The organism is Myxococcus sp. CA033, from assembly GCF_013336625.1.
GTDB lineage: Bacteria > Myxococcota > Myxococcia > Myxococcales > Myxococcaceae > Myxococcus > Myxococcus llanfairpwllgwyngyllgogerychwyrndrobwllllantysiliogogogochensis.
The window spans coordinates 56,139-113,809 of sequence record NZ_JABUMU010000008.1 but is presented as its reverse complement, the minus strand read 5'-3'; the positions used below and the strand labels follow the sequence as shown (position 1 = coordinate 113,809).

Sequence of the window (57,671 nt, the reverse complement as noted above, 5' to 3'; positions counted from 1 at the left end):
TCCATCAGCCGCTCCAGGCTCCACCCGGCCTCGATTCCCCGGCGCACCTGGTCCGTCCCGCACAGCAGGTCGAACGCCGGCACGTCCTCGACGAACTCGTACGCGTCCGCCCGCCAGTCGAACTTCCCCGGGCCAATGTCGTGCAGTGCCTGGAAGATGGCGACCCCGGTGCGCAGCGACTGGAAGGTCCGCCGGTCCGTGACGTGGATGAAGGCCCCGTTGCAGGACTCGCCCCGGTACTTGTCGAACGTCGGGGTGAAGCCCACGGCGCGGAAGGCCACGCCCGGAAGGTCCTCCTTCGCCAGCCGCGCCAGCAGCGCGTCCGTGTCCACCCAGGGCGCGCCGAACTGCTCGAAGGGGCGGCACGTCCCGCGCCCCTCGGACACGTTGGTCCCCTCCCCCAGGCACATGCCCGGATACACCAGCGCCGTGTCCGGCGTGGGCATGTTGGGCGACGGGGAGATGAACGGCAGGTTCGTGTCTGACCAGAAGTGCTCGCGGCGCCAGCCCTCGCAGGGCACCACCGTCAGCGCGCAACCGAAGCCCTCCTGCGCATTGAACAGCCGGGCCAGCTCCCCCGCCGTCATCCCGTGGCGGTTGGGCAGCGCGTACAGGCCCACGAAGGAACGAAACCCCTCCCCCACCAGGTTGCCTTCCATCGCCTGGCCATTGAGGGGATTGGGCCGGTCCAGCACATAGAAGGGCACACCCGCCTTCGCGGCCACCTTCATGGCCAGCGCCATGGTGTAGACGTAGGTGTAGTAGCGGCTGCCCACGTCCTGGATGTCGAAGATGAGCGCGTCCAGGCCCTTGAGCCACTCGACACGCGGGGACAGCGACTCGAACGTGGAGCCATAGAGGCTGTGGACGGGTACGCCGGTACGGCGGTCCTTCTCCTCGCCCACGGCCACCATGTACTGCGCCTCGCCGCGCACGCCGTGCTCCGGGCCGAACAGCGCGCCCAGCGTCACGCCCGGCGCCTGGGCCAGCAGGTCCGCCAGGTGGCGGAAGCGCGAGTCCACACTGGTGGGGTTGACGATGGCCCCCACGCGCTTGCCCTTCAGCGCGGAGAAGCCCTGCTCGACCCACACGTCCAGTCCCGTCTTCACCTTCGTCACGGCGCTTCCTTCCTCGCAACGGGCCTCGCGGGCCGGTCCTCAGTCCTTGAAGCTCTTGAGCGCGTTCTGCGCGGCCACCTTCGAGTCGCACTTCCCCACGCCAAGGAAGCCGCCCGAGCCGTCGTCCGGACCCCCATCCTCCGCCAGGTCCTCCAGTTCGCCCAGCGCGCTCTGCAGCTTGAGGGAGCGCACCGCGTCCGCCGCCGCCGCGCGAACGCTGCACATGGGATGCGACAGCATCTGGGTGACGCGTTTCTCGGCGTCGCCATTGCCGACCCTCACGGCGCGCGCGTAGTCGTCCAGCGAGCGTCGGGGGTTCTCCATCGCCTCGTCCAGTTGGCCCTGGAGGTAGAGGCGACGGCCCTGGTCCTTCTCCTCGCCGATGATCTTCCGCGCTTCCTTCGCCAACGCCTCACGCTCGCTCTTGGGCGCGCGCTCCACCTCGGAGATGGCCCGCGTCGCCGGGCTGCCGCTGAAGGCCACCACGCCCACCCCCAACACCACCGCCAGCGCTCCGGCGAACAGCAGCGCGCGACGGTGCGCGCCCAGCACCCGCAGCACCGCTCCCGCTCCGCCCGGAGGCATCCCGTCCCGCATCCGCGCGAAGAGCGACCTGCCGGCATGTGACGCCTGACGCCCCAGCACCACCGCGCCCGCCGCGGCCCGCTGTCCCAGCTCCGCCGCCCGCTGCCCCAGCAGCGCCACATCCACCGCGCCGCCCTCCAGCGACGACTCCGGCACACGCGACAGGCCCAGGTTTCCGTAGGGCGGCATCGACTCCGTGCCCGGCGCCTCGGCGATGGCGCCCGCGGAGGGCGCCTCTACGCGGTACGGCGCGCGCGGCACCTGGAAGACTCGAATCTTCCCAGGGATGCCCTTGAGCTCGAAGGCGCCCACCTCCCGCGAGGGAATCTCCGCCTTGTTCATTGCCAGGTAGACGGCCTCGGTGAAGTACACCTCGCCCGCCTCGGCCAGCCCCTCCACGCGCGCGGCGATGTTCACCGGCTCCCCGAAGACGTCGTTGCCGTCCAGCCGCACCTCGCCCACGTTGATGGCGAAGCGGACATGGAGCTGCTCCGACTCCGGCACCCCCCGGTTGTGGTGCCACAGCCGGTCTTGGATGGCGACTCCACTGAGCACCGCCTGGGTGGGTGACTCGAACGTCAGCAGGAGCGCATCACCGATGGACTTGATGATGCGGCCGTCAAACGCCTTGATGAGCGGCGACAGCAGGGCACCGTGGACCCGCAGCAGGCGCTGGTTCTGCTCCAGCGACTGCCGACTGGTCCGCTCGGTGAAGCCCTTGATGTCGGTGAAGACAATGGCGAGGTTGGCGGTCTTCAAAGCGCGCGCAGTCTATGCGCCACGATCCGGGGCGCAATCGCCGCGACGCACCGCGACGTCATTCGTCAGCGACGCGACGGCTTGAGCGCTCGCATCCGCTTCTTCTCTTGCGGCTCCATGGACTTGCGCACCTTCGCCGCGAGCTGGGGCCGCTCCGTCCGCTCGTAGAAGTCGGCCAGCTTGCGGAGCACCAGCGGGCTGTCCGGCTGGACGCTCCGCGCCGCCAGCAGCTCCGTCTCGGCATCCAGCAGCCGCTCCTGCTTCTCCAGCACGTCCGCCAATTGAAGGCGCACCTGCACCCACTCCGGCTTCGAACGGGCCAGGTAGCGGTAGTGGAGCTCCGCCTTGAGCAGGTCCCCCAGGGAGACCCACAGGCCCCCGAGCCGGAAGCGAGCCTCCTCGTACGACGCCCGGTGCTGCACGGCCGTCTCATAGGCCCGGGTGGCCTGGAGGGAGTTGCCCCGCTCCTCCCAGAGCAGCCCCCGCAGGTACCAACCCCGGGGGTTGGTGGGAGCGATGCGCGTGGCGACTTCCAGGTGGGCCTCGGCCTGCTCCAGCGAGCCGCCCACCTTCAGCAACAGTCGCGCGGCCTCCAGGCGGGGCAGCTCCCACTGGGGTTTGGAGAGGACCAGGGCCTCCACGGCCTGGAGTGCGCCGGTGTCATCCCCGCCCGACTCCAGCGCGAGCGCGTCCGTCAAGGACATGGGTGGGGAAGCCGGGGCCACGGGTCGGGACTGCGCCACCGTCAGGGTGGATGGCTCCGCGGCGTCAGAGGCGCCCGCCAGGCAAGCCACCAGGAAGACCCAGTGCATGCGCGGCAGATAGCAGAGCCGAGCGGGGCTCCTCAATAGATCCTCTTGACGGCCGGACGGCTGCGCATGAAACCCATGACCGTGCAGATATCCCAAAAGACGCTGGAAGACCTCGGATTCGCGGAAGTACTTCGCGCGCTGACGCAGCGGTGTCGGACGGAGCCAGGCAGGGAGCGAGTGCTCGCCCGGCCGTTCCTCGACTCGGCCGAGCAGGTCTCGGAGGCGCTGGCCCTGGTGGGCGAGGCGCGCTCCCTGTCCCGGGAACAGTTCTCCCTGCCGCTTGGCGGCGTGGTGGACCTGCGAATCCCCGTGGGCCATGCGGCCAAGGGCGGCATCCTGGAGCCCCGTCAGCTCATCGACTCGGCGCAGCTCCTGTTCGCCTTCGTCCGCACCCGTGAGGCGGTAGAAGAACGCAAGGAGCGGGTGCCCCGGCTGATGGAGCTGGCGCGCCGGCTGCCCATGCTGGAGTCACTGGCCCGGCGCATCGACCAGTGCTTCGAGCCGGACGGTGAGATTTCCGACCGAGCCAGCCCGGAGCTGCGCGAGGCCAGGGACAGGGCCCGGGGCCTCCACCGGCGCATCAAGACGCGGCTGGATGAGATGCTCCACGACGAGGGCTTCCTCTCCAAGCTGCGCGAGAACTACTACACCCTGCGCAACGGCCGGTACGTGGTGCCGGTGGTGTCGAACTACCGCTCGGAGGTGGACGGCATCGTCCACAACGCGAGCCAGACGGGCCAGACGCTCTTCATGGAGCCGCAGGCGATGGTGGGCCTGGGCAACGACCTGGCCATTGCCCAGTCGGTGGTGCTGGAAGAGGAGCGGCGGGTGCTCCAGGAGCTGAGCCAGCAGCTCGGCCGGGAGTCGGACCGCATCCTGGAAGGTCTGGACGCGGTCGCGGAGCTGGACGAGGCGGAGGCGGTGGCCATCCTCTCCGCGGACCTGGACGCGAGCACGCCGGAGTTCGTCGGAGTATCGGACCTCCAGTTGCAGTTGCTGCGCCATCCGCGCCTGGTGCTCAAGGGCACGGAGGTCATCGCCAACGACGTGACGCTCAATGGTGGCGCGAAGGCGCTCGTCGTGTCCGGCCCCAACGCGGGCGGCAAGACGGTGACGCTGACCGGCGTGGGGCTGTGCGCGCTGATGCTGCGCGCGGGCCTGCCCATTCCGGTGGCGGAAGGCTCGCGGATGCCCCTGTATCGCTCCGTGCACTCCACGGTGGGCGACTCACAGGACCTGACGCAGGGCCTGTCCACGTTCAGCGCGCACGTGGTGATGCTGCGCGACATCATCGCGGAGGCGGGCGAGGGCTCGCTGGTGATGATCGACGAAATCGCCGCGGATACGGACCCGCGCGAGGGCGCGGCCATCGCCATCGCGGTGCTCGAGGAGATGCTGGCCAAGGGCGCCGTGGCGCTCGTCACCACGCACCTGGAGGAGCTCAAGGCGCTGGCGCACATGGACCCGCGCTTCTTGAATGCACGGGTGGGTTTCGACTCGAAGCGGATGGCGCCAACGTATCGGCTCCAGATGGGCGCGGCGGGCCAGTCCTCCGCCATCGACATGGCGGTCCGGGTGGGCCTGCCCCAGCGGGTATGCGAGCGCGCGCGTTCTCTGACGCTGAACGCGGGCGGTCCCCTCTCCCAGGCACTGGCGGCGGCCGAGGACGAGCGGCGCAAGCTGTCCGAGGAGCTGGAGCGGGCGCGCGTCGCGGCGAAGGAAGCCGAGGCGCTGCGCACCGAGCTGGAGAAGCAGAAGCAGACCTTCGAGCGGGAGCGCCGCGCGAAGATGATGCAGTTCAACGAGGACGTGCACGCGGCCAGCGAGCACGCGGCCTCGGAAGTGCGAGAGCTGCTGGCGAAGCTGCGCTCCGAGCAGAACGAGAAGGCGCTGTCGGAAGCGCGGATGCAGCTCCAGCAGCGGGCGGAGGATGCCCAGAAGCGCGCCCTGGCGGCGAAGGCGGAGCTGTTCCAGGTGGAGGCTCCCGGGCCCGTGAACCTCAAGGTGGGCGCCTGGGTGCACCACTCGGGGTTGAGCCGGGATGTGGAGGTCCTGGAGCTGGCGGAAGGCCATGCGGTGGTGTCCGCGGGTGGGGCGATGAAGATGCGGGTGCCCACGTCGGAGCTGTCGGGCTCTCGCACGCGCAAGCCGCAGCAGGCGAAGTTCCCGGAGCGGCAGAAGCAGGAGGCCTCGCTGAAGCGGGCGGCCTCGGCGGCGGCGGCGCAGGTGGAGGCGACGAACTTCCGCTGCGACGTGCGCGGCATGCGCGCGGACGACGCGCTCGCGGAGGTGGAGTCCTTCCTGGACCGGGGCATGCGCAGCGGAGAGGAAGCCGCGCTCATCGTCCACGGCCACGGCACGGGGGCGCTGAAGCAGGCGCTGCGGGACTACCTGTCGAACTCGCCCTACATCCGGATGTACCGGCCGGGTGAGGCCCACGAGGGTGGTGACGGCGTCACCGTGGTGGCCCTGCGCGCTTGAGCGAAGGATTCAGGTCACCCGGAGGGCCCGGACGGACTGGGGAGACCCAGGCGCTCCGGGCCCTTCCCTTTTCCACCAAGGCACAGGTCGTCAGCCCCACCCCAGGCCGAGCGTCCCCGGCCCACTGCTTCGCACGGAGGGAGCCACATGCACTGGGTCGTCCAGAACAACCTGTTCAACGAGCGCGGCTTCCACGACCTGGTGCAGGCTCTGGAGCGCGGAGGCATTCCCCACACCCTGGTGAAGGTGATTCCCTTCGACGGGGGCGTGGAGCCCACCGTTGACGTGACGGGGCCCGTCGTCGTCATGGGCTCGCTCAGCCTGGCGCGCTACGCGAAGGCCCGGGGATGGTCGCCGGGCGCGTTCCTCAACGAGCGGTTCGACTTTCGCGTGTGGCGCGCGCACCTGGGCGAGCACCTGTTGAACGCCGACGCGCACGTGTGCCGATTCGGCGAGGTGCCCGTGCGGGCGAAGCCGTTCTTCATCCGACCGTGCCTGGACGACAAGTCGTTCTCCGGCATGGTGACCTCATGGGAGGACTTCGAGCACTGGCGCGAGAGCGCCCTGGCGGAGCCCGCGAACACCCAGGTCACCTCGGACACGTGGGTGGTCGTCAGCGCGCTCCGGCACATCCAGAGCGAGTACCGCATGGTCGTCGTGGACGGCCGCGTCGTCACGGGCACGCGCTACAAGCTGGGGGACCGGGTCTTCTCCTCGCCGGAAGTCGAGCCGGACGTATGGACCTTCGCTCAGCGCATGGCGGACCGTTGGGGACCGGACCGGGCCTATGCGCTGGACGTCTTCGTCCACGAGCAGAAGCCCTACGTCGGGGAGATCAACACCCTCAACTCGGCGGGCTTCTACGGGTACGACGTCGGGAAGATGGTGGCAGCACTCGAAGCGATGAGCTTCTGACCTGGCTCGCGGCCACATCGGCTCGCGAGCCAGGCGCCCGGCCCTGGCTCGCTAGCGATTGCGTCCCAGGTGCTCGTGGCTGGCAACCCACTCCTCCGAGCCCAGCGTGGACGACAGGGCACACGCGAGCGACAGCTCTCCCGCGAGGACGACTCCCGCGACAATCTCCGCCAGCCGGCGCACCTTGCCGCGTCCGTAGCAGTCCATCATCTCCAGGCACTCCCGCTGCGTCGGCAGGCCCGTGCCTCCACCGTGCGTGGCCAGCACGAGCGCGGGCAGGGTGATGGACGCATAGAGGTCCCCGTCCGAAGTCTCCTCCATGTACAGGCGTCCGGCGGCGGACTCCGCCAGGGCCCCCACGTCCTGGCCCGTCGCGATGAACACCGCCGCGAGTGCATTGGCGGACTGAGAGCCGTTGTTGTGTGAGCCCGCCAGATTCGCCCCTTCCGTGGTGATGCGCTGCACCTGCACCAACTGGCGCACGTGCGTGCGCATCCGTGACAGGAGCAACTCCTTGCCGATGACCGCCTCCGCCACCACGCGCTTGCCTCGGGTCCGCAGGATGTTGAGCTGGGACGACTTCTTGTCCGTGGAGATGTTGCCATCCAGGAAGCTGGCGCGGATGGCCGGATACTGCTCCCGAATCCACAGGAGCGCGGCGAACACGGCCTTGCCCACCATGTTCTGTCCCGCCGCATCTCCCGTCGTGAAGTTGAAGCGCAGGAAGACCATCCGGCTCACCTGATAGGCGTCGATGTCCTGGAGCTTCGCCACACGGCTCGTCGACTCCGCCTGCTCGGCGATGGCCGCCTGATTCGTCCTCACCCAGGTCGTGAATTCTCGCCCGGCCTTCGCGCTCTCGAAGACGAAGACCGGCGAGCGTTGCATGGCGTCGTCCAGCACCGTGCAGACAGCCCCTCCGGACTCGTTGAGGACCTTGATGCCGCGGTTGTAGCTCGCCACCATCGCCCCCTCTGTCGTGGCCAGGGGGATGAGGTACGCGCCATGCGCATTCTCCCCCAGGATGGTGAGGGGCCCGGCGATGCCCAGCGGAACCTGGGCCACACCCGTGAAGTGCTCGCACGAGTTCCTCGCATGGCCAGCGTCGAACGAGTGGCTCGCCACATGCTCCAGCCGAGCCCCCGTCCACGCCTCCGCGTAGTCCCGCCGGCAGCGGACGATGTCCTCCGTGTAGTCATCCCCCGGACTGCGCGGGATGCGACTGTCGGGCTCCGGGTGTCCCTCCTCGATGGCCTCCGTCACATGCAGACTCACGGGGCCGTGAAGTCCACACTCCAGCTCCACCTCCACCCGGTGCTCCCCCTCCCCGAGCGGCGGAATCTCGGCGCGCAGGCACAGCGTCCTGCGCTGATCGAAGGCCACCGGGCATTCCCGCGACAGCCGCTCGCCACGCCACACGGGGCCCTCGTCCGACATCAGCACGACCTGCTCGAGCGGAACTTCCTTCCCATCCACCCGAACCACGCCGAGCCCGATGAGCCGCAGGTCCGTCAGGTGATTGCGCAGCTCGAGTTCCACCGCGCCGCGCCGATTCCTCAAGCACCGCGTCGCTCCTGGTTCGCTCCCGATACCCCTCGTCGAACTCACCACATCGCTGGCCATGACGCCCCCCAGGCCAACCAAGGCACGCTTGTTTCAAATGTCGCGCGGAGCCGGCACGACACTGCCGACTTCCCGGCAAAGCATGTTCAACGAGGCGCCTCGCCATCCAACGTGTGACAGCACCTTGCCCCGCGAGGCAGACAGGACGGGCCCGCGGGACGAGGAACATTCAACCCCGCGGGCACCGCCCGAAGCCTCAGTGCAGCCCCGTCCGGCTGACGGAGGCCGACGAAATCTGGTCATTCCACGGCCCACCCGGCACCGCGTTGACCTCGCGAATACTCGAGGACGTGGTGAAACACCGGCCCGTCTGGTTCGGGTGCTCGCACAGCGTCGCCTGATAGGGCCCCAGCACGGTGACTGAGCTCAGCGAATCATCGAAGCCAACGTCCCCCAGGAAGCCGACGTTCGACGTCAGACGGACGACGTTGCCCTCCTGCTGGATGTGCTCGTGCAGATACACCCCGTCGTAGGCCGAATAGCCCTGGACCGCATATGTGTAGTCGCCCGACGAGGTCTTGTAGCCGCGCCCGAAATCCGAATACGCCCAGTTGCCGAGCCCTCCGGGAGCGCGCTTCACCACCACGGACCAGAGCTGGAAAGGGAAGCGCGCGCTCAGCCGCGAATGGAGCTGGGAGGACCTGTCTCCCGAGCCTCCAGACAGGCTCCCGAGCTGCCCGTTCACATAGCTGGCCAGATACCCCGGCCCCACCACGCTGGTCACCGTCCGCGTTGGAAAGGCGAGGTGCGTGAAGTCATCCATCGAATCGGATTGATAGAAGGCGCCCTCGTGGTGCATCCACGCCCCCCACTCCTTCTTGAGCGCCATCACATGCCAGTTGCGCCCGGGCGCCGCGTTCTGGAGGAACGCCTGCATCCCATACCAGCGAGCCTCCGCGTCGCCACCGAGCGTGTACGCCGTATTCCTGAAGATGGCGCTGAAGTCCGCCGGCAACCCGCTGGAGGAAGGCAACAGCCGGACGTTGAGGGCCAGGATGGCGTCAATCAATCCCGCCCCCGGAAAATCCATCATCATCATGCCCGCGCGCTGCGCCCACCCGCCCACCAGGTGGTCGATGGCGTAGTCATTCACGCCCCGGTAATTGATACCCAGGATGTTGATTCCTCCCGCCACATGTAAGGGATAAGCCATGGCGGAAGAACCACTCAGGAAGTTGATGAACAGGGTGGACGGTGAACCGCCCTGGGTCCTGTCAAGGTGCGCGCGGACCTTGTTCCATTTGTCGTCGATATCCGCGAGCTGGGACACCGTCCAGTCATCCTGGAGATTCACCGCGCCCCAGGGGATGCCGTAAGTCCCTCCGGCGAAATCGTCCACAATCACAATCTTCCCGCGAACCTCTCCCAGCGTGGGCACATGCGAGCCCCGCCAGAGGTAGGGGCTGTAGGCGGGCTGGTCGCGATACCACTCGAAGGTCTGCGCGAAACCGCGCGTATTGCTCTCCTCCGTGTGTTCCCGCTTCACGCGCATCACCACCGTCTCGGAGGGGTGCGCATTGAGGAACTGGATGGTCGTCTGGAGGACATCGTCGAAGTTGACGTGCAGGTAGACGACGCCGTGGTGGATGGTGAAACGGTCACCGATGTGCCGACAACGGATGTCCAGCGCGCGGATCCCCGCGTCGAGCTGCTGGCGCAATCCCAACGACTGGGTCTGTGTCAGATCTCCACCATAAGATTGATAGGCCATGGTGTCGTGAGTCCCAGGCATGGACAGGGCGCCCAGGCCCGTCGAGCTGGGGACCCAGCTCATCCACGCGGGGTGACTCGTCTCGATACCGCCGGAGTGGTTGTAGTACCGCCCCCTCGCGAGGGCTGGAGTCGTACCGACGATGAGCCCCAGAGCCAGCAGGAGCGCCAGGGGACGAAGCCCCGCGACAGGGAAAGACAGCGTGGACATGATTGTCTCTCGTTGACGTGTGAAGGGGTGGCGGCGACATACCCTTGCCCACGAATGGGCACACCTGAGCGGGCCTGCGTGTAAAACCACCCCGAAACAGGAAAAACCATCTTATATATCAAAATCACTTGAAACACGAATAAGCCACGTGCAATGAAAGAGCCCCTTCAACAGAAAGGTCGTGCTCTTGAGAGGCAATGTCTGGAGGACGTTCTGCGCGGCGTGGGTTGGCGCCGGTCTCATGGCTTGCGGTGCGGTGCAGCCAGAAGGAGAAGCACCCAACGGGGAGGCCAAGGACGCGGATGTCCAGGCCGCGTTGGCGCGACTGCCTGGAGCCGAGGTGGTCGGACAACAGGAAGGTGTTCCGTTCCTCATTCGCGGTGAGCTGGGTCGGCTGACCGGGGCTGGCGGAGTGTCCGCGCAGCGCGCTCGCTCCGACTCCGGCGAGGAGGCTCGCGAGGCCCTGGCGGAGATCGCCTCCGCCTTCCGCCTGCGCAACGACGACCTGGTGTTCCGCCGCGCCACGGTGGACGCGCAGGGCCGCAAGCACCTGCGCTTCCGGCAGCTCGAGCAGGGCCTGCCCGTGGTGGGCAGCGAGCTGGTCCTCCACGCGGACCCGGAGGGCCTCATCTACGCGGCCAACGGCTCGGCGCGCGGTGGCTCGGCGCCTTCCGCTCGGGCGACGGTGGCCTCGGAGGCCGCTCGCACGTCCGCGCTCGCCGGAACGTCCGTCGACGGCGCGAAGGCCGAGGGTGCTCCGACGCTGGTGTACCTGCGTCCCGAGGGCACCGAGGAGCTCCGGCTGGCGTGGCAGGTGCGCCTGGTAGGCACCCGCGACGGCTTCAAGGCCGATGACCTGGTCTATGTCGACGCGCAGCGCGGCGGCGTTGTGGCCACGCATCCGCAGATCCACGAGGCGCTCAACCGCCGGGTGCACAGCGCCAACAATGGCAGCACCACGCCGGGCACCCTCCGCCGCAGCGAGGGACAGGCGGCCACGGGCGATGCCCACGTGGACATGAACTACGACCAGCTCGGCGTCACGTACAACTGCTACCAGACGCTGTTCGGCCGCGACTCGTATGACAACGCGGGCGCCGCGCTCATCAGCACCGTCCACTACGGCAGCAACTACGTGAACGCGTACTGGGACGGCACCCAGATGGTGTACGGCGACGGCGACGGCGTGAACTCCATCGAGCTGGGCAAGGACCTGGACGTCACCGTCCACGAGCTGACCCACGCGGTGACGGACACCGAGTCGGACCTCATCTACTCGGGTGAGTCCGGCGGCCTCAACGAGTCCATGTCCGACATCTTCTCCGGCGTGTGCGAGAGCTGGACGCGCAGCTGGGCCACGGACGCGGACGTGTTCATGGTGGGCGAGGACATCTGGACCCCGGGCACCGCCAACGACGCCCTGCGCTACATGGACGACCCGGCCAAGGATGGCGACTCGCTGGACTTCTACGGCGACTACTCGTCCGGCGTGGACGTGCACTACAGCTCCGGCATCAGCAACCTCGTCTTCGCCCTGCTCTCCAAGGGTGGCACGCACCCGCGTGGCAAGACGACCAATACCGTCGCCGCGATTGGCCCGGAAGCGGCCGGCCGCATCTTCTACAAGGCCAACACGGACCTCTTCACCCCGAGCACCACGTTCGAGCAGGCCAAGGCGTACACCGTCCAGGCCGCGCAGGAGCTGGGCTACAACGCCGCGACCGTCCAGGCCGTGACGGATGCATGGGTGGCCGTCGGTGTGCCGCCTCCGCCCCCGGTGACGTCGCCGCTGAGCAACGGCGTGCCGGTGACGGGCCTGTCCGGCAGCTCCGGCAACAAGAAGTACTACACGCTGGAGGTCCCCGCGGGCCGCGCCTCGCTGGTCGTCACCACCAGCGGTGGCACGGGTGACGCGGACCTGTACGTGCGCTTCGGCGCCGCGCCGAACTCCGGCACCTACGACTGCCGCCCGTACACCAGCGGCAACGCGGAGACGTGCACCATCAACAACCCGCAGGCCGGCACCTGGTACGTCATGGTCAACGCCTTCTCGGCCTACTCCGGGCTGACGCTGACGGGCACGTATTCGGGCGATGGCGGACCCGGCACGCCCACCACGGAGACGGAGTCGGGCTCGGTGACGCGCAACACGAACGTGCGCTACGGCCCCTACACCGTGGTGCCGGGCACGACGTTCAGCGTGGTGATGACGGGCACGCGCAACCCCAACCTGTACGTCCGCTTCGGCTCGCAGCCCACCACCAGCGCCTATGACTGCCGCCCCAACCTGTCGGGGGCCGCCGAGACGTGCACGCTCACCGTGCCCGCCGGGCAGACAGCGGCCCACGTCATGGTGCGCGGCGCGAGCAACCAGGCGGCGACGTACAACCTGACCATCAACTACACGACGCCGTAGCACCGGCTTCGCGCGGCACCTCACGCGGCGGGCGGCTTCCCTCGGGAGGCCGCCCGTCGTGCGCTTTCCGCCCGCTCGAAGGCAGGCGGGAGAGCGAGCGCGGGGACCGCCGGGCGGTCACTTGTCACGAAGTCGCGCCCGTTCCCATCGTGACCGCATGCTCAAGCTCGACCACTTCGGATTCGTGACCAAGGACCTGGAGAAGTGCGTGCGCTTCTACGAGGCGTGCCTCGCTCCGCTGGGGCTCAAACGCATGGAACGCGGCGACGGCTTCGCGCTGTTCGGCACCGACCCGAAGTCCCCCTTCCTATGGGTGGGCACGCTTCGACCGGAGACCTGGACGGACCAGCACGGCCCGGGGCGCAGTCCCCTCCACATGGCGTTCTCCACCACGGACCGCGCGGAGGTGGACGCGTTCCATCAGCGCGGACTGGCCGCGGGCGGCCGGGACAATGGCGCGCCCGGTCCGCGCGTCGGCGCCTACAAGTACTACGCGGCCTTCCTGCTGGACCCGGACGGCAACAACATCGAGGCGTGCGTCCGGGAGATGTGACGCTCGTAGCTCAGGGCGCCTGTCCGGACAGCACCCGCTCCAGCGCCGCCGCCTGCTCGCGCTCGTCCGCGTTGGAGCTCAGGCCCGCGCGTTGGGCATGAAGCCTTGACCGGTCCGGCTCCGTCTTCGCCAGCGCCAGCGCCAGGTCCAGGTTCGCCCGGGGGTGGTCGGGGTGGGCCTCCAGCACCGGCCCCAGTACCTGCGCCGCGCGCGCGTCCTCCCCCTTCTCCAACAGCGCAATCGCCAGGTCACACGCCGGGCCCGGCTCCGATGGGGCCTTCGCGTGGACCAGCTCCAGCAACTCCACGGCCCTCGCGCGCTCCCCCGCCAGGTCCAGCGCCCGTGACAGCGCGTGCATCACCCCCGCGTCCCCCGGGGCCTCATGCAGCGCGGCCTCCAGCAGCCGCTTCGCCTCCTTCCCATCCCCCGCCTCCAGCCGCGCCAGTCCGTCGCGATACAGGTCCGTGCCCACAAGCTCTCCTTCTCACAATGCGGTGCGTTAATCCCATTCACGCAACTTCCACCCTACAGAGTGCGACAAACCAAGAGAAGCTTTCCCCCGGGTCCTCCATGCTCGTGCGCAATCCCCCCGTCTCCTCCCGCCGTCCGGTCTCCAACAGCGCTGAGTCGCCGACCGCCGAGCGCTCCAACACGGCGGTGCCGGTCCGGCCGAACACCCAGGACACCTTCGCCCGAGGCACGAACGCCACGGAGAAGACGGCCAAGGTGGGCGCGGCGCCCGCCGGGGACCACGGCAAGCTGATGAACGAGTACCTGACGGGTGCCCGCCCGCCCCCGGCCGACTTCGAGAAGGTGATGGGCTACAAGCCCTACGCCATCCAGACGAAGCACGGTCAGCGCATGCAGGACCCGCACGGCTCCGCGTCCGCGCCCGGCAAGATTGGCCCGGACAAGGAGTTCGACCCGGCCGCGAAGACGCACGACTACGGCTATGACCTGCTGCGCTACTACGACCGCAAGGGCACGCCCCTGGCCGATGGCGCGCGCAAGGCGGCCGACGCGCTCTTCCGCAAGGACCTGTTCAACTACGCCAATGACCAGAAGGGCTTCGGCGACAAGCTGAAGTACCGGACGTGGGCGCAGATCTACGCCACCGCGGTGGAGGTCAACTCCCGCGTGCAGGGCTACGGCCCTCCGTGAGCGTGGCCCCGGGGGCGCGGCTGCTTCGCGCCCCCTGGCCTCACTGCATTCCGTAGCGCCGCAGCTTGTCGTAGAGCGTGCGCAACCCGATGCCCAGCCGCTGCGCGGCGCGCTTCCGGTTGCCACCCTCGTCCGCGATGGCCTGTTCAATCGCCATCCGCTCCAACTCCTCCAGCGTCGTGTCCGGCAGGCGCACGCCCGCCGCGGGTGTGGCCGTGGGAGCCGGAGCACTGGTGGGGTCCAGCCACAGGTGGCTCGACTCCACCACCGCGCCGTCGGCGAGGATGGCCGCGCGCTCCAGGGCATTGCGCAGCTCGCGCACGTTGCCCGGCCAGGAGAAGGACTCCAGCCTCTCCGACGCCTCCGGGGACAGCTTCAACCCGGGCCGTCCCAGCTCCTCGCCAATGCGACGCAGCAACAGCTCCGCCAGTGGACGCAGGTCCTCGCGACGCTCGCGCAGCGACGGCATCCGGATGGGGAACACCGCCAGCCGGTGGTAGAGGTCCTCGCGGAACTCGCCGTGGGCCATCATCGTCTTGAGGTCGCGGTTGGTCGCCGCCACCCAGCGCACGTCCGCCTCCAGCGTCCGGGTCCCCCCCACTCGCTCGAAGCGCCGCTCCTGGAGCACGCGCAACAGCTTGGCCTGCAGCTCCGCCTTCAGCTCGCCCACTTCGTCCAGGAAGAACGTCCCGCCCTGGGCCAGCTCGATGCGGCCGCGCCGCTGCGCCACCGCGCCGGTGAAGGCGCCCTTCTCGTGGCCGAACAGCTCGCTCTCCAGCAGCGTCTCCGTGAGGGCCGCGCAGTTCACCGCGACGAAGGGCCCCTCCGAGCGCTCACTCCACTGGTGCAGCGCCCGCGCGGCGACCTCCTTGCCCGTGCCGCTCTCGCCCACGAGCAACACCGTGGCCTGCGTGGGTGACACCTTGCGCAGCGCCTCCACCACGGGCCCCATCGACGGCGCGCCCCAGCTCAGCACCACCTCGCTGGTGGACTGACGCGCCTCCGCCTTGAAGTTCAACAGCGCGCGGCGCTCCAGCGCCCGAGCCACCGTCAGTCGCAGCTCCGCCGGACTTCCCACCGGCTTGAGGAGGTACTCGAACGCGCCGGCCTTCATCGCCGACACGGCGCTCTCCACCGATCCCACCGCGGTGAGGATGATGACCTCCACGTCCGGCTGCTCCTCGCGCACCTTGCGCAGCAGCGTCAGCCCATCCATCCCCGGCATCCGCAGGTCGGTCACCAGCAAATCCACGCCCTGCTTCGCCAGGAGCCGCGCGGCCTCCTCACCATCCGCCGCCGTCGTCACCACGTGGCCTTCGACCTCGAGCGCCTCCGCGATGAACGAGCGCACGCCCTCCTCGTCATCCGCCACCAGGATGCGCGCCATGGCTCAGGTCCCCCTCGCCGGGACGATGAGCCGGAACTCCGCGCCACCTCCGGAATGGGTCTTCGCGCTCACCGAGCCCCCGTGCAGCTCCACGATGCGGCGGGTGATGGCCAGGCCCAGGCCCACGCCCCGCAGCCGCCCGGTGACGAAGGGCTCGAAGATGCGCTCCTCGTCTCCCTTCGGAATGCCCGGCCCGTAATCCCTCACGATGAACACGAGCGACTTGCCCTCCTGGGCCACGTCCACCTCCACGCGCTGCCCGGCCGGACTCACCTGCACCGCGTTGCGCAGCACGTTCTCCAGCGCCTGCTGGAAGCGCCCAGCGTCCAGCTCCCACTGCTCGCGGCTCGGCAGGTAGTGCGCCTGCACGCTGGACTCACCCGTGGCCTCCACCGCCGCGCGCAACACCTCGTTGGGGTCCGTCCCGGTGCGCCGCAGCTCTCCGCTGCGCACGAAGGACAGCAGGTCATTCATCAGCTGCTCCAACCGCACCGCCTCACCCACGATGCGGTCCGCCTTGGGGCGCAGCACCTCGTCCCGCTCCACGCGCTCCGCGAGCAACTGAGCGTGGCCCTTGAGCGAGGCCAGCGGGTTGCGCAGCTCGTGCGCCAGCACCGCCGACATGGTGCCCAGTGCCGCCAGCCGACGGCCTCGCTCCAGCTCCGCCGCCAGGGCCTCGCGCTGCGCCAGGGAGCGCGAGAAGGCGAAGGCCAGCCCCAGGATTCCCACGCACGACACCGCCGCGATGAACAGCAGCCGCTGCGCGCGATCCGTCAACTCCAGCGCGGTGACAGGCTCGAACTCGTAGCCGATGCGCAGGTTGCGGCGCGGCTCCTGGTGCGCCGGGTCCACCGTGGGTGCCCCCCCGCTCGTCGTGACCGGGGCCTCCGGCTTCGGCTTGCGCAGTCGATGGATGAAGCGTCCCCGGCCCGCCTCGATGCGCAGCAAGGGGCCATCCTGAATCTCTCCCAGCGAGCCCTCCCCCGACGACTCCAGCACCCGCCCGTCCTCGATGATGGCCACGTAGCGCAGACCACCCTCCTGGTTCGCCGCGAGGAAGGCATCGAGCGACTGCTGGCTCGGAGGACCCGAGCCCTCTCGGAAGGCCTCCAACCCGGAGTGCATCAGGACGTTGGCCATGCCTCGCACCACCAGCGAGGACGACTCCATCGCGGACCTGCGGATGAAGAGCACCGCGGACAGAAGCACGGCGCACATGAGCCCCGCCGCGACCCACGGCATCCACGGACCACGCGGCCTCCAACGGGACGCGCCGCTCATCGACGATGACCCCGCTCGGGGTGAATCCCACTCCATGAGATGCCTCCGCTCGCTGCGAACTCTGCATGCACGGTGCGGAATCCGCACTCCCTTCTCGCACGGCGTGACGCCACGCGGGCTCCCCATTGCCTGGTTGCTGTCGAGCCCATGCGGTTCTCCCGAGGGTTGGCGCGGCGCACAGGCCGCTGGAGCGCAGTCCGAGCAGGAGGCGACACGCGTCACACCCACCCGTCCCGGCCTCCTTGTGCAAGCACGAGGCCCACGTCTCGCCAGGGGCCCACGAAGCCTCGCCCCCACGCGGCCCTCACGCCGCGCGACATGACCGATGGAGGCCCTCGCGGACCGCATGCGGAATCCGCACTCGGACGGCGCTTCTCGCAGCGCTCGCGCGGGTTTCCCCTGAGGTTTCAATGTGTTGAAAACTGGCAAGGCGCATGCAGTCACCCTGCTTCGGAACCGCCGGACGCGCCAGAAGCGCACCGGCCTTCAACGGGACATGGCTGCGATGACGATGCTCAAGAGAGCGTGGTTCAAGAGACGGCCCCACCGGATGACGGCGCTGACGCTGGGCCTCCTCGGCCTGGTGGCGACGCCAGGATTGGGCGCGGCGCAGACGCCCACCCGGGCTCCCGGCACGGAGCAGAACGGCGCCGCCCAGACACAGAAGGCTCCGGCCGACGCGCCCACCCAGGAAACGACGAAGAAGGACGCAGCCGCGCCGGTTCAGGGAACTCCCCAGGCCCCAGACAGCGCGCCGGTCCAGAGCCTCACGGCCCAGGCAGAAGAGCCCCAGGGCGTGACTGTCACGCTCGAGGAGGCCATCGCGCGTGCTCTCAAGGCGAATCCGCAGGTGGTGCAGGCGGAGGGCACCGTCACCAACGCGGCGTCGGCGGAGCTCAGCGCGGTGGGCGCCTACCTCCCTTCCCTCTCGGCGAACGCGACGGGCTCGCTCTCCAGCAGTGATCGCATCGTGCCCGATACAGGCACCGTCGTCTCCGGTTCCAACGACACGTACAGCGCGGGCCTGTCCACGTCGTGGAACGTCTTCACCGGTGGCCAGCGCAGCGCCACGCGCAAGCAGACCCGCGCGCAGTCCGGTGCGGCCGGGGCACAGCTCACCGCGCAGCGCGCCAGCGCGGTGCTCGACGTGGAGCGCGCCTTCTACGAGGTGCTCCGGGCGACGGGCCTGGAAGAAGTGGCGCGCTCGCGCATCGAGCGGGCCAAGCAGAACGAAGACGCGGCGGAGCGGCGGCTGGCGGTGGGCTCGGCGACGCGCTCCGACCTGCTGCGGGCGCGGCTGGACCACACCACGGCCCTGGAGGCGCTGCGCACGGCGGAGACCCAGCGCACCTCGGCGGCCCTGTCGCTGGGACGCCTCATCGGCGCGGACGGTCCGGCGCAGGCCCAGGCCGACGGGAACCTGGGCCCCAAGCCGTTCACCCTCACCGAGGCCGCGCTCATCACGGAGCTGGAATCCAACGCCCCCGCGGTGCTCGCCGCGGCCTCCACGCTGCGCGCCTCCGAAGCGGGCGTGAGCGTGGCGAAGGCGACCTACCTGCCGTCCGTTCGCCTGTCCGCCGGCTACGACTGGTTCAACCAGGACGCGAGCTTCAACGGAGGCAAGACGAGCTGGTCGGTGCGCCTGGGCCTCTCCTACCCCATCTTCGACGGCTTCCTGCGCGAGGAGCGGGTGCAGCGCGCCAGGACGCAGGAAGTCGTGTCCCAGGCGCAGCTCGCGGACACGCGGCGCGCGGTGAGGTCAGGGGCCAGCCAGGCGTTGGCTCAACTGCGCCTCTCCGCGGACCGCATCACCCTGTCCGAGCAGTCCGTGGAGGTGGCGCGCGAGGACCTCAAGGTGCAGGAAGAGCGCTACCGTCTGGGCGCGACGACCATCCTGGAGCTGCTGACGTCGCAGGAGAACCTGGTCCAGGCGGAGATCAACCTCGTGTCCTCTCGCTTCGACTACCGCATCGCACGCGCCGAACTGGAAGCGCTCGCCGGGAGGCCGCTGTGAGCATCGCCATGGAGAGTTCGACGGCGCGGGACATCGCGGACGTGGTCATCCGCGTGGAGGGCTTGAGCAAGGACTACACGATGGGCTCGGAGGTGGTGCGCGCGCTGCGCGGCGTGGACCTCACCATCCGCCGCAACGAATATGTGGCCGTCATGGGCCCGTCGGGCTCCGGCAAGTCCACCTTCATGAACCTCATCGGCTGCCTGGATGTGCCGAGCGGCGGGCAGTACTGGCTCAACGGCCAACCCGTGGCGGGAATGACGGAGAACGCGCTCGCGCGCATCCGCAACCGCGAGCTGGGCTTCGTGTTCCAGAGCTTCAACCTGCTGCCCCGCGCCTCCGCGCTGGACAACGTGGCGCTTCCGCTGGTGTACGCGCGCGTGCCCAAGAAGGTCCGCCACGAGCGCGCGGCGGCGATGCTGGAGAAGGTGGGCCTGGGCGCACGCAAGGACCACCGGCCCAACGAACTATCGGGCGGTCAACGTCAACGCGTGGCCATCGCCCGCGCGCTGGTGACGCAGCCCGCGCTGCTGCTGGCGGACGAGCCCACGGGCGCGCTCGACAGCCGGACGGGTGAGGAAATCATGGCCCTCTTCGGGGAGCTGCATGCCCAGGGGCAGACGTTGATGCTCGTCACGCACGAGTCGGACATCGCGGCGTACGCGCGGCGGGTGCTGTTCTTGAAGGACGGCGTCATCGAGCGGGACGAGCTGAAGCGGAATTGAGCGGGACCGCGCGTCGCGCGGCCACGAAGAGACCTGGAGGACGTCGTGAGCAAGGCGAAGAAGATGGTCATCACGGGTGTCGCGGCGGTCCTGATTGGAGCGGGCGTCTACGCCACCCAGCGGAGCACGGAGCCCGCCACACCGGAGCGCTCGGCGGCCGTCGCCGTGGTGGAGCGCCGGGACATGGAGGTCGTCGCGGAGTCCGCCGGCCTGGTGGAGCCGCTGCGCGTGGTGGAGGTGAAGTCCAAGGCGTCCGGCGAAGTGCTCCGCGTGCTGTTCGACACCGGCGACAAGGTGGAGAAGGACGCGCTGCTCGCGGAGATCGACCCGCGCGACGTGCAGAACGCGCTGGCCCAGGCGCAGGCGGACCTGGACTCCGCGCGCGTGCGACTGAACACGACGGAGGCCCAGCGCCAGCGCATGGAGTCGCTGCGTCAGTCCGGCTACGTCACCCAGCAGGAATACGAGACGACGGTGGATGCCTACGCCACCGCGCGGGCGGCCAAGGTGCGCGCGGAGACGAACCTCCAGCTCGCCAAGGAGCGCAGCCGCGACGTCACCATCCGCGCCCCCAGCGCCGGGACGCTGCTGGAGCGGACGATTCAGCCCGGGCAGATCATCGCGTCGGCCACGTCCAACGTGTCCGGTGGCAGCACGCTGTTCAAGATGGCGGACCTGTCCGTCATGCAAGTGCGCGCCAAGGTGGACGAGACGGACGTGGGCCAGCTCAAGGCGGGCCTCAAGGCGCGCGTGACGATGGAGGCGTACCCGGGAAAGACGTTCGTCGGTGAGGTCGTGAAGATCGAACCCCAGGCGCTGGTGGAGCAGAACGTCACCCTCTTCCCGGTGCTCGTGCGCCTGGACAATCCGGAAGGGCTGCTGCGCCCGGGGATGAACGCGGAGGTGGCCATTGAAATCTCCCGCCGCCGCGACGCCATCACCGTCCCCAACTCCGCCGTGGTGGGCCTGCGGGATGCTCGCGCGGCGGCGCTGGCGGTGGGACTCACGGAGGACTCGGTGCGCTCGCTGATGCGTCCGCCGGGCTCCACCGGGGCGGGCCGGGGCCGGGGCGGCTCGGGGGGAAGCGGCGCGGACACCGCTCCACAGGGCCCGGCGTCGACGGGTGGCACCGAGGGCGCGCCCGTGGCGGGCGGCGACAAGGGCACCGTGGGCGCGGGCACGGCCACGCCAGTGAACGTGGCGACTCCCGCGACGGCCGCGGGTCAGGACGGCGCGGGTGAAGGCCGGCGCAACCGGGGCAACCGCGACGGCCAGCAGGCCCAGGGCGACACGCGGCCGGGGCTCGTCTTCGTGCAGGGCGCGAAGGGGCCGGAGCCGCGCCGCGTGGTGCTGGGCATGAGTGACTGGGAGAGCTCGGAGGTCATCAGCGGGCTGGAGGCGGGCGAGCAGGTGTTGCTCGTGTCGGTGGCGCAGCTCCAGCAGCAGCAGGCGCAGCGCAACGAGCGGATGCGGCAGGCAGGGGGCGGAATGATGCCCGGCATGGGTGGTGGTGCTGGCGGTGGGCGCGGCGGTCGTTAGTCGGCGGGAGGAGGAGGCAGGTCATGGGTGAAATCATCCTTGTGGCGTTCGACGCGGTCCTCGCCAACAAGCTGCGGTCGCTGTTGACCATGCTCGGCATCGTCATTGGCATCGCGGCGGTCATCACCATGGTGGCGTTGGGCGAAGGAGCCCAGCGCTCGGTGGAGCAGCGGCTGAAGACGCTCGGGACGAATGTCCTGACGGTGCGCCCCGGCCAGTCCTTCTCGGGCGGCCTCGGTCGAGGTCAGGCGTCGATGACCATCGACGACGCGGAGGCGCTGCGCACCAACGCCAAACACATCCAGGCCGTGGCGCCGGAAATCGAGTCGCGCTTCCAGGTGGAGTACGGCGCGGGCAACGCGAACCTGTCGGTGGTGGGCACGTGGCCGGCGTACTTCGGCATCAACGAGTCCCGCGTCGTCGCGGGCCGGATGTTCACCGACGCGGAGGACCGGGGTCGGCGGCGCGTGGTGGTGCTGGGGGCGCTGGCGGGCGGGCAGCTGGGGATTCGCGACTCCTCTTCGCTGGTGGGCGAGACGATTCGCATCCGAGGCATTCCCTTCGAGGTCATTGGAGTGCTGGCGGAGAAGGGCTCCCAGGGCTTCTCCAACCCCGACGAGAGCCTCTACATCCCGCTGTCCACCGCGCAGTTCCGGGTGATGGGCAGCGACCGCATCCGCTCCATCGCCGTGCAGGCCATGAGCGAGAAGACCATGGACGACGCCATGGCGGAGATCGACCTCAAGCTGCGTCGGGAGCACCGCCTGCGTCCCGAGGAGCCGGCCGACTTCAACATCCGCGACCAGGCCTCGCTGCTCGCGACGGTGCAGGAGACGACGCAGACCTTCTCGCTGCTGCTCGCCGGCATCGCCGCCATCTCCCTGCTGGTGGGAGGCATCGGCATCATGAACATCATGCTCGTCTCGGTGACGGAGCGGACGCGCGAGATTGGTCTGCGCAAGGCGCTGGGGGCCACGGGCACGGACATCCTGCTCCAGTTCCTCGTCGAGTCCCTCGTCCTGTGTCTGGCCGGAGGCACGCTCGGACTGGTGCTGGGAGTGGGGGGCGCGGCGGTGCTCCAGAAGCTCATGGGATGGACCATGGTGGTGGCCCCCGAGGCCATCGTGGTGGCCATCGCCTTCTCCGCGTCCGTGGGCGTGTTCTTCGGCATCTGGCCCGCGCGCCGCGCCGCGAGCCTCGCGCCCATCGAATCGCTCCGCTACGAATGACGCCTTCTCCCGGGAGCAACCCGACTGCTCCCGGGCGTCACACTCCGCTCAGCGCCCGGGACGCGCGCCCGGGTCCGCCTCGAACGCGGCGACGTCGTGGTAGTAGCGCTCGACCTCGGCCTGCGTGGACGCCTTCGTGAAGACCTCCGGACGCGGGTGGGCGATGGCGTCGAGGATGGCCTCCACGGCCTCCTCGACGGGCTGGGCCCCGGGCAGTGCGCGCGAGTCCGGCCCACCGCCCAGCGCATTGGCGCCGAACTCCGTGGCCACGACTCCGGGCATCACCACCGTGATGGAGATGCCTGGGTGCGTCTGGCGCAGCTCCAGCCGGAGACAGGCGCTCAGCGCATTCAACGCGTGCTTGGCCGCGCTATACGCCGAGCGGTGGGGCACCACGGGCAGCCGTCCCAGGGTGCTGGAGATGTTGAGAATCTGGCCGGCGTTGCGCGCCTGGAAGTGCGGCAGGACGGCCTGCATCCCGTAGAGCGCGCTGTGCACGTTGTCGCGCCACATCGACTCCAGGTCCGCGTCGGTGAGCTCGGCCACGGAGCGGGTGATGCCGCGTCCCGCGTTGTTCACCCAGACATCGATGCGGCCGAAGCGCTCGAGCGCCGCGTCACGCAGTCGTTCCACCTCCGCGCGAGCCGTCACATCGGTGACGACGGCGAGCGAGTCACGGCCGGAGCGGTTGGCGACAGCCTCCAGCTCCGTCCGACGGCGCGCGGCCAGCACCAGCTTCGCTCCACGTGCCCCCGCGACCCGGGCCAGCTCCGCCCCGATTCCCCCACTTGCCCCCGTGATGACGATGACCTTGTCCATGCGTGTCCCCTCGTGACGCTCGCCTGCCCCACGGAATCTACCTGCCCGAAAAGACTCTGGCGGATTCCTGGCGATGACGCCGAGGGCTCTGTTCAATCGCGAGGACCCGGGCGTGGGCCTGTCTCCAGGACGGCCATGGCGTGGGCACCGTGTTACCCTTCTCGTCCGCTCTCGCCTCGGGTCGCTCGCACATGCCGTTCAGGATCTTCTCCTTCTCGATGCTCATCGGGCTCGGCGCGGTGCTGGGCCACCTGTACCTCTACCGACGGCTGGTCCGTGAGCTGGTGCGGGGTCGCGCGGCCCGGTTCGTCGCCCTGGTCGTGCTGGGCCTCCTGACGCTGCTCCTGGGGATGCGGCGCACCGTGCTGGATGCCCTCCCCGAGGGATTCGAACGCATCGCGACGGTGACCACGTACACGTGGATGGGCGTGGCGCTCTGTCTGGTGATTGCGCTCGGAGCGACGGACCTCCTCCGGGCCCTCGTCGGCCTGGGACGGCATGTTCAACGGCGCTACGCGGCCCCACCACCCGCGCCCACGGCCACCGTGCCGGAGGCTCCGCCAGACGTCGAACTCCGGGTGGACGAGGAGCGGAGGAAGTTCCTGGGGCGCGCGCTGGCGGGAGGCGCCGCGCTCGCGGGCGGAGGCCTGGCGACGTACGGGAACTGGCGCGCCTATGCACCGCCGCTGGTGACGGAGCTCGCCGTCAGGATTCCCAAGCTGCCGCGAGCGCTGGATGGGCTCACCATCGTCCAGCTCACGGACATCCACGTGGGCCCCTTCATCCAGCGCCGGTTCATGGACGAGCTGGTGCGTCAGGCCAACGCCCTCAAGCCGGACCTCTTCGCCATCACCGGCGACCTGGTGGACGGGGACGTGCCCACGCTGGGAGGCGCCGTCGCCGCGCTCGGAGCCCTGCGCTCCCGCTACGGCAGCTACTTCGTCACCGGCAATCACGACTACTACTCCGGTGACGCGGAGTGGACGGCGTTCCTCCAGACGCTCGACATCCAGTCGCTGCGCAACCGCCATGTCCGCATCGGCGATGCGGGGGCTTCGCTGGACCTGGTCGGCGTGGACGACTGGAGCGGCTGGAGACGGCGCAACCAGAAGGGCTACGACCTGGACCTGGCGCTCGCGGGACGGGCGCCGGACCGGGCGGCCGTGCTGCTCGCGCACCAGCCCGCGAACTTCAAGGTGGCCGCGGAGCGAGGGATGGACCTCCAGATTTCAGGCCACACCCACGGCGGGCAGCTCCTCCCGATGACGCTGTTCATCGGCCTCGCATGGGAGCACGCGGCCGGTCTCTACCGGCACCAGGACTCCCACATCTACGTGAGCCGGGGCTGTGGCTTCTGGGGGCCCCCCATGCGCGTCGGCAGTCCCCCGGAGCTGGTCAAGCTCGTGCTCACCACGTAGCGGGCACGTGCGCCCTCACTTCGCCAACGAAGCCCGGGGCGTGTAGCGCCAGAACCGCTGGAGGTGGCCACAGCCCTGACAGGCCAGCTCCACTTGAAGCTCGCCGCCACGGGCGGCCGTGGCGGGGACGACGGTTCGCATGGACTGCTCCGCGCGCCCGCTGCACGCACGGCACACGCCCACCGTCTGGATGAACCGCGAATTGCGCGTCACCACGCCGTCCTCGCAGGAGCCACACCACCAGACGTGATAGTCGACGGCGCCGCTCTGCTCCTGCCGGCGTTGCTCATCATTCAGATGGAGGTCATCCATCTCCTCGTCGAGCAGTTCCCGCGCCTGACCACAGTGCTGGCAGACCTCCAGCTCCGAGCGCTTCGACTCCACCTGCCCTGCCGGACGATTCATGGAGAGCACGACGACCACGGCCGACACAAAGCCCACCAGCAGGACGACGAGCATGAGCATCATCGGTTCGGCTCCAGTTCCACGGAGTGCAGCGCCTTGCCCGTCAGGTCATGGATGGCGACGGTCATCACGCCACTGTCGCCCTGGATGCGGACGCTGCCGAAGTACTGCTGTCCTTCCCACGGTGCCGCGTTCATCACCGTCGCCGGCTTGTGCCACTTGACCTCCGGGCCGAAGGTCTCATCGAGCGGGCTGGGGCCGAAGGTGCCCGCGTTGAGCGGACCCGCGACGAACTCCCAGAACGGGTCGAAGTCGCGGAAGCGCGCGCGGTCCGGGTGATAGTGGTGCATCGCCGGGTAGTGTACGTCCGCGGTGACGAACACCACGTTGCGCACCTTCCGTTCCTTCAGGAACGACAACAACTCCGCCAGCTCCAGCTCGCGTCCCAGCGGGGCACCCGGACCGTTGGCCCACGCCTCCATGAGGTAGCCGCCATCCGGCAGCTTCTCCGCCGGGATGATGAGCCCCAGCGGCATGCTGGTCGCAATCACCTTCCACGTCGCCCGGGAGGCCGCCAGCGACTGCTTGAGTCCGTCGAGCTGCGCGCGTCCGAGGAACGTCGTCTCCGGTCCCTGCTGCTCCTGCCGATTGACGGAGTTCGGCGCCCGGAACGCGCGCACGTCTGGAATGAAGACATCCAGCAAGGGCCCCTGTGAGAGCTGGCGATGGATGCGGCCCTCGGCTCGTGCGGCGCCGCCCACGGGCGAATACTCGAAGAACGCCTGACGCGCTCGCGCGCCGAGCACCCGTTCGTCCGAGACCTGCGTGTACCGAGGGTCGTCCGCGAGGCTGCGCCCCGGATACCAGTTGTTGCGCACCTCGTGGTCATCCCACTGGTACGCGATGGGCACGTCCCGCGCCATGGCCCGCAGCGAGTCATCCAGGAAGTTGTAGGCGAAGTTCCCGCGGAGCTCCTCCATCGTCTCGGCGACCTTCGACTTGGCGGGCGTCACCCGGTTGCGCCACACGCGCCCATCCGGGAGGACGACCTCCGGCAGCAGGGGGTTGTCGGCATAGATGGCGTCGCCGACGTGCAGGAAGAAGTCGGGGCGCAGCGCATGGACGGCCGCGTAGCCTCGATAACCGCCCCACTCCGGGTTGATGCCCCAACCCTGGCCACACACGTCCGCGCTCCACGCGAAGCACACGTCCTTGGCCGAGTCCGGTGACGTGAGGAACCGCCCGCGCCACTCCTCGCCGGTGACGCCGCCGTCCTCCGCGAGCACCCGCACGAAGACCTCGCGCCCCGCCGGCAGACCCGTGAGGTCCACCACGCCCGTGAAGTCCGTCGCGGCGGTGAGCGCGGCGCCCTCCACGCGATGCACGCCCTTCACGAGGCGGGAGTCCTCGCTCCACTCCACCACGAGCCGCGAGGCCCGGTCCGCCTTGCCCCAGACGGTGACGGCGCCGGTGCGCAGGTCTCCCATCTGCGCGCCCAGGGGCAGCGACGGCCCGGGACGTGGCGCACGCACCGAGCGCGTCGAGGCACAGCCCGCGGCGGTGACGGCGAGCCCCTGGAGCACGGTTCGTCGAGTGAGGACAGTCATGGTGAGCACGCTCCGAGGAAGGAACCGGCCCTCACACTAGGGCCACTTCCGCCAGGCATCCAGCACCACCGCCGCCACCCGAAAGCCACGCATGAACGAGACCTCCGACAAGAGTCGCGAATTCCGGACGCACGTATGACGTGTCAAGTCAGCGACGCGAAGCAGCCCGCACTCGCGACGACTCCCCCACCCATTTGACGACGCCCCGTGATGACAGCCATAAATCCGCCCATGCTGACATCCTGGCTTTATCCGAAAAAACTGTTTCTCTCATTGACGCTGTGTTTCGCGCTTGAAGCCAGTGCCGCTGCCGTGAGCTCCGCGTCGGCGACCGCGTTCACGGTGCCCAACGGAACGTTCGAGGTGCCTGCCCTCCCCGCCTCACCTGGGTACGCCTACGCCCCCGCCGGCTCTGGCTGGACGCTGGCAGGCGGCGCGGGCCTCTCCCGGAACGCCACGGCGTTCACGTCGGGGAATCCCAACGCGCCCGAAGGCGCGCAGGTGCTCGTCCTCCAGGCCGCGGGAACGGCGTCACGCGCGTTCAACTTCACGGCGGGCTACTACGTCTTCAGCTTCTCCACGGCGCAGCGCGGAAACGACCCGACCAGCGCCCAGAGCGTCCAGTTGCTCGTTGACGGCACGGCCATCCTGACCGTGAGCCCCGTCGGCGCGACGTACCAACGGCTCACGGCTGGACCGGTGCTGCTCACCTCCGGGCCCCACACCGTCGAACTGCGCGGGCTCAAACCCCAGGGCGGGGACACCGCCTTCGTGGATGACTTCAGGGCGTCGCGCGTGAGGGACATCAGCATCAGCGGCTTCGAATCGCCCGCCATCCCCACCAGCCCCGGCTTTGTCTATGCGCCCACGGGAAGCCCCTGGAGCTTCACCGCGGGCGCGGGCCTCGCACGAAACGGGAGCGCCTTCACCGTCGCCAATCCCGCCGCGCCCGAGGGCGCTCAGGTCCTCTTCCTCCAAGGCGGGGCCACGGCCACCACCGCCGTCACCCTTCCGCGCACGGGCTACTACCGCTTCCGACTGAGGGCCGCCTTGCGCGCCAATGACCCGACCCAGCCCCCGGCCAAGGACGTCCGCGTCACCGTCAATGGCACGGAGGTCGGCCACTTCCGCCTCGGGAGCATCCAGTACACCGAGCACGTCTCCACGGTGCTCGCGCTGAACGCCGGGCCCGCCACGGTGAGTGTGCTTGGTGAGGACACATCCCCGGGAGACCACACGGGGCTGGTGGATGACCTCCGGATGGAGATGGTCCACGACTGGAATGATGCCTACGTCTGGGGCGGCGCGGTGCCGACGGCGAGTGACACCGCCACCGTGGGCCTCGGCAGCGCGGTCAGCCTCCAGGGCACGCTCACCCCGGGGGCCGTCGTGGTGAGCGGCGAGGTGCTCGGCGTCCAGAACCGGCCCGTGTCCCTCACCACGCGGTATGTGATGGTGATGGGCCCAGGCTCCCTGTTCGAGCTGGGCCAGGAGCTGACGCCCTACCCCAGCACCGCCGTCATCACGCTCAACGCATCCGAGCCCACGCTCGACGTGATGGGAATGGGCGACAAGTTCCTCGGCGCCATGACCAACGCCACCGTCCGGCTGCATGGCGAGGAACGGGTGAGCTGGACGCAGCTCCAGGGGAATGTGAGCGCGGGAAGCAACAGCCTGGTCCTGAAGCAGCCCGTCAACTGGCGGCAGGGCGACGTCATCGTCGTCGTGTCCAGCACCCGGAACTGGAACGAGGCCGAGCAGCGCGTCATCCAGTCCCTCGACGCAACCAACACGCGGCTCACCCTGACGAGCCCGCTCTCCCACGCACACAGCGGCGTGCAGAAGTCCTATTCCAACGGCTCACGCACGTGGACCGCGGACCTGCGCGCCCAGGTGGGCCTGCTCACTCACAACATCAAGGTGCAGGGAGATTCCACGTCCGCGGCCAACGGGTTCGGCGGGCACGTGATGATCATGGGCAGCTCGCGCGCGTTCATCAGCGGCGTCGAGCTCTTCAACATGGGCCAGAAGGCGAAGCTGGGGCGCTACCCGTTCCACTGGCACATGCTGGGCACCGAGGGCGCCGGGCAGTACTTCAAGAACTCCAGCATCCACCACTCCTACAACCGCGCCATCACCATCCACGGCACCGAGAGCACGCTGGTGGAGAACAACTTCTTCCATGACCACATCGGCCACGGTGTGTTCCTGGAAGACGGCAGCGAGCGCTTCAACGTCATCAAGCGCAACGTGACGCTGCTCACCCGCCGTCCCGCGCCCGGAGAGCAGGTCACCCCCTCCGACAACCAATTCAACGCCGTCCAGAACCGCACGCCGGCCAGCTATTGGATCACCAATCCCCAGAACACCTTCGAGGACAACGTCGCGGCGGGAACCGAGGGCACGGGGTTCTGGTTCGCGTTCCCCGACAAGCCCATGGGCCAGTCCGCGGGGGATTCGCGATTCCAGGACATGCCCGTCCGGACGCTCCCGTTGATTTCGTTCAAGGGCAACAGCGCCCACAGCACCATGAGCGCGTTCGACATCTTCGACAAGCTGAGCCCTGACCATGAAATCGAGCCGAACCACGGCTGGTTGAACCCGGACCTCCACCTCATCGAGGACGGGACGTGGTACGCGAACGCGATGGCGCTCTACACGGGGATTGGCGCCGGTGGTTCGACAAGCAACCTCGTCTTCCGCAACAACATCATGGTCGACAACACCGTCGGCACCATGATGGCCAGCTACAGCATCGTCGAGCAGAGCCTGTTCGTGGCGGACTCAGGGGAGAACCTCGTGAGCGGCGAGCGGAGCGCCTACCGCGTCTATGACGGCGCGGGGCAGGTCCGTGACTCCCACTTCGTCGGGTGGACCGCGGCCAACGCCAATTTCCTCATGAACACGGGCGCGGCCATCAAGCACCCCAACCACACGTTCCTCCGGAACACGATGTCCCCCGCCGGGCCACCCCGCATCCGTTATTGCGACGAATCAGGCACGCTTTGCGACGCCACGGGCAAGCCCACGCCGGGCACCCACGCCGGGCACCCCAAGCACCCGCGCGTCTGGTCCACCGTGCTGCGAGACCTCACGGGGAGCATCACCGGCAAGCCCAACACGGCCATCGTGTCCAACCATCCGTTCATGCTCGTGGGAGACGAGTACCAGCCGCCGAACTGGGAGTACGCATACCGGAGCGACCACCGGTTCGTGCTCTCCCTGCTCTACTACGACGAGAACCTGCAACTGAGCCCCAACCTCACCTGCACGCGCAGGAAGGCGGGGACCAACACCGAGCACGTCTACTACGTCGACGGCTACCGCGAATGGCATCAACTGCCCGTCATCGTCAACGAGGGCTATGAGTACACCTATGCCTACGAGTCGCTTCCATCGAACAAGTCAGTGCTGATGCAGATGGTGGACGCCACCCCGGGTGACTCGTACATCGCCCACTTCAAGGACTTCGGAAAGCTGGGGGGGCTCTCGTACTTTACCAATCAGGGGAGCTTTCCCCCTCGCGAATCCCTCGCCGCGCTCCGTGCCTCCACCGCCTCGGGGTACTACCTGCAGCAGGGCGGAGACCTGAGCATCAAGGCGGTGGCCACGGACAGCTACCAGGGGTTCATCATCTCCTGGATGACGGACTTCGTGGTTCCACCGCTCGACACGGACGGAGACAGGATGCCGGACTCCGTGGAGATTGGCGCGAACCGGCACGCCTTCGACGCCTCGGACCTCTCCGTGGAGTTCAACGCGCTGGGTGACACCGAAGGCTGGGTGGGCACCAACATCGCGGGACAAGCGGTGAGCGGTGGCGTGTTGACCGGAACCTCCAGCAGCGCCGACGCGATACTCATCAACAGCGACTACAACTTCGACGCCAGCCGAGTGGCGACGCTCCGAGTCCACATGCGGTCCTTCGCGCCCACCGGCGTCCAGTTGTTCTTCGCCACCGACACCCAACCCGGGTTCTCCGGCGCGCGCGTGGCGACCGTGGGCCACTCCGGCGGCGGCACGTACCAGACGCTCACGTTCAACATGCAGGGCGTCCCCGGTTGGAATGGGACCATCACCGACCTGCGCCTGGACCCGGTGTCGGGCTCGGGCATCGCGTTCGACATCGACTGGATTCGCGCGACGGCGCCGTAGCGCTCCGCCTTCCCGGTTCAAGGGGAAGGTGGGCTCACCCACCTGGGCGGTTCACGCGGGAGATGCCCAGGTGGGGACGGGGTCGACGACGGAGAATCGAAGCTGACGGAGACGGGCCCGGTCGCTGATGACGTTGAACGCCGCGACGCGGTCGCCTCGGCGTTCGACTTCGAGGACGAGCAGCGGCCGCCCAAGCGGCGCGACGACGATGCCCAGGGCGCCATTCACGAAGACGGGTCGGGCGAAGCGCGCTCGGCCGGAGTTGGTGAGCGTCTCCTCCGCGACGCGGCGGGCGCCACGAACCTCGGTCTCCTCCTCACCTCGCAGCGCGGCACGGTCCGCACGGCGCACGACGTCCGGCGCCAGCACGGCGAGGAGGGCCTCCAGGTCCCCCGCGCGTGAAGCGGCGAGGAAGGCGTCGATGACCTCTCGCTGCTCGCGGAGCTCGGCGGCGGAAACCGTGGGCGTGCCCCGCACCCGCTGACGGGCACGGCTCGCCAGCTTCTTCGCGGCGACGGGGGAGCGCTCGACAATCCCGGCGATCTCCTCGAAAGACACGCCGAACAAATCATGAAGCACGAAGGCGATGCGTTCCGCGGGCCCCAACGCGTCGAGCACCACGAGCAGCGCGAGCCCGACGGACTCCGCCATCACCAAGTCACCCTCCGGATGCGCCTCGGCATCGTGGGCGATGACCCGGTCGAGTTCAGCGACGTCGAGAAACTCCTCACCCCGTCGCTGGCGCGAGCGCAGCGACTCCAGGCACACGCGCGCGACAATCGTGGTCAGCCAGCCCGCCACGTTGACGACGGCACGGGCATCGAAGCGGCTGGCTCGAAGCCAGGTCTCCTGCACCGCGTCGTCCGCCTCGTCGGCGGTGCCGAGCATGCGAAACGCGACCGCCCGCAGGTGGCGGCGGGACCGGTCGAACTGCTCGGCCAACTCGGAGTGATTCGCCATCGGTCACCTTTCATCCGCGCCATTCATCATAGCGAGAGACGCGATGAACGACGCGAGAACAAGGAGCCGGTCATGCCTGTACTGATGGTGCGTTACCAGGTGGCGGAGCAAGGTGTCGCGGAGGTGACTCGAGCGGTCCAGGCCGCGTTCGAGGCCGTGAGGGCACAGCAGCCCAAGGGCCTGCGCTATTCATACTTTCATCGAGCGGGCAGCACCGAGTTCATCGCGCTGCTCGACCTGGATGAAGGCATCGAGAATCCGTTGTTTGGAATCGAGGCGGCCCGAGCGCTGCAAGCCACCGTGGCCCGCTGGGCCGTGGGTGAGCCGCCGAAGCCGCTACCCGTCGAGCGGATCGGCTCGTACGGCAGCGCCCCGTAACGAGACTCGAGGCGGACCGATGGAGGCCCCGGCGTGGGTCCAAGGGTGGGCCCATCGCCGGGACTCCGGAACCCACACTCCGCGAGACACTACACGTCGCAGTCCAGCGGACCCTCCGGGGTCCACGCGCGCTGGAGCATCAGCGAAAAGGCGGTGAGCACCACGGCATCGCGCTCCTCCGCCGACAGGTCCGGTGCCATCCACAGCGTCGCGGGTTTCACCACCTGCACGGAGGCCACCGTCCGGTCATCGCGGAGCAGGTGGAAGCCGAGATAGGACACCGGCAATCCGTGCTGGGACTGGCTGGCGCTCAGGACACTCAAGCGCACCTCGCCCACCTGCGCCTGCCCTCGTACGACCGGGGCCTCCGTGACGGCTCTCTGGCGCTCCGCGGACCGCGTGAGCTCCACGCGCCCGCCCCCTTCCAGCTCGCAGAGGACACGGCTCTGGCCGCGGCCCACGGTGAACTGCCCCTTCAACGCCTCCAGCTCCGCCTGCACGCCCGTCATCTTCTCCTGGCACTCCACCTTCGTCGGACGGGATGACGGCACCCCTGAAGCCAGCGTGAAGCGATAGGCCGACTTCCGCTCGCACGCGGTGGCGTTGCGCAGCGAGCCGCTCATGAACTCGACCGCATCGGTGGCATACAGCGCGGAGTATCCAGCGGCGGACAGAGTGCCCCCCGTGCCCAGGAACCGCTGGTGCCGCTCGATGGGGACCGGACGGGCCTCGCGCGCCAACGTCTCCGGGACCGCGAGCCTCAACGGGCTGCACGCGACCCCATTGCCCACCATCAGCCCCATCATCAGGACTCCCACCCACCTCTTGCTCCACATCGCCTGACTCCCCCTGACGGGTGCCCCACGTGCTCCCCCGGCCGGGGTGCGGACGCCGCGCCTTGTCGCGGTTCATACGCAGCGAGCGCCGCGCCCTGGCTGTGACTCGCCGAGACCCGTACCCCGAGTGACCGAGCCAGGTGGCCGCTGGTCGAGGTGCCGGGGGCCGGAGGGAGCCCGAAAGCTTGGAGGGCAGGCGCGCTTGGCCTGGGTGCCAGAGCCGGGACTTCAGGTATGCTTGCCGGGCTTTCGGACCCGTGAGGCCGGGTCCCACACGATGAGCGGACAGCAGGATGAAGGGGGCCGGGGTCGACTCCTCAGGCCCGCTCGAAAGGTTCACACACATGAAGCGACTGGCACGAGTCGGTCTGGTGTTCGGAGTTCTCGCCCTGGGCGGCACGGTGGCCTGTAAAGGCGAGGAGGACCTCGCCAAGCCACACCGCATCAAGGGCAGCGATCACCTGAGCAAGAAGGAGTACAAGGAGGCCGCCGCGGCCTACGCGCTGTCGCTCCAGGCGGACCCCAAGCAGGAGAAGGTCTGGGAGAAGAAGGCGTTCGCCCACCTCCAGCTCGGGGAGATGGACAAGGCCAGCGAGGCCGTCCTGAAGATCCTCGAGATGAAGACCACGCCGGCCGAGAAGGCCGAGACGTACCGGACGCTCGCCAGCATGAACATGCAGGGCGGTGCCACGGAAGCGGCCGAGAAGTACTTCAACGAGGCCCTGAAGCTCGAGCCGAAGGACGAGGCGTCCCTCGGGTGGATTGCTGAAATCTACGCTCAGCGCGGTGGTGCGCGCTCCATGGCGGCGCCCATCGTCAAGGCCGACCTGGAGAAGTCGCTCAACTATTACGACCAGGTCATCGCCCTCAACCCCAACTCCGCCAACACGTACCTCAACAAGCGCGTGGTGATGGGCCGCCTCATGGAATACGAGCGGCAGCAGAAGGAGATGGCGCTGTCGGAGGCCACCGAGAACGCGAAGGACCCGGCCATCGTCGCCGAGGCGAACGCCCGCGCCGCCGAGCACCAGAAGCGGATGGACGAGTTCCAGGGCCAGTTCGCGGACATGACCAAGAAGTTCAGCGACGCGCAGAAGGCCACCAAGGCCCAGGCGGCGAACGCGCAGTAGTCCCCTCGCCTTCCTGAAGCTCCAGGGCCTGGAACCGCGCACCGGTTCCAGGCCCTTCGTTTTTTCTCGAAGGCAGAAGCGTTTCCTGGAGGTCACGGGGTGATTCCGTCGTGCCCCGAAGGTGCCGTGCGCATTACGCTGCGCCCCTCAAAACTTCACAGGGAGGCTCGTGTATGGACGTGCGCGCGGCGGTGGCGCTCGAGGCGGGAAAGCCGTTGAGCATCGAGACGGTTCACCTCGAGGGGCCCAAGGCGGGAGAGGTGCTCATCGAGCTGAAGGCCACCGGCATCTGCCACACGGACGAGTTCACGCTCTCCGGGCAGGACCCGGAGGGCTTGTTCCCCGCCATCCTCGGCCACGAGGGCGCGGGCGTGGTGGTGGACGTGGGGCCGGGCGTGACGTCGGTGCGCAAGGGCGACCACGTCATCCCGCTGTACACGCCGGAGTGTCGGCAATGTAAGTCGTGCCTGTCGCGCAAGACGAACCTGTGTACGGCCATCCGCGCGACGCAGGGCAAGGGCCTGATGCCGGACGGCACCAGTCGCTTCCGGTTGGGCAAGCAGAGCGTGCACCACTACATGGGCACGTCCACCTTCGCGCAGTACACGGTGCTGCCGGAGATCGCCGTCGCGAAGATTCGCGAGGACGCCCCGTTCGACAAGGTCTGCTACATCGGCTGCGGCGTGACGACGGGCATCGGCGCCGTGGTGTACACGGCGAAGGTGGAGGCGGGCGCGCGCGTCGTCGTGTTCGGACTGGGCGGAATCGGGCTCAACGTGGTGCAGGCCGCGCGCATGGTGGGCGCGGACCAGATTGTCGGCGTGGACATCAACCCCGCGCGCAAGGCCATGGCGGAGAAGTTCGGCCTCACCCACTTCGTCAACCCGAAGGAAGTCGAGGGGGACCTGGTGCCCTACCTCGTCAACCTGACGAACGGCGGCGCGGACTACAGCTTCGAGTGCATCGGCAACGTGAACACGATGCGCCAGGCCCTCGAGTGCTGCCACCGGGGCTGGGGCGAGAGCATCGTCATCGGCGTGGCGGGTGCCGGGCAGGAGATCAAGACGCGGCCCTTCCAGCTCGTCACCGGGCGCGTGTGGAAGGGCAGCGCGTTCGGCGGCGCGCGGGGCCGCACGGACGTTCCCCAGATTGTCGACTGGTACATGAACGGGAAGATCAACGTCGACGACCTCATCACCCACACGCTGAAGCTGGAGGACATCAACCAGGGCTTCGACCTGATGCACCGGGGCGAGTCCATCCGCAGCGTGGTGAAGTACTCATGACGGCCGCCCCCACACTGCTGAGCCAGCACCGCTGCTTCGACGGCACCGTCGGCTTCTACAAGCACGTGTCCGAGGCGTGCGGGGGTGACATGCGCTTCGGCGTCTTCGTTCCGCCTCAGGCGCGGGAGCGCAAGGTGCCGGTGCTCTACTACCTCGCCGGCCTCACGTGCACGGAGGACACCTTCCTCATCAAGGGAGGCGCGCAGCGCGTGGCCTCCGAGCTGGGGGTGATGCTGGTGGCACCCGACACCAGTCCTCGAGGCGCGGGCTATCCCGGCGAGGACGCGTCCTGGGACTTCGGCGTGGGCGCGGGCTTCTACCTGGACGCCACCCAGGCGCCCTGGTCCGCGCGCTACCGCATGGGCACGTACGTCACCCGGGAGCTGCCCGCGCTCATCGCCGAGCACTTCCCCGCCCGGGAGGACCGCGAGGGCATCTTCGGGCACTCCATGGGCGGCCATGGCGCGCTGGTGTGCGCGCTGCGCAATCCGGGGCGATACCGCTCCGTGTCCGCGTTCGCGCCCATCGTCGCGCCCATGCGCGTGCCGTGGGGCCAGAAGGCCTTCAAGGGCTACCTGGGCGAGGACACGGCCACGTGGCGCGAGTACGACGCCACGGAGCTGATCCGCTCCGCGAAGACGCGGCTTCCTCCGCTGCTGGTGGACCAGGGCACGGGCGACAAGTTCCTCCAGGAGCAGCTCAAGCCGGAGCTGCTGAAAGAGGCCTGCGAGGCCACGGGGCAGCCGCTCACGCTGCGCATCCATGACGGGTATGACCACGGCTACTACTTCATCTCCACGTTCATGGAGGACCACCTGCGGCACCACGCCGCGGCGCTGAACGCGTAGCCTCGCGGACACCTCGCGGGGGCCCGGTGACGGACACGTCCGGGCCCTCCGCGAGCGAGCAAGCCCGACCACTCGTCGGCTTTCGCTCGGGCCCTCGCGCCCGCCTTTGACGACCCTTTCGTCGAGGCATAGGGTGGGAGATCCGCTGGAGGGCCGGGCGATGACGGGTGCACTTCCATCCACGACGACACCGTCCGGCACGGGGCGCCTGAACCGGCCCCGGAGGCTCGCGGTCGAAGCGCTCGGCTGCGGGCTGCTCGTGGTGGCACTCGAAGGGGCCCACCACGGCGCGGACCACCTGGGAGTGAGCGCAACCGACGGGCGCCTCTTCATGTCCCTGGCCGCGGGCGTCGTCCTCGCCTGCCTCACGCTGGTGCTCCAGCCGCTGTCCGGGGCGCACTTCAATCCCGCCCTCACCTTCGCGGACGCGCTGGAGGACGGCACGCCGTGGCGGGACGTGCCGCGCTACGTGCTCGCGCAGCTCGGCGGTGGCCTGGTCGGACGGCTGGTGGCCCACCTCATGTGTGGGGAGCCCCTGCTCATCGCGACGCGCGCGCCTTCGGCCAGCTCCGCGCAGTTCCTCACGGAGCTGGTCGCCACGTTCGGCCTGCTGGTGGTGGTGCGCGGGTGCGTGCGCAGCCGTCCGTCCGCCACGCCCCTGGTCGTCGCGGGCTACGCCGCCGCCACCGTCTGGTTCACCGACTCGCGCTCGCTCGCCAATCCCGCGCTCATCCTCGCGCGCGCCGTGAGCACCCGCGCCAGCGCCCTGCATGCGATGGATGTCGAGTCCTTCGTCGCCGCGCAGATGCTGGGCGCCACGCTCGCCGTGCTGCTCTTCCGTTGGTTGATGATGCCCGCGGAGAAGCCCGCGCACAGGCCCTGGTGTGTCGTCTTCCAGTGCTCGCGTCCGACCGTGGCCGAGCAGGCCGTCACCGTCTTCAATGGCCTCTCCGCCCAGGACCGGGCCCGGGCCACGGTGGATGGCGCCGCGTGTGACGGGGATGCGAACGGACCGCCGCCGCTCGTGGTGCGGCTGGTCCTGGCCGGTGAGGATGCGCCTCCATTGGCGGGAGGCGGCGCTTGCTGGCGGGTGCCCGTGAGTGAAGATGGAACTCCGGATGAGGTGCAGCGACTCCGAGCGTCACTGCGCGAGCCCATCCAGCGATTGTTGCGCGAGCGCGGATGGTCCCGGCTGCACGCCGTGGGCGACGCGGCGCACGAGGCACCACGCCACACCACCTGAAGTCTTCGCTCGACGAAGGAGAGGCTCACCCTTGATGGAAGGACTTCCGCCGGCCGTCTCCTGGCCGCCGCTCGAGACGTTGATGCGCTTGACGCTGGCCCTGGGCGTGGGGCTCTTCGTGGGATTGGAGCGCGAGTGGCGTGGCAAGGAGGCCGGCTTGCGCACCTTCGGCTTCGCATCGCTGCTGGGGGCGATGGGCGGGCTGCTGGGCACTCCGTTCGCCATCACCGCCGTGGCCCTGCTGGGTGTGCTGGTGGGCTTCCTGAACTGGCAGTCGCTGCGGGCGAACGAGGGCGCGGAGCTGACCACCTCCGCCGCGCTCCTCGTCACTGGCTTCACCGGAGTGCTGTGTGGATTGGGGCATGTGGTGACACCCGCGGCGGTGGCCGTGACGAGCGCGGGGCTGCTCACATGGAAGGAGCGACTGGCGGGCTTCAGCAGCAAGATCACCGCCGAGGAGCTGCGCTCCGCCATCCTGCTGGCCATCCTCGCCTTCGCCATCTACCCGGTGTTGCCGACCGCGCCCGTCGACCCATGGGGGCTCATCGTGCCCCGCGTGGCATGGGTGACGGTCATCCTCATCGCGGCGATGGGGTTCGTGAACTACGTGTTGCTCAAGCTCTTCGGCACACGAGGCGTGGAGGTGACGGGATTCCTGGGAGGGCTCGTCAACAGCACCGTCACGGTGACGGAGCTGGCCCATCGCGTGAAGGAGACGGACGGACGGCTCCAGGACGTGGCGTATCGAGGCGTCATGCTGGCCACGGCGGCGATGGCGATGCGCAATGCCGCACTGCTCGGCATCCTGTCCTATCGGGCGCTGGTGAACTCCGTGGTGCCGCTCACGCTCATCCTGCTGTCGAGCATCGGGCTCGCGCTGGTGAGGGCCCGCAAGACTCCGAGCAGCGCGGCCGCCGTGCCGTCGCTGCCCCTGGAGAGTCCCTTCTCGCTCACGTCCGCGCTCAAGTTCGGAGCGATGCTGCTGCTGTTCCAGGTCGTGGGCACGGTGGGGCAAAGCCTCCTGGGCCACGCGGGCTTCTATGCGGTGAGCGCGCTGGGAGGACTGGTGTCGAGCGCCTCGGCGGTGGCCTCGGCCGCGTCACTGAGTTCGCATGGGTCGCTGTCACCGACCACCGCGGGAGTCGGCGCCACCATCGCGTCACTCGCGAGCGCCGCCGTCAGCTTCGTGGTGGTGGCACGAGTGGCGGGGCAGCGGGCGCTCACCGTGCGATTGGGATGGGCCCTCGGCACGGTGTTCGTCCTGGGCCTCGCCGGGGCCTTCGTCCAGACCCGAATCGGAGGGCTGTTCCCCTGAGCCCTGGGGCCGAGTCGAGCGGGGCGGTCCGCGGCTAACGACGCTTGCGCGAGCCGCCGCCGAGAAGTGCGAGGAGGATGCCGCCCGCCAGCGCGGCGCCGCCGCCCGCGATGTACAGCGTGGTGTTCTCGCTGTACTTGCCCGTGAGGGCCTGCGTCGCGCGCTCGGTCAACGACTCGCGCGCATTCAGTCCCGTCCACAGCAACACGCCGCCCGCGACGGCGAGCATCACTCCCACGAGCCGGATCATTCCCACGGTGACTCCTCGAGTTGAACCGAGAGCGTTATAGCGCCCCAGGAGAGCGCCCGGTGGAAATGCGGGCCGAGGGGATGGGCGTCCCCCAACGGCGTCGCCTGCCTACTCCTGCGCGGACGACTGAGCCGGCTGCTTGGGCTGCTTCGCCAGGTCCATGAGCTTCCTCATCCGGGTGGCGGTGTCGTCCTCGGGGAGGATTCCAGCCTGCTCCGCGATGGTGTCCGCCGCCTTCCGCCGACGCTCTTCCTGCAGCGCGGCCACCGCTTCGTGGTCGGGAAGGTTCGGCCCGAGTCCCCCCACGACGGCGGCACGAATGCTCATCGCCGCGTTCCTCACCACCTGCGCGTTCTGGAAGACCGTCCCCTGCTCCTTGGACTGCGTCGCGCCGGTCCCGTACGCGGACACCACGCCACTGAGGAGCGTGAAGGCCTTCACGGAGACAAGCCTCCCGCCGCTCGACCCCACCGCGTCCTCCAGCATGACATGCGGCATGACCCACACATCCGGAAAGATGCCCTTCTCACGGGCGGCGGCGATGCGATCCTCATCCGACGCACCGATTCGCGCCGCGCTACCAGTCAGCCCCGTCACCGGCACGATGCGCAACAGGGGGTCGGCGGAGAGTTCGCGCCGGAGAGATTCGTCGAGCTGCTTTCGGTCGAGCGCCTTGGAGAGCGCTTCAGCGACCGTCGTCTCGAACACGGCGACCTGGATGGGGTCCTGGGGCGAACGCCGAGGTGCTTCGGCGATGGCCTTGGCGTAGGCCTCCTTGTCGCGCTCCTTCGCGTCGATGCGTGCCTGCTCCGCCGGGTCCGAGCTGCGAACGGTGGTCTTACCGTCGAGCCCCGTCGAGGTCGTGGTCACGGTCATGCCGGCACAACCGACGAAAGCGAAGACAACCAGGGCTGAGACAAGGGCGCGCGAATGCATGTCATCTCCGGGGGGACTGTGCAGGAGGACTGACCATGGACCGTCAATGTCCATGGGCACGCTCAGGACGAGGTCCCTGGAGAAAAATTCACACGGGACAGGGGCGGTGTCGCGCGCCTCGAGTGGCCCCAATGGGCGCGCGCTCAGGCCAGGCGATACGGCTCGCCCCTGAAGCCCTCTGCGCGGAGTTCGTCCGCGAGTACGAGATAGGGGTTGTCGGCCGGGTCCAATCCCCGCAGGAACGCGTCCCATGCGGCGCGGTCCGCCGCCTCATCGAGAGGCACGGTGAGCGACTCGAACCAGGCACGCGGAATCGGTGGCTCGGCGGAATGGTCGAAGGTCCGTGCGCTGTGCGAGAACGCAGCGCTGCACGGATGGGCCGCGCTCAGTGCGGCCAAGGTGCGTTCCAGCCAGTCCTCATACCCACTCGACGCGGGCACCACCCTGCGCGCGAGGTGCGCGGATTTGACCGCGGTCCATTCGAGCGCCGTGCGGCTCTTGCCCCAGGCGAAGTGCAGGTCATCAAGGAGGATCAGCGCCTTCTGGCGAGGCCCGCCGGGATCTCCCTTGCGATTGACCTCATCACGGACGTCGTCGAAGTCCAGGCTCCTCGCATAGCCCTTGTCGAGGATGGACGCCCAGGCGGCCTCGACACGCTGGAGCGGATCTCCGACATCCGTGTGGCCATCCAGCCGAAAGAGCACCCACTCCAGGCAAGCCAGGCCAAGAGCCGCCTTGGCTTTGTAGTCGAGCGACCAGATCTTCTCGACCAACTGCCGAGGCTGCGCGTTCGGATCGCTGAACGAGACAGCGATTTCGTTGCTCCAAGCGAAGGACAGCGGCGCCGAAGACAGGTCGGCGGGCATGTAGCGAGGACGGTGAAGCACGCGAATCTCCAGTCCAGCGTCCTCGATACACGTCAGCGACAGGCTTCAGCGCTTCGTCCGCCCTTTGACCGCGCCGCGCGCCTTGCCACCCGACACGGATGACTTGCCGGGCTTCGCCGCGCTCTTCGCCTGGACCTTGGGAGCCTTCGACCGGGGCGACTTCACCTGGGTCTTGGGCACCTTGGACCTGGTCGGCTTTGCCGTGGCCACCTTGGCCTTCGCGACCTTGGCCTTGGGCGACTTCTTGGCGACGGGCTTCGAAGGAGCGGCCTTCTTCACCGGAGCCTTCTTTGCCGGAGCCTTCTTTGCCGGAGCCTTCTTTGCCGCGGCCTTCTTCACCGGAGCCGAAGCCTTGCCCGAAGCGGCCTTCTTCACCGTGACGACGGGCTTCTTGCCGACCGCCTTCGGTCTCGCGGTCGGAGAACGCGCCACCGGGGCCGCCTCCGCGGACACCTTGGCCGCACTGCGTTTGACGGCGGTCGTGCGCTTCGGTGCCTTCTCGGGCGAGGGCTTGACGCTCTCGCTCTTGGGCCCTGGCTGCGTGGCTACCTCCGTCGTGGGCCGAGAAACAGGCGACTCGGACACAGGCGGAGCGCGGACTTCCGCCGCTGGGGGCGACAGACGCTCAGGCGACTTCGCGGGGACCTCCGCGGGCCGCGCCGCCACCACCTCGGGCGTCGAACGCGCTGCGGGCTCTCGCTGCTCGCGAACCGGCGGCTTCGCCGGAGGCTCGGGCGGAACGGAAGGCTGCCAGTTCTCCGGCGCGAACTCGGGCTTCGTCTCCGCGGGCGGCTTCGGAGGCACGAACACGGACGCGGGGCGGTTGAAGCGAGAGTCCTTCGACGCGGGCTTGCCTCCACGTCCCTGCCCCTGCCCATGACGCGGCTGCGAGGGCCGGCCACCCTTCCCCACGGGCTGGCTCTGCGAGGCCAACGCACGCAGCCGGTCAAAGCCGGGATGCGGTGACGCCCCCATGCTCTCGCTCGTGCTCGGATCCGACCAGGACGTCGTCGTGTCAGGCACCTCGGGAACGGTTTCCTCGCGGACCTCTTGCGTCTCCTGCACGGGCGCGCTGCTCACGTCCGAGCTCGCGCCCTGCTCCGGCCGCACGAACATCCGCCGCTTCGGCCCGTGAGCTTCTCCCGGGGACCGAGCCCCCGGAGGACCGGCTTGCGTCTTCGCCGTGTCGTCTCGCCAGGGCTTCTTGAATGTGGACTCGCTGCGGGGAGGCGAGGCCTCCTCGCGTCGCCCCTCGCGCACGAAGCGCCCACGAGGACGAGAGGGTTCCTCACGCGCAGCCCAGGAGCGAGCCGGCGCCCCCTTGGTCGTGTCGCGCTCCCACTGTCCGGGCTTGCCCGGCTTGGGCTTGCCGTACGGCAGCTGCTGCTCGCGCGGCTCGGGGCGACGACGCGCGGGTGCGCCACCCTCATGACGCGACAGCGGCGCTTCGCCCACGAACTGGAGCGCGTCGAAGTCGATCTTCCGCGCCGTCGGATTCGCCGACAGCAGCCGCACGCGCAGCTTCTGCCCCACGCGCACGCGCCGCCCGTTCGGATACACGAGCGAGTGCGTCTGCTTGTCCAGCTTCGAGCCGGGCCCCAGCGTCTCCGCCTTCACCAGACCCTCGACGTGCTCTGCGTCCAGTTCGACGAAGAACCCGAAGTCGGTGATGGCCGCCACGGTGGCCGCGAACTCCTCGCCGACCCGGTCCTTCATCATCAGGGTCGCGTAGAAGGACACCACCTCCCGCTCCACCTGCATGGCCGCGCGCTCCCTGTCGGAGCACTGCATGGCCATGTCCTCGAGCTTCTCCTCCTCGCGGTCCAACATCGCCAGGGACGGCTTGCGCCCCTCCCGCGCCCAGTGCGCCTTCAACAGCCGGTGCACCAGCAGGTCCGGATACCGCCGGATGGGCGAGGTGAAGTGCAGGTAGTGCTCCGCCGCGAGGCCGTAGTGGCCCACCTTCGACGGCGTGTACACGGCCTGCATCATCGAGCGAAGCAGGAGCTGGTTCAGCGCCCGCTGCTCCGGGTGACCCGTGAGCTGGCTGATGAACGCGTCCAGCTCCTTCGAGGACACGCCGTCGTCGATGACCAGCTTGAAGCCATACGCCTGCGCCAGCGCCCCGAAGGCGGCCAGCTTCTCCGGGTCCGGCTCGCCATGGAACCGGTACACCGTGGGCAGGCCCTCGTCCTGGAAGAAGCGCGCCACCGCCTCGTTGGCGGCGAGCATGCACTCCTCGATGAGCCGGTGGCTGTCCTTGCGCTCGCGCTTGTCCATGCGCTCGGGCAGGCCGTCCTTGCCCAGCACTACCTTGTGCTCGGGGATGTCGAAGTCGATGGCGCCCCGCTCCTTGCGCATCTTCATCAGCGCGCGCGCCAGCGACATCATCTTCTCGAAGTGCGGCTTGAAGGCATCGCGGTGCGGCACGCTCTTTCCGTCGAGGACGTCCTGCACCTCGTTGTACGTGCAGCGCGCCGCGCTGCGCATCACCGCCGGGTAGAGCGTGGATGAGCGCCGCTGTCCCTGGGGGTCGAACGTCATGTCCGCCACCATGCACAGCCGGTCTTCGTCCGGCCGCAGGGAGCAGATGCCGTTGCTGAGCCGCTCCGGAAGCATGGGCAGCACGCGGTCCGGCAGGTACACGGACGTCGCGCGACGCAGGGCCTCCGCGTCCAACGCGCTGCGCTCGCGCACGTAGTGCGTCACGTCCGCGATGGCGACCACCAGCCGCCACCCGCCCGCGAGGTCCTCCACGTACACCGCGTCGTCGAAGTCGCGCGCGTCCTCACCGTCGATGGTGACGAGCTGCATCGAGCGCAGGTCCTTGCGCTGCTCGCCGCTCGCCTCTTCCTCCGACACCTTCACGGCGTAGCGGTCCGCCTCGTCCATGACCTCCGGAGGGAACTCGTCCGAGAAGCCCTGCGAGTAGGCGATGCCAATCACTTCCGAGCTGGGAGTCCCCGGCTTGCCGAGCGAGCCGGCCACCTCGCCGAACAGTCCGCGTCCCGGCTCCAACAGGTTCGCGCCCACGCCCAGGCGCACCTTCACCAGGTCTCCTTCCTGGGCCATCTGCGTCTGCGGCACGCGGATGGGGCCGGGAAGGCTGGTATCGGTGGGAAGCACCAGCGCATGGCGGCCCTGCGTCGTGTAGACGCCCACCGCCAGCTCGCGGCGACGGTCGACGACGCGCACCAGGCGCCCCTCGTACCGGCCGGGCCGCCCCGCCACTTCCACCACCACCCGGTCATTGTCGAGCGCGCGCTGCGCCTCGGCGGGAGGCAGGAAGATGTTCTCGCCCTCTCCACCCACCGGATGCACGAAGCCGAAGCCGTCGCGGTGGACGTGGAGGATGCCCTCCACCGTGTCCAACACCTCGCCGAACGCCGGACGACGAGGGCCCCGATGACCGAAGCGCTCGCGCCCCTCGTCACGACGCGACGAGCCTGGCTTGTTGAAGTCCCGGCGCTCGCGGCCACGCGCGCCGTCGGTCCGCGCGAAATCTCGCGGGCCTTGGGCGTTGGGTGAGCGGCCCTTGAAGCCACCGCCCTCCTGGCCTCGGGCACCCTGGCCCGTGAGGCGCTCGCGCGTGGGGGCGTCGTAGGGGCGCCCCTTCTCCTGCCGGGGTCGGTGGTCGCCGCGCACGGCGACGACGTCCGGCACGTCGGGAGCTACAGGGGGAGGAACAGGCAGGCCGTCATCACGCCGAGGTTGGGGGCGCAGGAAGCGCTTGCCCTCCTTGACGATGTGGCCCTGACGCACGAGGTCCCGGAGGGAGCGCTTGAGCTCGGTCTGCTGGCCAGGGTGCAGGCCCGCGAGTCGCAGGAGCTCCTTGATGCCCAGCGGGTGGTCGGCGTCGGAGAGGATCTGCTGGAGAAGGTCGGAAGAAATGCTCACGGTGGGGTCGCGGCTCGGCCGCTACGGGAACGGGTAAGCCCGAAGCGGCCGGGCGGGAACCCCCCGGCGACCGACTGCTTCCCGGAACCTTCTCCAGGAAGCGAAGTTCAGGGCTTGACCGTGACGTTGATCTTGAAGGAGCGGTCCACCAGGCCCGGCGTCAGCGCCTTGGCCAGGAAGAACTCCACCTCGAAAGTCCCCGGGTTTCGGGGAGTGAAGAAAAACTCGCGCGTGGCCGAGCCGCCGTTGGGACCCGGTTCGAAGTTGGCTTCGCGCAGGCCCACGCGCTTGGCCGCCGTCGGCTCGATGGCCCAGGTGAACCCGGGCTGCTCGGGCAGGCGCACGGTGAGGCCGTGGTTGAGCTTCACGTCCACGGACGTGGGCACCTCGCCCTCGATGTGGACCATCTCCATCTCGTCGCGCGATACGGCGCGAGCTTCCGACGGACGCGGCTCCACGTTCTCCGCGGTGATGCGACCACCCCAGCCGGAAAGCTTGTCCACCACGCCCATCACCTGCAGCGTGTGGCCCACGTTCTTGCGCAGGCTCTTGACGGCGGCCTTGCCCTCGATGAGGAACGACACCTGCTGGCGCGTGCCCCCGTTGGAGACGACGAGAATGAACTCCTCGCCGTTCATCTCCAGGTTTCCGCGCACGGCCGCGAAGCCCTTGATGCCCGCGCCCATGCCGGCCGCCGTTACCATGGAGACTTCACCGGGCGACAGGTAGCGCAGCCGGGGCTCGGTGTCCGCGGGCGGAGCCTCCACGACCTCGGCCTCCGGCTTCTTCGCGGAGTACTTGCGCACGTCCACCACGCCGCCGTGGTTGGTCGTCTTGCGGATCATCCCGCTGACGGAGACCTTGTGGTTCACGTAGGCGGGGAGGACTTCCTGATCCGGTCCCTGCAGCAGGAACGTGAGCTCTCGCTTGTCGCGCCCCACCACCACCAGGTTGGGCATCTCGTTGAGGACGACCAGACGGCCCTTGAGGCTGCCCTCGCCCATCACGCCACGACCCTCGCCCGCGGTGAGCAGCTGCTCCATCTCACGCTTGGTGAGCGGCTCGCCCGGGGGCGGCAGCTTGGTGGCGCGAGGACGCGGCTTCTCCACGGCGGGAACCGCGGGAGCGGAGGCGGCCTTTCCGGCGCCCTTGCCCGTCGTGCCCTTCGTTCCAGCGGGAGTCTTCGCAGCGGGAGCCGCCGCCTTCGCCGTCGCGGACTTCGCGGCGGGAGCGGGCTTCGCCGCTGACTTCTTGGAAGGCGCCTTCTCCGCGGCCTTCTCCTTCTCGACAGCCTTGTCCTTCTCGATGACCTTCTCCTTCTCGGGAGCGGTCTCGACGGCCGCCTTCTTCGCTGCGGCCTTCGCGCCCTTCGTCACCGAATCCCCGACCCCCTTCACCAGCTTCGTCGTCGAGGTAGCGACCCGCTTGGACGCGTTCTTGATCAGGTCCAGCCGGGCGGATTTATCCTTCTTCGCGGCGGACTTCGCGCCAGTCTTGCCAGCGGGAGTCGCCTTCTTGGCCCCGGACTTGGGCTTGGCCATCGACGCTGTCTCCTTGAGAGTTCCCGTGTACTTTCAACGGGTTGCCACGCCACCCCCAGGAGGACTGGCAGGCTTCGCGATGATTGGAGCTTGTAACGATGATCAGATGGGCTGTCAAACTAACACTTGATTTTCTCTCGGACTTTGGGTGCGAACCGGGCTGAAGATGACGCCCATGAACGACGCCGCGACGCTGCTTCCGGAAGACGAGGCCCGAGCCCGGGTGCTGGCCCTGGCCACGCCCCTGTCGGCCGAGTGGCTGGCCCTCGATGATGCGCTGGGCAGGACGCTGGCGGAGGACGTGCTTGCCCAGCGGACGCTGCCTCCCTGGGACAACTCGGCGATGGACGGCTACGCGGTGCGCGCCGACGACCTGGCGGGCTCGCTGCCGGTGAGACTGCCGGTGCTGGAGACCGTCTACGCGGGCGGCACGCCGCGCCAGGAGGTCCGGCCGGGCACCTGCGTGCGGATCATGACGGGCGCTCCCCTCCCCGTGGGCGCGGACGCCGTGGTCATGCGCGAGCGGGTCCGCCCCGTGCCGGATGGGGGCGCGGATCAGGTGGACATCCTGGAGGCCGTGGAGTCCGGTCAGCACGTGCGGCCTCGCGGCGAGGACGCGAAGGAAGGGACGCTCTTGCTGGCCCGAGGCACCCCGCTGGGCATCCCCGAGCTGGGGTTGCTCTGGGCCCAGGGCATCCTGTCGGCGCCGGTGCCGCGCGCGCCCCGGGTGGCCATCCTCTCCACCGGCGACGAGCTGTGCCGCGCCGACGAGCCCCCCAGGGGCCGCATCGTCGACACCAACGCCCCGTCACTGGCGCTCGCGGTCCGCCGCGCGGGCGGGCACCCGTCCCTGTTGGGCATCGCCCAGGACACGCGGGACTCCGTGGGCGAGTTCCTGTCGCGCGCCCACGGCTTCGACGTGGTGCTCACCAGCGCGGGCGTGTCCGTGGGTGAGCGCGACTACGTGAAGGAGGTCCTTGCCGCCATCGGGGTGCAACAGCATCTGTGGCGCGTGGCCATCAAGCCGGGCAAGCCGCTGGTGGTGGGCAAGCGCGGGAGCACGCTGTTCTTCGGTCTGCCGGGCAACCCCACCTCGTCGCTGGTCACCTTCGAGCTCTTTGTCAGGCCGGCGCTCCGCCGGCTGCTCGGCCACACCGACGTGGACCCCTCGCGAGTGCCTGGGCGCCTGGACGGTCGGCTGTCCAAGCCTCCAGGGCTGGCGCACTTCGTCCGGGTGACGGCTGCCTGGAAGGACGGCAACCTCTGGGCGCGCCCCCTGGCCACCCAGACGTCGGGCGTGCTCCGTTCCGCGGCGACGGCCACGCATCTGCTGCACTTCGCGCGGGAAGCCAGCAGCTTGTCTCATGGAGACCCGGTGGAATTGTTGCCGCTCTCCTGGGGGGCTTGAGAAACCGGAGCCGTCCATCGTGCATCTTTGCGGAGGATTTCAGGCGGCAGCGGTGGTGAGTCCGCCTTGACTTGCGCGCATGGGGGCACCAAACAGGGGGCCTCGCATCTGGAGAATGAACCATCATGTCGGACATTCGCTCACCCCAGGTTCTTCCGACCCGTAAACCCACGCAGCACCTGGAGCGGTTCTCGGAGGCGGACATCCCCACGGAGCGGGGTCCCCTGCGGACCATCGTGTTCAGGGATCGCCGCAACGGTCGAGAGCACGTGGCGCTCGTCGCGGGCAACGTGTCCGCTGAGGAAGGGGTGCCGGTGCGAATCCACTCCGAGTGCCTGACGAGCGAGGTCTTCGGCAGCTTGAAGTGCGACTGCCGCGAGCAGTTGGACCGGGCGCTGGACTTCATCACCCAGCAGAAGCTGGGCGTGGTGCTCTACCTGCGCCAGGAAGGCCGAGGCATCGGCCTGGGCAACAAAATCAAGGCGTACGCCCTCCAGTCCAAGGGGCTGGACACGTACGAGGCCAACCGCCAGCTCGGCTTCGCGGACGACCTGCGCAGCTACGACATCGCGGCGGAGATGCTGCGCTCGCTGGACGTACGCTCGGTGGACCTCATCACCAACAATCCGCTGAAGATCGCCGGGATGGTGGAGGAAGGCATTCCCGTCCTGCGTCGAATCCCTTCCCGGACCGAGCACAATCCGCATAACGTCGACTACCTGAGGACGAAGCGCGAGCGTACGGGGCACCTGATTGAGCTCTTCGCCGAGGACGACGACACGGAAGCCAAGGCCGGCTGAGAAGACGCCTGCGCGGCGGCGCAACGCCGTCGTGCGCAATCAAGCCCGTGTGCCTTTCGAGGTGCGCTTCTGGGGAGTGCGCGGCTCCATCCCCTCCCCTGGTCCGCAGACGAAGCGCTACGGCGGCAACACGCCGTGCGTGGAAGTGCGGTGTGGGGACGAGCTGCTGATCTTCGACCTGGGCTCGGGAGCGCGTGCGCTGGGCGATTCCTTGCTCATGGGGCCCCCCGGGCCGGTGCGCGGCAACATCTTCATCTCGCACTACCACTACGACCACCTGCAGGGCCTTCCCTTCTTCGCGCCCATCTTCATCCCGACGAGCGAGCTGACCCTGAACGGGCCGTCACGCAACGGGCGCACCACCCGGGAGCTGCTGGGTGGGCAGATGGTGCAGCCCTACTTCCCGGTGACGGCGGAGGGGGCCTTCCGCGCGAAGCTCACGTACCGCGACCTCTCCCCGGGAGGAACGCTCCAGCTCGGCCCCGCCCAGGTGCGCTGGTTGGAGTTGAACCACCCGGGCGGCAACCTGGGGTACCGCGTGGAGTGCGGTGGCCGCTCCGTGGTCTACGCAACGGATGTCGAGCACGGCAGTGACCTGGACTCGGGGCTGTTCGACTTCGCGCGGGGCGCGGACCTGCTCATCTACGACTCCATGTACACGGAGGACGAGTACCACGGCCGCTGTGGGCCGGCGCGCACGGGCTGGGGCCACTCGACGTGGCAGGCCGCCGTGGCCGCCGCGGACGCCGCGCAGGTGAAGACGCTGGTGCTCTTCCACCATGACCCCTCGCGCGACGACGCGGCCATGGACAAGCTGCTGCGGCAGGTGCGCAGGCTCCGCCCGGAGGCCATCGCCGCCAAGGAGTCGATGGTCATCAAGCTGTAGCCGCGCGAAGCGGGCGCGGCCGTGGCTTCATTCAGGCGTCGCGCGCTGACACCGCGCGCTTCACCGCCTCGCGCAGCCCCGCGAATGGCAGGCGCTCCAGGGCGGTGGGGACGTCCACCCACTCGAAGGCATCGTGCTCGGGGCCCAGACGGACCTCTGTGTCCGGCGGGACGTGGACGGCGAAGCCGCTCTCCTCCGCGAGCACGGGCGGCAGCGTCTCGCCGATGGCGAAGGAGTGACGGTAGGCCAGGTCCTCCACGGGAAGTCGAAGGCCCGTCTCCTCCTCCAGCTCTCGGATCGCGGCCTGGGTGGGTGACTCACCATCCTCCACGCGGCCGGTGAGGATCTGCCAGAAGCCGCCGCGCTCGGGACGACGTCGCACGAGCAACACGCGCGCCTCCGGGCCTCGACCTCGCACGACGGCGATGCTGACGGTGCGCATGGGCGCAGGGGCATCCACGCGCTCGCTGTCGAACACGGCGCAGAAGCTCCGGGCGAGCGCCTCTTCCACATCCGGGACAGGGACTGCGTGCCCGCGCTCCCGCTGCATGGAGGTGACACCGGCCTCGCGGATTCCGCAGGGCACGATGAAGCGGAAGTGCTCCATCTTCGTGTTCACGTTGAGCGCGAAGCCGTGCGTGGTGAGCCACCTGGACAGGTGGACACCGATGGCGGCGATCTTCCGCGCGTCGGGCGCACCCTCCTCGCCAATCCACACGCCGGGCCACTTGACGATGGGGCCCGCGGTGATGCCCCACTCGGACAGGACCTGCATGATGGAGCGCTCCACGTCACGCACGTAGCGGCGGACGTCGCGGCGCGACTCCGGGAGCAGGAAGATGGGGTAGCCGACAATCTGGCCGGGCCCGTGGTAGGTGACGTCGCCGCCCCGGTTCGTCTCGAAGACATTCACGTCCTCCGCGGAGAGGCTCGCGTCGGAGGCGGTGATGTTCTCCCGCTTCGCGCCCCGGCCCAGCGTGAGCACGGGCGGGTGCTCCAGCAACAGCAGCACGTCACCGCTCAGGCCCTCCCGACGTGAGTCGCCGAAGAGGCGCATCAGGTTGAGGCCGTCCTCGTACTCCACCCGGCCGAGCCGGTAGACGGTGATGGTGTTCACGACGTTCCCTTCCGCCGGCCCTTTCGAGGGGGCGTCGGCTTCGTCACGTTCTCGAGTTCCCAGGTACCTGGGGGAACCCGCTGGAGGAGTGCCTGGAGTTCGTGGCCGGCGCGGGGGGAGCGCTCGGCCTCGGCGGCGAAGGCGGAGAGGACGCTGTCGGACAGCGAGGTCGCCGGCTCACGCAGCGCCAGTCGCGCGCGGGCCATCTCCACGTAGTCCTCGCGCGTGGGCGGGTGCAGGCTGAGCAGCACCTGGACGTGCTCCAGGATGCTCACGGGGATGACGCCTCGCACCGCGCGCGACAGGGCCTCCGTCGTGGGCACCAAGAGGCGCTCCTCGCCTCCGCGCAGGATGAGTTTCCCCGGCTCGGGTGCGAGCCCTCGCGCGCTGAGCACCACGGAGGGCCGCGACTCACGAGCGAGGAAGACGGAGAGCGCGGTCTGGTGCTCCGTGCTCAGGCGATCCACGTCCTCGACGAACACGGGCGAGGCCGACAGGTCCTCCGCGAGCGAAGCCACCGGAGTGAGGGTCCCCCTACCCTGTCGCTGGAGCATTTGGAGCAGGACGCTCTTGCCCCAGCCCTCGGCCCCCACCAGCAGGACGCAGCGAGCACCCGACTGGAGCGCTCGCTCCATCATCGAGCGGACATCGGGCTGACCCACGAAGTCCATCGCGGCCGAGGCACGCACCGGCGAGCGAGGACGCGCCGGGAGCGGCACAGGACTCACGTCTCCGAGCAGCGATGCGGACTCCGTCAGACACGCCTTGCAGATGAAGGCACCGGCCGGTCCCGCGACCAAGTCTCCGACCTCCGCGCGAGGGCGGCAGCAGAACGAGCACCACGCATCCAGCGCCGCGTCCGCGCGAGCGGGGCCGCGCTCGATGATTCGCGGTCCGCGCCTGCGCCTCGGCGTGGTGTCGTCCTCCGACGCGTGCGCGGCGAAGGCCTCCACATCCGAGTCTCGCGCATCGGCCTGCCCCGTCGGCGCGAGCAGCCCATCTCCGAACGGTTCCTCACCTTCCGGCGAGCCGGGTCTCCATCGTGACTCGAAGAGCTGCTCGTCCACGGCGCCAGGTGAACGCTCCGCACGCACGAACTCCGAACCGCGAGAAGGCAACGCATCCCGAGCCACCGACGGAACCATCCCACGCGGAGTGGACCCCGCCGAGGCTGCGCTCCGGCCGACCAGAAACTCCAACCCCTTCGAGCCCCCTGACTCCACCGAGGCCTCGCGCTGCGCGGACAGGAACTCCAACCCCTTCGAGTCCCCTGGGTCCGCGGAGGCCGCGCTCCGAACCGGATGAAAGCCTTGCCCCGCGGACGCCCCTGACTCCGCCGAGACCGAGCTCCGAATCGGATGAAAGTTCTGCTGCTCCGAAGCCCCTGACTCCACCGAGGCCGCGCTCCGCGCCGGATGAAGCTTCTGCCCCTCCGAAGCCCCTGACTCCATCGAGGCCACGCTCCGCGCCGGATGAAGCTTCTGCCCCTCCGAAGCCCCTGACTCCATCGAGGCCACGCTCCGCGCCGGATGAAGCTTCTGCCCTTCTGAAGCCCTTGACTCCACCGAGTCCGCGCTCCGCGCCGGATGAAGCTTCTGCCCCTCGGACGCCCCTGGGTCCACGGAGGCCGCGACCCGGGCGAGCTGGGCCTCGAGCCGCTGGAGGTCCTCGCTCACTTCCGTGTCCAGCACCCAGGCCGCGAGCTCGGGGGACTTCCCTGTCGGCTGCGACTCCACGTCGCGCAGCGCGTCCTGGATGAGGCGTTGCCGACGAACAAGCTCAGGGAGAGGGAGGTCCTCCACGGACAGCACCAGTTGGCCGTCGTCGTCCTCCTCCCCCCCCTCAGTCGCCGGCAACGTCTCCGTCATCCCTTCGAGGCGGTTCACCTCCTCGAGGATGTCCAGGCGGCTCGTATCCAGCCTGCGCGCATGGCGCAGCAACTGGAGCGCTCGGGGGGCATTGCCCGCGTTCCGATAGAACGCCGCCGCTTTCTGGAGGCACTCCACGGCGCGAGTCACGTCACCCCGCAGCTCGGCGGACTGCGCGGCGCGGATCAGCTCGCGAGGGTTCTCGGCCATACGGACAGAGCCTAACCGTCTTGGTGGACCACCGCCCGGCCTCGACGCATTCCACGAGACGCAATCGCCGGCGAGCGGTCAGCCCCCTCCCCGGCGGCCCAGGGGACATCCCAGCCTCGAAACCCGGGCGACCACACCACCCGGGCCTCTGGGCGAGACATCACGCCATGGCCAGGAACAGCAGGTCCGGCTTCTCCAGGTACTTGATGACTTCGTAGACGAAGTCCGCGGCCACCGAGCCGTCGATGACGCGGTGATCGCACGACAGCGACAGGTTCATCATGTCGCGGATGACGATCTGATCCTTCACCACGGCCGGGCGCTTCTTGAGCTTGTGCACGCCCATGATGCCCACCTCGGGGTGGTTGATGATGGGCGTGGCGAACAGGCCACCGCTCTGCCCCAGCGAGGTGATGGTGAAGGTGCCGCCCGTCAGCTCCTCCAGCTTCAGCTTCCGCTCCTTCGCGGCAGCCCCCAGACGCGCCGTCTCGCGAGCAATCTCCGCCAGCGTCAGCCGGTCCGCGTCCTTCACCACCGCCACGGTGAGGCCATCCGGCGTCGCCACCGCCATGCCGATGTTGTACTCGCCACGCACCACCAGCTCCTGCGCCGCCTCATCGAAGTTGGCGTTGAGGTGCGGGAACTTCTTCAGCGCGGCGATGGTCGCCTTGATGATGAACGGCAGGTAGTTGAGCTTGGTGTTGTCACCCGACGCCGCGAGCTGCGCGTTGAGCCGGGTGCGCAGTGCCACCAGGTCCGTCGCGTCCACTTCTTCCACGAAGGCGAAGTGCGGCATCGTGAACTTCGAGCGCACCATCTTCTCGGCGATCTTCTTGCGCAGCCCCCGCAGAGGAACGCGCTCGTCCGCCCGACCCGACGACACGGCCGGCACCGCGGGACGCGCCTGCGAGGGAGCCGCCACCACGTTCTTCTGCTCCCCGCCCCCCTCCAGCGCCGCCACCACGTCCGCCTTCGTCACCCGCCCCTGCGGTCCACTGCCCGGAATGGTCGCCAGGTCCAACCCGTGCTCGCGCGCCATGCGCCGGGTCACCGGCGTGGCCAGCACCTTCGACGCCTGCGCCGAAGCACCCGCCGCGGGAGCCGTCGCCTGCGCCGGAGCCGCCGCGGCCGCCTGCGCCGGAGCCGCCGCGCCATGGCCCGCGGCCTGCGCCGGAGCCGCGCCGTCGATCTCCAGCGTGACGAGGGGGTGGTGCACCTTCGCGATGTCCCCTTCCTTGCCGTGCGTCGACACGACGCGCCCGGCCTTCGGGCTGGGGACGGTGACGGTGGCCTTGTCCGTCATCACCTCGGCGAGCACCTGGTCTTCCTTGACGACGTCGCCGGCCTTGACGTGCCACTTGACCAGCTCGCCCTCCATCACGCCTTCACCGAGGTCGGGGAGCTTGAATTCGAAGGTTGCCATGGGGGGTGTCTTTCCGAGAGGAACGGGGGTTGCGTCAAGCCACGAATCGAGGCCCGGTCAGCCGAGCCGCTCGAGGCGCTCGCGCTCCATCAGGCCCTTCATGAAGAACTCGGCGGCGCGGTAGCTGGAGCGCACCAGCGGACCCGAGGCCACGTAGAGGAAGCCGTAGGACTCGGCCAGCTTCTTGTACGACTCGAACTGCGCCGGGGTGACGAAGCGCTCCACCCGCAGGTGGTACTGCGAGGGCTGCAGGTACTGGCCCAGCGTGAGCACGTCCACGCCCACTTCACGCAGGTCCTTGAAGGTCTGCTCCAGCTCCGCGTCCGTCTCTCCCAGGCCCACCATGACGGACGTCTTGGTGTAGAGGCCCTCGGGACGGTTCTTCAGGTACTCGAGCACCTTGAGCGACTGGGCGTACTTCGCGCGGCGGTCTCTCACCGTCGGCGTGAGGCGCTCCACCGTCTCCACGTTGTGGGCGACGACGTGCGGCTTGGCCTCGGCCACCGTGGTCAGGTCCTTCTCCACGCCCTTGAAGTCGGGGATGAGCACCTCGACGATGGTGCGCGGGCTCTCCCGGCGCAGCTCGCGGATGGCGGAGGCGAAGTGGCTGGCGCCGCCGTCCGGCCGGTCATCCCGGTTCACCGACGTGACGACGATGTACTCCAGGTCCATCTCCTTGACGGCCTGGGCCAGATGGATGGGCTCCATCGGATCCAACGGCGGGGGCGCCCCCACCTTCACGTGGCAGAAGCGGCACGCGCGCGTGCACACCTCACCCATCAACATCACCGTGGCCGTGCCACCGCCCCAGCACTCGGCGATGTTCGGGCAGCGGGCCTCTTCGCAGACGGTGGCCAGCTTCGTGCGCTTCACGATGGCCTTGACCCGCTCGTACCCTTCGCCGTGCGGCAGCCGGACCTTCAGCCAGTCCGGCTTGCGGGTGGTCTCAGTCACCTGGGGCAGCGGGAACCGATCAGGAGTCGCCATGGGTCGCGGGCCTTCTATGGTTTGGGCGGAAGACGTTCAAGCCTGAAGCCTCTAACGCGAGGCGTCAGCTCTGGCAGGCCCTTCGCGCGCGTCGCTTTCCTACTAATGCTCCCGCTCCGGCCGGGCAGCCCCGGACCTGGGCACCGGAGGGCCTGGATGTCCCGACTTGGGCGCCGCTGCCCCGACGGCGTGCCGGTCCATCGCTGGCCCTCCTGGTGTGCAGGCATCCTGGCCACCCGCCCCAGCGGACGCCGGACATGGAAAGGCCGTCCTCGGAACCACGCTCCGGGACGGCCTGACCTTCGACGAGCCTGGGCCTAGAAGTGGCGGGGGTGACCCAGCGTGGCCTCGGCGCCCTCGTGGACGATTTCCGAGAGCGTCGGGTGGGCGTGGATGGTGCCCGCCAGTTCCTCGGTGGTGATCTCCAGCTTCAGCGCGACGCACGCCTCGGCCAGCAGCTCCGTGGCGTGGGGCCCGATGATGTGGATGCCCAGCACCTCGTCGTACTTCTTGTCGGAGACGATCTTGATGAGGCCGGTGGCCTCATTGGTGATGGACGACTTCGTCACCGCGCCGAACGGGGCGTTGCCAATCTTGACGTCGTAGCCGCGCTCCTTGGCCTTCTTCTCCGTCAGGCCCACCGAGGCGACCTCGGGGTAGCAGTACGTGGCCGACGGGGTGAGGTCGTAGTTGATGGGCTGCGGGTTCTTCCCGGCGATGTGCTCCACCGCGAGCACGCACTCGGAGCTCGCCATGTGGGCCAGCATCGGCGTGGGGATGACGTCTCCCACGGCGTAGACGTTGGGCTCGCTGGTGCGCAGCATCGCGTCGACCTTGATGTAGCCGCGCTCCGTCTTGATGGACGTCTTGTCCAGGCCCACGTCCTCGGTGACGGGCGAGCGGCCGACGGCGGACAGCAGCAGCTCCGCCTCCAGCGTCTTCGTCTCGCTGCCGACCTTCATGGTGACGCGCACGCCGTCCGCCGTGTGCTCCACCTTCTCCACCGCGGAGCCGGTGTGCACGTCGATGCCGCGACGGCGGAAGAGCTTCTCCAGCTCCTTGGAGATGTCCGCGTCCTCGATGGGGAGCAGCGCGGGCAGGAACTCCACGATGGAGGTCTTGCTGCCCACGTGGTTGAAGATGGAGGCGAACTCACAGCCGACCGCGCCAGCGCCCAGGACGATGATGCTCTTGGGGATGCGCTCGAGCTGCAGGATGGAGTCGCTGTTGAGCACGCGCTTGTGGTCCACCGGCACGTTCGGCAGGGACTTGGGCACCGAGCCCGTCGCGATGATGATGTTCTTCGCGTCCAGGACCTGCTTGGAGCCGTCCTCGGCGGTGACTTCCACCTTGCCCTTGCCGGCGATGCGGCCGTGGCCCTTGATGACCGTCACCTTGTTCTTCTTCATCAAGAAGTCGATGCCGTTGGCACCCTTGGTGACGACCTTGTCCTTGTGCTTCATCGCGTTCGGCCAGTTGACCGTCGGGCTCGACAGGTCGATGCCGAAGTCCCCCGCCTCCTTGACGTGGTGGAACAACTCCGCCGTCCACAGCAGGGACTTGGTGGGGATGCACCCGCGGTGGAGGCAGGTACCGCCCAGACGCTTGTCCTTCTCGATGATGGCCGTCTTCAGCCCGAGTTGCCCCGCGCGGATGGCACCCACGTAGCCGCCAGGGCCCGAACCGATGATCACCACGTCGAACGTCTCAGCCACGCACGCCTCCGTCATTATTTGCGGATGGAACCCGGTGGGGCTGATAACCCCCGCTCCCGGTCGGAATCAAGGAGATTGCTCGTGCGCCGTTTCCCGCTCAGAACCCTCCTCCTGATGCTCGTGGCGCTGCTCGCCTTCACCCGCCTGTGGTGCGTGACGCACCAGGATGAGACGGCCGGGGCCTCGCCCGCGAGCTCCCCCACCCGGGACGCCACCGCCACGTCCCCCGCCTCCCCCTCGCCGCTTCCCCCCTCTCCTGAGTGCCGCGCGGTGGAACGGGCCCTGGACGCCACCCTGCGCGCCCCCGACGAGCCCACCGTCGTGGCCGAGGCCCGCAAGCGGCTGGACGCCTGTGACAAGCCGCCCCCGCGCGCCTGTGAGCTGGGCGGAGCGCTTTCCGCCCGAGCCCCCTTCACCCAGGGGGCGGACACCCCCATGCGGGGGCTGCTCGCCGCCCTCTGCGAGCGCTGTCCCTCCAGGGTCAACGCCTGCGCGCAGACCGTGGCCCGTGCGCTGCTGGACACCGCCGTCGGTCAAGCGCCGAACATCCCCGAGCTCCAGTGGAGCTTGGAGCACGCGGGCCCAGGCACCCCGGCGGCCTGTGATTCCATCGTCCGACTGGGGCTCGCCCCCGCCGCCCAGGCCTCCGTCGACCTGCCCCCCACCGTGCGCACGCTCCTGGATGGACTGGTGTCCCGCTGCGCGAGCGCGGACCTGCTGCCGCTGTCCGTGCTGCGCGCGGCCGCCGCCCAGCAAGGCGCCCGGGCCCCGGCACTGCTCACGGCTGCCAGCGCGAAGCCGGTGGAGACCGCGCCGGTGAAGCCGGA

At 69.0% G+C, this 57,671-nt stretch carries 44 protein-coding genes (2 of these 44 cut by a window edge); 21 read left to right on the top strand and 23 right to left on the bottom strand.

Features of this window, described 5'->3' with window-relative positions; translation table 11 throughout:
• From HUA78_RS21200 to HUA78_RS21190, 3 genes are all read right to left on the bottom strand, one after another.
• Window positions 1-1,118, bottom strand: partial view of a DUF1343 domain-containing protein gene (locus HUA78_RS21200; RefSeq protein WP_174477020.1) — the 5' portion only. It extends 64 nt beyond the left edge of the window; the window shows 1,118 of its 1,182 coding nt (coding positions 1-1,118); the start codon lies at window positions 1,116-1,118; its stop codon lies off the left edge, out of view.
• A 39-nt stretch (window positions 1,119-1,157) separates the two neighbouring features.
• The gene (locus tag HUA78_RS21195; RefSeq protein ID WP_174477019.1) at window positions 1,158-2,462 is read right to left on the bottom strand and encodes an adenylate/guanylate cyclase domain-containing protein; all 1,305 of its coding nucleotides are present in this window, start codon (window positions 2,460-2,462) and stop codon (window positions 1,158-1,160) included.
• Between the two features lie 65 nt (window positions 2,463-2,527).
• Entirely contained in the window at window positions 2,528-3,274 is a 747-nt protein-coding gene (locus HUA78_RS21190) for a lipopolysaccharide assembly protein LapB (RefSeq protein ID WP_141645665.1), read from the bottom strand.
• 75 nt (window positions 3,275-3,349) lie between these two features.
• On the opposite strand from HUA78_RS21190, the gene HUA78_RS21185 reads away from it, so the two are divergent.
• Window positions 3,350-5,755, top strand: a complete 2,406-nt coding sequence (locus HUA78_RS21185; RefSeq protein WP_174477088.1) for an endonuclease MutS2 — start codon at window positions 3,350-3,352, stop codon at window positions 5,753-5,755.
• A 147-nt stretch (window positions 5,756-5,902) separates the two neighbouring features.
• A complete protein-coding gene (locus HUA78_RS21180; RefSeq protein ID WP_174477018.1) occupies window positions 5,903-6,670 on the top strand; it encodes an ATP-grasp domain-containing protein in 768 nt (255 codons plus the stop codon).
• A 51-nt stretch (window positions 6,671-6,721) separates the two neighbouring features.
• Here the strand turns inward: HUA78_RS21180 and HUA78_RS21175 are convergent, their stop codons facing one another.
• Together HUA78_RS21175 and HUA78_RS21170 are read right to left on the bottom strand one after the other, a co-directional pair.
• Window positions 6,722-8,230, bottom strand: coding sequence for a hydroxymethylglutaryl-CoA reductase (locus HUA78_RS21175; protein WP_254623821.1), 1,509 nt, complete (start codon window positions 8,228-8,230; stop codon window positions 6,722-6,724).
• A 259-nt stretch (window positions 8,231-8,489) separates the two neighbouring features.
• A complete protein-coding gene (locus tag HUA78_RS21170) occupies window positions 8,490-10,214 on the bottom strand; it encodes a phosphatidylinositol-specific phospholipase C (RefSeq protein WP_174477016.1) in 1,725 nt (574 codons plus the stop codon).
• Between the two features lie 256 nt (window positions 10,215-10,470).
• Here HUA78_RS21170 and HUA78_RS21165 point away from each other — a divergent pair, with 256 nt between their 5' ends.
• Both HUA78_RS21165 and HUA78_RS21160 read left to right on the top strand, forming a co-directional pair.
• Window positions 10,471-12,630: a M4 family metallopeptidase gene (locus tag HUA78_RS21165; RefSeq protein ID WP_371745621.1), complete on the top strand. Its 2,160-nt coding sequence runs from the start codon at window positions 10,471-10,473 to the stop codon at window positions 12,628-12,630.
• A gap of 157 nt (window positions 12,631-12,787) precedes the next feature.
• Complete coding sequence (locus tag HUA78_RS21160) at window positions 12,788-13,183, top strand: VOC family protein (protein WP_174462427.1); 396 nt, start codon at window positions 12,788-12,790, stop codon at window positions 13,181-13,183.
• 10 nt (window positions 13,184-13,193) lie between these two features.
• Here the strand turns inward: HUA78_RS21160 and HUA78_RS21155 are convergent, their stop codons facing one another.
• Window positions 13,194-13,655: a tetratricopeptide repeat protein gene (locus HUA78_RS21155; protein WP_174477014.1), complete on the bottom strand. Its 462-nt coding sequence runs from the start codon at window positions 13,653-13,655 to the stop codon at window positions 13,194-13,196.
• Window positions 13,656-13,753: 98 nt separating this feature from the next.
• On the opposite strand from HUA78_RS21155, the gene HUA78_RS21150 reads away from it, so the two are divergent.
• On the top strand, window positions 13,754-14,344 hold the full coding sequence (locus HUA78_RS21150; RefSeq protein WP_174466405.1) for a hypothetical protein: 591 nt from the start codon (window positions 13,754-13,756) through the stop codon (window positions 14,342-14,344).
• A 40-nt stretch (window positions 14,345-14,384) separates the two neighbouring features.
• Here HUA78_RS21150 and HUA78_RS21145 read toward each other — a convergent pair whose 3' ends face one another.
• Window positions 14,385-15,731 (bottom strand): sigma-54 dependent transcriptional regulator, encoded by a 1,347-nt coding sequence (locus HUA78_RS21145; RefSeq protein ID WP_174477013.1) that lies wholly within the window; start codon window positions 15,729-15,731, stop codon window positions 14,385-14,387.
• Between the two features lie 3 nt (window positions 15,732-15,734).
• Complete coding sequence (locus HUA78_RS21140; protein WP_254623820.1) at window positions 15,735-16,949, bottom strand: sensor histidine kinase KdpD; 1,215 nt, start codon at window positions 16,947-16,949, stop codon at window positions 15,735-15,737.
• 568 nt (window positions 16,950-17,517) lie between these two features.
• On the opposite strand from HUA78_RS21140, the gene HUA78_RS21135 reads away from it, so the two are divergent.
• The 4 genes from HUA78_RS21135 to HUA78_RS21120 are packed head-to-tail and all read left to right on the top strand — an operon-like array spanning window position 17,518 to window position 22,519.
• Window positions 17,518-19,026 carry a TolC family protein gene (locus HUA78_RS21135; RefSeq protein ID WP_254623819.1) on the top strand — a complete coding sequence of 503 codons (1,509 nt, stop codon included), beginning with the start codon at window positions 17,518-17,520 and terminating at the stop codon, window positions 19,024-19,026.
• 8 nt (window positions 19,027-19,034) lie between these two features.
• Window positions 19,035-19,751 (top strand): ABC transporter ATP-binding protein, encoded by a 717-nt coding sequence (locus HUA78_RS21130; RefSeq protein WP_141645674.1) that lies wholly within the window; start codon window positions 19,035-19,037, stop codon window positions 19,749-19,751.
• 45 nt (window positions 19,752-19,796) lie between these two features.
• On the top strand, window positions 19,797-21,290 hold the full coding sequence (locus HUA78_RS21125; protein WP_174462428.1) for an efflux RND transporter periplasmic adaptor subunit: 1,494 nt from the start codon (window positions 19,797-19,799) through the stop codon (window positions 21,288-21,290).
• 23 nt (window positions 21,291-21,313) lie between these two features.
• Complete coding sequence (locus HUA78_RS21120; protein ID WP_174477011.1) at window positions 21,314-22,519, top strand: ABC transporter permease; 1,206 nt, start codon at window positions 21,314-21,316, stop codon at window positions 22,517-22,519.
• A 48-nt stretch (window positions 22,520-22,567) separates the two neighbouring features.
• Here HUA78_RS21120 and HUA78_RS21115 read toward each other — a convergent pair whose 3' ends face one another.
• Window positions 22,568-23,338: an SDR family oxidoreductase gene (locus tag HUA78_RS21115; protein WP_141645340.1), complete on the bottom strand. Its 771-nt coding sequence runs from the start codon at window positions 23,336-23,338 to the stop codon at window positions 22,568-22,570.
• 191 nt (window positions 23,339-23,529) lie between these two features.
• On the opposite strand from HUA78_RS21115, the gene HUA78_RS21110 reads away from it, so the two are divergent.
• Complete coding sequence (locus HUA78_RS21110; RefSeq protein ID WP_174477010.1) at window positions 23,530-24,756, top strand: metallophosphoesterase; 1,227 nt, start codon at window positions 23,530-23,532, stop codon at window positions 24,754-24,756.
• Between the two features lie 15 nt (window positions 24,757-24,771).
• On the opposite strand, the gene HUA78_RS21105 is transcribed toward HUA78_RS21110, so the two are convergent.
• Together HUA78_RS21105 and HUA78_RS21100 are read right to left on the bottom strand one after the other, a co-directional pair.
• Window positions 24,772-25,224: a hypothetical protein gene (locus HUA78_RS21105; protein WP_174456708.1), complete on the bottom strand. Its 453-nt coding sequence runs from the start codon at window positions 25,222-25,224 to the stop codon at window positions 24,772-24,774.
• The gene (locus HUA78_RS21100) at window positions 25,221-26,768 is read right to left on the bottom strand and encodes an alkaline phosphatase (protein WP_174477009.1); all 1,548 of its coding nucleotides are present in this window, start codon (window positions 26,766-26,768) and stop codon (window positions 25,221-25,223) included. The genes HUA78_RS21105 and HUA78_RS21100 overlap by 4 nt, the downstream gene beginning before the upstream one ends.
• Before the next feature lie 312 nt (window positions 26,769-27,080).
• Here HUA78_RS21100 and HUA78_RS21095 point away from each other — a divergent pair, with 312 nt between their 5' ends.
• Window positions 27,081-30,923 (top strand): G8 domain-containing protein, encoded by a 3,843-nt coding sequence (locus tag HUA78_RS21095; protein ID WP_174477008.1) that lies wholly within the window; start codon window positions 27,081-27,083, stop codon window positions 30,921-30,923.
• A gap of 51 nt (window positions 30,924-30,974) precedes the next feature.
• Here HUA78_RS21095 and HUA78_RS21090 read toward each other — a convergent pair whose 3' ends face one another.
• Entirely contained in the window at window positions 30,975-31,883 is a 909-nt protein-coding gene (locus HUA78_RS21090) for a sigma-70 family RNA polymerase sigma factor (protein ID WP_174477007.1), read from the bottom strand.
• A 72-nt stretch (window positions 31,884-31,955) separates the two neighbouring features.
• On the opposite strand from HUA78_RS21090, the gene HUA78_RS21085 reads away from it, so the two are divergent.
• A complete protein-coding gene (locus HUA78_RS21085) occupies window positions 31,956-32,261 on the top strand; it encodes a hypothetical protein (protein ID WP_174477006.1) in 306 nt (101 codons plus the stop codon).
• An 89-nt stretch (window positions 32,262-32,350) separates the two neighbouring features.
• On the opposite strand, the gene HUA78_RS21080 is transcribed toward HUA78_RS21085, so the two are convergent.
• The gene (locus HUA78_RS21080) at window positions 32,351-33,097 is read right to left on the bottom strand and encodes a hypothetical protein (RefSeq protein ID WP_174477005.1); all 747 of its coding nucleotides are present in this window, start codon (window positions 33,095-33,097) and stop codon (window positions 32,351-32,353) included.
• Between the two features lie 344 nt (window positions 33,098-33,441).
• Between HUA78_RS21080 and HUA78_RS21075 the strand changes: the two genes are divergently transcribed.
• The 5 genes from HUA78_RS21075 to HUA78_RS21055 all read left to right on the top strand — a co-directional run bounded on the left by HUA78_RS21075 (window position 33,442) and on the right by HUA78_RS21055 (window position 38,919).
• Window positions 33,442-34,227, top strand: a complete 786-nt coding sequence (locus HUA78_RS21075; RefSeq protein ID WP_141645332.1) for a tetratricopeptide repeat protein — start codon at window positions 33,442-33,444, stop codon at window positions 34,225-34,227.
• Window positions 34,228-34,400: 173 nt separating this feature from the next.
• Window positions 34,401-35,513 carry an S-(hydroxymethyl)glutathione dehydrogenase/class III alcohol dehydrogenase gene (locus HUA78_RS21070; protein ID WP_141645331.1) on the top strand — a complete coding sequence of 371 codons (1,113 nt, stop codon included), beginning with the start codon at window positions 34,401-34,403 and terminating at the stop codon, window positions 35,511-35,513.
• Window positions 35,510-36,361: an S-formylglutathione hydrolase gene (gene fghA, locus HUA78_RS21065; protein WP_174462436.1), complete on the top strand. Its 852-nt coding sequence runs from the start codon at window positions 35,510-35,512 to the stop codon at window positions 36,359-36,361. Before HUA78_RS21070 ends, fghA begins: the two co-directional genes overlap by 4 nt.
• Before the next feature lie 160 nt (window positions 36,362-36,521).
• On the top strand, window positions 36,522-37,604 hold the full coding sequence (locus HUA78_RS21060) for an aquaporin (RefSeq protein WP_174477004.1): 1,083 nt from the start codon (window positions 36,522-36,524) through the stop codon (window positions 37,602-37,604).
• A gap of 34 nt (window positions 37,605-37,638) precedes the next feature.
• Window positions 37,639-38,919 carry an MgtC/SapB family protein gene (locus HUA78_RS21055; protein WP_246137423.1) on the top strand — a complete coding sequence of 427 codons (1,281 nt, stop codon included), beginning with the start codon at window positions 37,639-37,641 and terminating at the stop codon, window positions 38,917-38,919.
• 34 nt (window positions 38,920-38,953) lie between these two features.
• Here the strand turns inward: HUA78_RS21055 and HUA78_RS21050 are convergent, their stop codons facing one another.
• From HUA78_RS21050 to HUA78_RS21030, 5 genes are all read right to left on the bottom strand, one after another.
• Window positions 38,954-39,169, bottom strand: coding sequence for a DUF3185 family protein (locus HUA78_RS21050; RefSeq protein WP_141645327.1), 216 nt, complete (start codon window positions 39,167-39,169; stop codon window positions 38,954-38,956).
• Between the two features lie 108 nt (window positions 39,170-39,277).
• Window positions 39,278-40,045, bottom strand: coding sequence for a hypothetical protein (locus HUA78_RS21045; RefSeq protein WP_254623818.1), 768 nt, complete (start codon window positions 40,043-40,045; stop codon window positions 39,278-39,280).
• Window positions 40,046-40,248: 203 nt separating this feature from the next.
• On the bottom strand, window positions 40,249-40,971 hold the full coding sequence (locus HUA78_RS21040) for a hypothetical protein (RefSeq protein ID WP_174477002.1): 723 nt from the start codon (window positions 40,969-40,971) through the stop codon (window positions 40,249-40,251).
• 66 nt (window positions 40,972-41,037) lie between these two features.
• Window positions 41,038-44,889 (bottom strand): ribonuclease R, encoded by a 3,852-nt coding sequence (rnr, locus tag HUA78_RS21035; protein WP_174477001.1) that lies wholly within the window; start codon window positions 44,887-44,889, stop codon window positions 41,038-41,040.
• 107 nt (window positions 44,890-44,996) lie between these two features.
• Entirely contained in the window at window positions 44,997-46,430 is a 1,434-nt protein-coding gene (locus HUA78_RS21030) for a protease inhibitor I42 family protein (RefSeq protein ID WP_141645323.1), read from the bottom strand.
• A gap of 175 nt (window positions 46,431-46,605) precedes the next feature.
• On the opposite strand from HUA78_RS21030, the gene glp reads away from it, so the two are divergent.
• The 3 genes from glp (at window position 46,606) to HUA78_RS21015 (ending at window position 49,524) form a co-directional block, all read left to right on the top strand.
• Window positions 46,606-47,838 carry a gephyrin-like molybdotransferase Glp gene (gene glp / locus HUA78_RS21025; RefSeq protein ID WP_141645322.1) on the top strand — a complete coding sequence of 411 codons (1,233 nt, stop codon included), beginning with the start codon at window positions 46,606-46,608 and terminating at the stop codon, window positions 47,836-47,838.
• 125 nt (window positions 47,839-47,963) lie between these two features.
• Entirely contained in the window at window positions 47,964-48,638 is a 675-nt protein-coding gene (gene ribA, locus HUA78_RS21020) for a GTP cyclohydrolase II (protein WP_141645321.1), read from the top strand.
• Between the two features lie 49 nt (window positions 48,639-48,687).
• Window positions 48,688-49,524, top strand: coding sequence for an MBL fold metallo-hydrolase (locus HUA78_RS21015; protein WP_174456863.1), 837 nt, complete (start codon window positions 48,688-48,690; stop codon window positions 49,522-49,524).
• A gap of 31 nt (window positions 49,525-49,555) precedes the next feature.
• Here the strand turns inward: HUA78_RS21015 and lipB are convergent, their stop codons facing one another.
• The 5 genes from lipB to lpdA all read right to left on the bottom strand — a co-directional run bounded on the left by lipB (window position 49,556) and on the right by lpdA (window position 56,844).
• On the bottom strand, window positions 49,556-50,641 hold the full coding sequence (gene lipB, locus HUA78_RS21010; protein ID WP_174477000.1) for a lipoyl(octanoyl) transferase LipB: 1,086 nt from the start codon (window positions 50,639-50,641) through the stop codon (window positions 49,556-49,558).
• Window positions 50,638-52,719 carry a ClpX C4-type zinc finger protein gene (locus tag HUA78_RS47735; protein WP_174476999.1) on the bottom strand — a complete coding sequence of 694 codons (2,082 nt, stop codon included), beginning with the start codon at window positions 52,717-52,719 and terminating at the stop codon, window positions 50,638-50,640. The genes lipB and HUA78_RS47735 overlap by 4 nt, the downstream gene beginning before the upstream one ends.
• A gap of 160 nt (window positions 52,720-52,879) precedes the next feature.
• Complete coding sequence (locus tag HUA78_RS21000; protein WP_174456724.1) at window positions 52,880-54,142, bottom strand: dihydrolipoamide acetyltransferase family protein; 1,263 nt, start codon at window positions 54,140-54,142, stop codon at window positions 52,880-52,882.
• A gap of 57 nt (window positions 54,143-54,199) precedes the next feature.
• The gene (gene lipA, locus HUA78_RS20995; protein WP_141649413.1) at window positions 54,200-55,129 is read right to left on the bottom strand and encodes a lipoyl synthase; all 930 of its coding nucleotides are present in this window, start codon (window positions 55,127-55,129) and stop codon (window positions 54,200-54,202) included.
• Between the two features lie 317 nt (window positions 55,130-55,446).
• Window positions 55,447-56,844, bottom strand: a complete 1,398-nt coding sequence (gene lpdA / locus HUA78_RS20990; protein WP_174456726.1) for a dihydrolipoyl dehydrogenase — start codon at window positions 56,842-56,844, stop codon at window positions 55,447-55,449.
• Window positions 56,845-56,925: 81 nt separating this feature from the next.
• Here lpdA and HUA78_RS47270 point away from each other — a divergent pair, with 81 nt between their 5' ends.
• Window positions 56,926-57,671 carry the 5' portion of a hypothetical protein gene (locus HUA78_RS47270; RefSeq protein WP_371745620.1) on the top strand. The gene runs 397 nt beyond the window's last position, so the window shows 746 of its 1,143 coding nt (coding positions 1-746); its start codon is at window positions 56,926-56,928; the stop codon falls past the right edge of the window.

Bases quoted from the DNA above. Each gene is read 5' to 3' on its own strand.
- HUA78_RS21040 (WP_174477002.1), bottom strand. From the start codon at position 40,971: ATGCCCGCCGACCTGTCTTCGGCGCCGCTGTCCTTCGCTTGGAGCAAC.
- HUA78_RS21150 (WP_174466405.1), top strand. From the start codon at position 13,754: ATGCTCGTGCGCAATCCCCCCGTCTCCTCCCGCCGTCCGGTCTCCAAC.
- HUA78_RS21070 (WP_141645331.1), top strand. From the start codon at position 34,401: ATGGACGTGCGCGCGGCGGTGGCGCTCGAGGCGGGAAAGCCGTTGAGC.
- HUA78_RS21170 (WP_174477016.1), bottom strand. From the start codon at position 10,214: ATGTCCACGCTGTCTTTCCCTGTCGCGGGGCTTCGTCCCCTGGCGCTC.
- HUA78_RS21060 (WP_174477004.1), top strand. From the start codon at position 36,522: ATGACGGGTGCACTTCCATCCACGACGACACCGTCCGGCACGGGGCGC.
- HUA78_RS21140 (WP_254623820.1), bottom strand. From the start codon at position 16,949: ATGTGCGCCGTGCTTCTGTCCGCGGTGCTCTTCATCCGCAGGTCCGCG.
- HUA78_RS21080 (WP_174477005.1), bottom strand. From the start codon at position 33,097: ATGTGGAGCAAGAGGTGGGTGGGAGTCCTGATGATGGGGCTGATGGTG.
- HUA78_RS21130 (WP_141645674.1), top strand. From the start codon at position 19,035: ATGGAGAGTTCGACGGCGCGGGACATCGCGGACGTGGTCATCCGCGTG.
- HUA78_RS21120 (WP_174477011.1), top strand. From the start codon at position 21,314: ATGGGTGAAATCATCCTTGTGGCGTTCGACGCGGTCCTCGCCAACAAG.
- HUA78_RS21055 (WP_246137423.1), top strand. From the start codon at position 37,639: ATGGAAGGACTTCCGCCGGCCGTCTCCTGGCCGCCGCTCGAGACGTTG.
- HUA78_RS21000 (WP_174456724.1), bottom strand. From the start codon at position 54,142: ATGGCAACCTTCGAATTCAAGCTCCCCGACCTCGGTGAAGGCGTGATG.
- HUA78_RS21030 (WP_141645323.1), bottom strand. From the start codon at position 46,430: ATGGCCAAGCCCAAGTCCGGGGCCAAGAAGGCGACTCCCGCTGGCAAG.
- lipA (WP_141649413.1), bottom strand. From the start codon at position 55,129: ATGGCGACTCCTGATCGGTTCCCGCTGCCCCAGGTGACTGAGACCACC.
- HUA78_RS47735 (WP_174476999.1), bottom strand. From the start codon at position 52,719: ATGGCCGAGAACCCTCGCGAGCTGATCCGCGCCGCGCAGTCCGCCGAG.
- HUA78_RS21090 (WP_174477007.1), bottom strand. From the start codon at position 31,883: ATGGCGAATCACTCCGAGTTGGCCGAGCAGTTCGACCGGTCCCGCCGC.
- HUA78_RS21135 (WP_254623819.1), top strand. From the start codon at position 17,518: ATGACGATGCTCAAGAGAGCGTGGTTCAAGAGACGGCCCCACCGGATG.
- HUA78_RS21190 (WP_141645665.1), bottom strand. From the start codon at position 3,274: ATGCACTGGGTCTTCCTGGTGGCTTGCCTGGCGGGCGCCTCTGACGCC.
- HUA78_RS21110 (WP_174477010.1), top strand. From the start codon at position 23,530: ATGCCGTTCAGGATCTTCTCCTTCTCGATGCTCATCGGGCTCGGCGCG.
- glp (WP_141645322.1), top strand. From the start codon at position 46,606: ATGAACGACGCCGCGACGCTGCTTCCGGAAGACGAGGCCCGAGCCCGG.
- HUA78_RS21050 (WP_141645327.1), bottom strand. From the start codon at position 39,169: ATGATCCGGCTCGTGGGAGTGATGCTCGCCGTCGCGGGCGGCGTGTTG.
- HUA78_RS21185 (WP_174477088.1), top strand. From the start codon at position 3,350: ATGACCGTGCAGATATCCCAAAAGACGCTGGAAGACCTCGGATTCGCG.
- HUA78_RS21160 (WP_174462427.1), top strand. From the start codon at position 12,788: ATGCTCAAGCTCGACCACTTCGGATTCGTGACCAAGGACCTGGAGAAG.
- HUA78_RS21100 (WP_174477009.1), bottom strand. From the start codon at position 26,768: ATGACTGTCCTCACTCGACGAACCGTGCTCCAGGGGCTCGCCGTCACC.
- fghA (WP_174462436.1), top strand. From the start codon at position 35,510: ATGACGGCCGCCCCCACACTGCTGAGCCAGCACCGCTGCTTCGACGGC.
- HUA78_RS21105 (WP_174456708.1), bottom strand. From the start codon at position 25,224: ATGATGCTCATGCTCGTCGTCCTGCTGGTGGGCTTTGTGTCGGCCGTG.
- HUA78_RS21045 (WP_254623818.1), bottom strand. From the start codon at position 40,045: ATGACCGTGACCACGACCTCGACGGGGCTCGACGGTAAGACCACCGTT.
- HUA78_RS21115 (WP_141645340.1), bottom strand. From the start codon at position 23,338: ATGGACAAGGTCATCGTCATCACGGGGGCAAGTGGGGGAATCGGGGCG.
- HUA78_RS21145 (WP_174477013.1), bottom strand. From the start codon at position 15,731: ATGGCGCGCATCCTGGTGGCGGATGACGAGGAGGGCGTGCGCTCGTTC.
- HUA78_RS21075 (WP_141645332.1), top strand. From the start codon at position 33,442: ATGAAGCGACTGGCACGAGTCGGTCTGGTGTTCGGAGTTCTCGCCCTG.
- ribA (WP_141645321.1), top strand. From the start codon at position 47,964: ATGTCGGACATTCGCTCACCCCAGGTTCTTCCGACCCGTAAACCCACG.
- HUA78_RS21085 (WP_174477006.1), top strand. From the start codon at position 31,956: ATGCCTGTACTGATGGTGCGTTACCAGGTGGCGGAGCAAGGTGTCGCG.
- HUA78_RS21180 (WP_174477018.1), top strand. From the start codon at position 5,903: ATGCACTGGGTCGTCCAGAACAACCTGTTCAACGAGCGCGGCTTCCAC.